Below are 57,671 nucleotides of genomic sequence, written 5' to 3'. Positions count from 1 at the left end.
CGGACTGGATATCCTGAAGCAGGATGGGGAAGCGGCTCATCAGCATCCACGCCGCGACGATGAGGTCGTCGAAGTCGAGCTTGCCCTCCCGCCGCCGCAACTCGTCGTGACGCTCGTAGACCCGGGCGTAGAGGTCGGGGCCGCCCTCGGGAGGGGAGATGAGAGCCGCCGCCCCGGGAGGCAGGTCGTGTGGGATGTGTGGCAGCCGCAGGTTACCCTTCTGGATGCCGAGATAGGTGTCAAAATCCCGGAAGTTCATCTGCCGCAGGCGTGTGGCGACCTCCCGCTCGTCCTCGCCCAGGTCCGCGAGCAACTGCCTGCGGGCCTCGCTGAACAGGCGCTGGCTGAAGTGCTCCTCGCCGATGACGAGGTCAGTCAGCCCCATGTTGCGGGCGCGCTCCACGATCCGGGTGGCGAGGGCGTGCAGGGTGAGGGTCTCCACCCCCGCGCACTCCGGGTGCTCGGCGAGCTTCTCACGCAGGCTGCGCCCCGCCTCTCGGGTGAACGTGGTCGTGAGGATGCGAACCGGCCGCACACCCCGCTGCGTGACGAGGTGGCGCACCCGGCCGACCAGCGTGGTGGTCTTGCCACTGCCTGCCACCGCGAATACGAGGGCATGCCCGTCGCCGTGCTCCACAATGCGCTGCTGCTCCGGGGTGTACTCCATCCCGGACATGCTACGGCGCCTTCTGCCTCAGCGTGGGCCGAAGACCTGAGGGGTGGTAGTGCTCCACAAAACCCTTTAAGCAGCGTTGCGAGCCTTCGCCGTCTCCAGCAGGGGGATAGGACAAGATCCAGAAATTTTAGTAGGTATTGGTCTTAGCCTCGTGCCGCATCAGCGTGGCCAGCACCTCCCGGCCATCACGCGCGGAGAACCCCGTATGGGGCGCCTCACTCATCGCCTTCCTGGAAGCTGCCACGGTCGACCCGCAGACCGGAGTCTGCCCCCAGGTGGTCGACCTCGAAGGTGAGGTTTCTCTTCGACGTGCGGGCGGACGAGGTCCCCCTCACGCCCCCTCGGGGCGGACGGGCGAGAGACCAAGTCTCACTCCGGCCGTCCTCGAGGTTGACGCGCATGTGGCCGTTCCTAGTACTACAGCCGCATATGCAGGAGGGCGCGACGTTGGTAGTGGCAACGTCGCGCTCTGGCTTGATGTTTGCGCCGCCAAGTGGGGATAGGACAAGATCCGAGAATTTTAGTACGCTAAGGAAAAAGCCCGTCCAGAACGCACTTTACTCGCGTAACGCCCGGTAGGCTCCCTCGGCGGGCACCCCTTCGGGGTGCCACACGTAATCGCCAGTCAGCCCGATGTGCTCCCACGACAGCGGTGACACGTGCGCCAGCAACTCGTCGGGTACGTCCACACCCTCAGCGCGCAGGGCCTCGACGGCGCGCCCCAGATACACCGTGTTCCAAACGGTGATAGCCGTCGTCACGAGATTCAGGCCGCTGGCGCGATTGCTCTGCGCCTCGAATGACTGATCCCGAATCTCGCCGCTGCGATGGAAAGCGACTGCCCGCTTCAGGGCGTGCAGGGCCTCCCCCTTGTTCAAGCCCGCCAGCACCCGGCGGCGCAACTCGGGGTCGCGCAGCCATTCCAGCGTGAATAATGTCCGCTGGACGCGGCCCAGCTCGCGCAGGGCCAACGCCAAACCGTTTTGCCTTGGATATGAAGCGAGCTTGGACAGGATCAACGAGGCCGTCACCGTGCCCGCCTTAATCGAGGCCGTGAGCCGCCGCAACTCGTCCCAATGCTCACGGATCAGGCGCAGGTTGAGCCGCTGGGCTACCAGCGGCTCCAGCAGCCCATAGGCCGAGCCGACCTCGGGCGTGTACAGCCGGGTCTCGCCCAGGTCCCGAATCCTGGGGGCGAAGCGGAAGCCCAGGAGGTGACAGAGGGCGAAGACCTGCTCGGTGTAGCCCGCCGTGTCGGTGTAGTGCTCCTTGATCTTCAGCTCCGACAGGTGGTACAGCAGCCCATCGAGCACGTGCATCGCATCACGCACATTGGCGGTAATGACCTTGGTGTGGAAGGGCGCGTACTGGTCGCTGACATGGGTATAGAACAGGACGCCTGGCTCACGACCATACTTGGCATTCAGATGCCCGAAGGTCTTCCCGCGCCCACCTGTCGGAAAGCGTTGCCCGTCGGAACTGCTCGTCGTGCCATCGCCCCACAACGCGGCCAGGGGCAGCTTGGACTGGAAGTTCACCAGCTCCGCGAGACCCGCCGCGTAGGAGTCAGGGCGAACGAACCAGTCCGCGAGGTACATCAATCGGCGCGCGGTCATACCGGGGTCCGGGGAAGCCTCCGCCATCTTGGTCAGCCCCAGATTCAGCCCGTCAGCCAGGATCGCGGTCAGCAGATGGTCATGCCGCTCCACCTCCTTCCCGCTGTGCAGATTCAGGAAGACCCCCGTGAAGCGGGTCCAGGCGTTGACCTCCAGCAGCAGGTCAGTGATCTTCACACGCGGGAGTCGCGCACTCAGCCTGCGCCCCAGAGGCTCCACCTCGTCGGGCACTGCCCGCGTGACCTTCCCGATCCTGAGCCTGCCGCGTTGCACCGACACGGAGGACAGCTCGCCCCGGGCGAGCAGGTCGGCCACCTCACGCAACTGCTCTGTGAGCCTGGGTTCCGTGGCTGTCCAGAAGGCGTCGAACGTCTCCGGCAGGTCCAGGGACAGCTCGGGGAGGCGTTTCTGCCAGGTGCCCTGTGGCAGCAGGTAGGCGTCGAGGTCCTTGTACTTGCGGCTCCCGGTGACCCAGGCATCTCCGGCTCGCAACGCGAGCCGCAATTCGTCCAGCACGCACAACTCGTAGGCCCGGCGGTCCACTACGCCATCTCGGAACACCTGCCCGGCCCACTTCTGCCGGACAAAGCCGATGGGGACGTGTTCAGGTAAGGTGCGCTTGTTCGCCGCGTACATCTCGCGGAGGAGGTTCAGCGCCTCGACCACGGGTACCGCCTTGCCCTCTGCATGGAAGGTGAAGGCCGCCAGCAGCCGGGGGGCATAGCTTCGTACCTTCGCATAGCCCTTCATCGCATGGTGCAACGGATCAAGCTGCTCAGCACTCACCACCTCCTTCTCCCGCACGGTCTCGACGAGCTGTTGCCAGTTCACGACGGCTTCGATGGCCTGATAGGGGTCAGCTCCCTGCTCACGCGCGGCGATCACCGCCGCGCACACCGACTTGAAGGTGCCGAACTGCTCGACGAGTGGCGGCCCCTGCTGCCCGAAGACCTCCGCCGCAGCCCGTTCGCCTTCCCGCAGCAGCGACACCATCACGCGGTCGTGCATGTCGAGGACGGCATCGGTCAGGGTCTCGGAGAGGTCGAGCCGCCGGGCCATCAGCGTGGCCCGGCGGCGCCAGGGTTCAAAGTCCGCGAGGTGCGAGGCACTCAGCCGCCGGGCTTCTTCCGCCAGATGCTCCAGGCGGCTCTGCGGCAAAAAGGCCTGGAGGTTGCTCTGCACCGGGAAGGTCCGCACGAAGGCCAATTTGTCCAGCAGGGTCAGGAGATGTTTGGGCTTGGGCGCGCCTACAGGCCGCGCCAGCCACGCGAACCGCGAGACCGCTTCTTCCCCCTGCGGCACCAGCAGGTCGTCCACCCGCTCGGCGAGGTCGCCCTTGAGGGGCAAATTGAGCACGCCGTAGGTGTGCTGATCGGCGCGGACGCGGGCCGAGCGAACCAGGCGTTCGAGAACGCTGAAACGCGGCACCAGGAGGTGCCGCCGCCGCACCTCGTCCATCAGAGCACTCATCAATGGGAAAGGCTGATCGGTGACGACGGCCAACGGCACCAGCCAGTCACGCAATTCAGCGCCCTGTCGGCGCGACAATTCGACGTACCCCAGCCACTGACACAGGGCCGCGAAGTGTTCGCGCCGGGTCGGCTCGCGGGTGGCGTACTGGGTGTAGCACGCCGAATCCACCCGCAGTTGTTCGGCGAGGTAGGCCAGGACGGCTTCGGGGGGCGTTTCCCCGGAGCGTAATCCGCGCCCCAGGTGGCGCAGAACGGTGAGCTGCACGGCGAAGCCCAACTTGTTGAAATCTCGACGCCGCTCCCGCACGAGGCGGAGGTCAGCGGCGTCGAGCAGGTAGTACCGGGAGAGGATGCGCTCGTCCAGGGCAGGGAAGCGGGTGAACTGTTCACGCTGAGCAGCAGTGAACAGCGACGAGGGATGAGCCGTCATGCCGTGTCCAATCGTTTTAGGCTTGACAGAGGACTGTTCTCAGGCCCACAGTCCAAGACATAACGCCAAGTCGTCTCGCTATCTGAAACCGCCTTCCAAGGCGGCCACTCTTTCAGGCTGCTGCTCGGGCGTACGCTGGGAATACCTCGTTTTTGCGGTATTCCTACCCTTACACCCGTCGTAATTGTGTGAGAATCCCCGCTGCGATCTCCTCCACGCTGGCGGAGGTGGTGTCGCGGACGGGAATCCCGGCCCGCGCGAAGAGGCGTTCGGCCCGGCGAACCTCGTGTTCGCACTGTTCGAGGCTGGCGTAGCGGCTGTTCGGCTTGCGCTGGGTGCGGATGGCGTGCAGGCGGCGGGGGTCGATGGTCAGGCCGTGCAGCTTGGTGCGGTACGGCTCCAGGGGAATCGGCAACGACTCACGCTCGAAGTCATCCTCGGCAAGGGGATAGTTGCTGGCGCGAACGCCGTGCTGGAGGGCCAGAAACAGGCTGGTGGGCGTCTTGCCGGCGCGGCTGACCCCCACCAGGATCACGTCCGCCAGGCCGTACTGGCGGTCCCCCAGGCCGTCGTCGGTAGCCAGGGCGAAGTCCAGGGCATCCATGCGGGCGAGGTAGGAAGTCTGGTCATGCATGTCGTGGTGGCGACCCACGCTGCGGGTGGCCCGCTCGCCGAACTCCTCCTCCAAGAGGCTGAGGCCGGGGCCAAGGAGGTCGAACACCCGGGCGGGGACCACCTCCAGTTCTCGCATGACCTCGGGCTCGGTGATGGTGGTGAACACGAGTGGCCGTTCGCCTCCGCTCGCCAGCGTGGCGACCTCCTGCGCCACCCCCCGCGCGACCTCAACCGTGGCGACGAAGGGCCGCTGGAGGTACGCCAGGGACTGCTCCGGAAAGTGCGCGAGCAGGGCACGGGCGGCGTTCTCTGCCGTCAAGCCGGTGTGGTCGGAGACGATCAGGACCGGGCGTGGACCGGCAGCCGCCGCGCCGCCCGTCATGCCCGCCACCTGATCCCTCGTGGGCGCACCAGGGCAGAAGGAACCAGCAGGTGAACCGCATCCCGCCTGTCCCCCAGGATGAGGAGGGAGAGGCGGCGGAGTTGCCGCCGGGGGAATCCGGGGGGGCAGACCTGACGTGTCCACCGGGTCGGGGAGTCCGTCAGGTGGGGATGGAAGCGGGCATCCATGCCGGACTCACCCTTGCACCGGACGCTGGTCCGCGTCCGGGTCCGCCTGGGCCAGGTGCAGCCAGGTGGTCAGCACGCTATCGGGGTTGAGGCTGACGGAATCAATGCCCTGTTCCATCAGCCACGCCGCCAGCGCCGGGTGGTCCGAAGGCCCCTGCCCGCAGATACCCACGTACTTGCCCGCTCGCTTGGCGGCCTGGATGGCCTGGCTCATCAGCGCCAGCACCGCCTCGTTCTGCTCGTCGAACAGGTCGGCCACCAGCCCGGAGTCGCGGTCGAGCGCCAGCGTGAGCTGCGTCAGGTCGTTGGAGCCGATGGAGAAGCCGTCGAAGTGTTCGAGGAACTGGTCGGCCAAGATGGCGTTCGACGGCACCTCGCACATCATGATGACCTTCAGCCCGTTCTCGCCGCGCTGGAGGCCGTTCTTCTCCAGAATCTGGGTGATGGTCTGCGCCTCGCCCACCGTGCGGACGAAGGGAATCATGACCTGCACGTTGGTCAGGCCCATCCCGTCGCGCACCTCGCGGATCGCCTCGCATTCCAGCGCGAAGGCGGCGGCGAAGTCGGGCGAACGGTAGCGGGAAGCGCCCCGGAAGCCGATCATCGGGTTTTCCTCGTGCGGCTCGTAGGCGGGGCCGCCGATCAGGTGGGCGTACTCGTTGCTCTTGAAGTCGCTCAGGCGCACGATCACCGGCTTGGGCGCGAAGGCCGCCGCGATGGTCGCCACCCCCTCGGCCAGCTTCTCGCGAAAGAAGTCGCGGGGGGTCGCGTACCCGGCCGTCTTCTCCTCGATCTGCGCCCGCACGTCATCGGGCACGTTCGGGTAATCCAGCAGCGCACGGGGGTGAATCCCGATCACGTTGGAGATGACGAACTCGACGCGGGCCAGCCCCACGCCCTCGTTGGGGAGCGCGGCGAAGGAGAAGGCGCGGTCGGGCGAGGCCACGTTCATCATGATCTTCATGGAGACGGGGGGCATGGCGTCCAGCTCGACGCGGTTGACCCGGTAGGGCAGCTCCCCCGCGTACACGTAGCCGGTGTCGCCCTCGGCGCAGGAGACGGTGACCTGGGCGCCGCTCTCCAGCTCGCGGGTGGCGTTCCCGGTGCCCACGACCGCCGGAATCCCCAGCTCCCGCGCGATGATCGCCGCGTGGCAGGTGCGCCCGCCCCGGTTGGTCACGATGGCCGACGCCCGCTTCATCACGGGTTCCCAGTCGGGGTCGGTCATGTCGGCGACCAGCACGTCGCCGTCCTGCACCTGGTCCATCTCGGCGGGATCGCGCACCACCCGCACCGTCCCCGCGCCAATGCGGTTGCCCACCGCGCGGCCTTCGACCAGCACCTCACCTTTGCCTTGCAGCTCGAAGCGTTCCAGCGTGCGCCCGGCGCGGCTCTGCACCGTCTCGGGCCGGGCCTGGAGGATGTAAATGAGCCCGTCGCGTCCGTCCTTGCCCCACTCGATGTCCATCGGGCGGCCGTAGTGGTCCTCGATGGTCACGCACTGCCGAGCGAGTTCGGTGAGGTCCTCGTCCGAGAGGCAGAAGCGGCGGCGCTCCTCCTCGGGCACGTCCACGCTCTCCACGCCGCCGCCCTCGGCGTAAATCATCCGGCGGGCCTTGCTGCCCAGAGTGCGGCGCAGCACGGCCCGCTTCCCGGCCTTTAGCGCGGGCTTGTACACGAAGTATTCGTCGGGGTTCACGGCCCCCTGCACGACGAGTTCCCCTAACCCATACGCCGCCGTCACCAGCACCGCGTCCCGGTAGCCGCTCTCGGTGTCCAGGGTAAAGGCCACGCCCGACACGCCGAGGTCTGTCCGGACCATCCGCTGCACCCCTGCCGAGAGCGCCACATCCGCGTGCTCGAAGTTGTGGTGAACGCGGTAAGAGATCGCCCGGTCGTTGTACAGGGAGGCGAAGACGAGGCGGACGTGGTGCAGCACCGAGTCGATGCCCCGCACGTTCAGGAAGGTTTCCTGCTGGCCCGCGAAACTCGCTTCCGGCAGGTCCTCGGCGGTGGCGCTCGACCGCACGGCCACGTCGGGGTCCACGCCCCCGGACTCCTGGGCGAGCTGGGCGTAGCCGTCCCGGATGGCCGCTTCCAGCTCGGCGGGCAGCGCGCCGCCCTCCACCCAGCCGCGAATCTCGCGCCCGGCGTCCGCGAGGGCCACCACGTCGTTCACGTCGAGGGCCGCGAGGCGGGTATTGATGCGTTCCTCAATCCCGTTCTGGGTCAGGAACGCGCGGAAGGCGTCGGCGGTCGTGGCGAAGCCGCCGGGCACCCGCACCCCGGCCCCGGCGAGGCCCTGGATCATCTCGCCGATGGAGGCGTTCTTGCCGCCCACGACCTCCACGTCGGTCATCCTTAGTGTCTGGAACCAGCGAATCATGTCCATGCGTCCTCCGCGTGCCTCTTGAAACACGAGAATTCTTTTGCCGTACTCCCCCTCGAAAGGGTCCGGACCATTGCTCAGACGGAATCCGTACTATTCGACGACGATAACGTGCAGGTGCCTCGGCCCATGCACCCCCTCCACGCGCACCAGTTCGATGTCGCTGGTCGCGCTGCCGCCCGAAAGCCAGGTCAGGGGGCGGCCCGCGCGCACGCTGGCGGCCACAGTGTCCACGGCCTGCCGGACCGTCTGCACGACCTGATCCCCACGCACCAGGCATACGTGCAGGTCGGGGATCAGCGAGAGCGCCCGGCGGCCCTGGTCGGGGCCGTGGTCGAGGATGATGGTGCCCGTCTCGCTCACCGCGACCGCGCACCCGGTAACCACCGCCTCCGCCCGGTCGAGGTCGGCGTGTGATAAGGGCGGGTCGTCGCGCAGCATATCCAGGCCAGCGGGCAGCCACGCCGCCGCGAGGCCGGGCGGCACGATGACCCGCCGCGCCCCGCCCAGCGCCGCCGCCACCGCCCCCACGATCTCGCCTGCCAGGACGCGGGTGAACGCCGCCTTGTAGTCCAGAATGCGGTCCTCGAACTGGTGCAAGACGGCTTCACGGGAGAGCGGCGCGGACACCGGGTAGGGGGGCAGAGGCTGTTGCTCCGCCCCGGCGATGGCGCGGTTGATGCGGGTCAGCAGTTCCAGTTTGGCTTCCGCCGTGGAGGGAAAGGGCTCGGCAGTCATAACGTGTCCTCTCTGGGCGGCTCGGCGTCGAACTGGCCGCCTTCCTTCTTCTGCGGCGGGACGGGGCCTTCCTCGGCCTTCTGTACGATGGCGGGCGGGGCCGCGTCCACGGGCGCCGGGCGGTTGCGCCACCAATCGCGGAACCCCTCTTTCGGGAAGGGCTTCAGGTCACGCACCTGGGTCCAGCCCGCGAGCGGCCCCGGCAGCGAGGTGATCGCGTCGCCGTGCACCAGCGGCCCCTGGCCCACGCGGGCAAGCTCCAGCGCCCCCTCGAAGCGCCAGCCTTCCGACATCACGAACTTCATGCCCTTCATGGCGAGCGCCTCGGCGGTGAGGCCCTTTTGCAGATTCGCCTCGGAGCGCAGGTAAATCAGCACCTGCGGGATGTTGATCTTGACCGGGCACACGTCGTAGCACGCGCCGCATAGGCTGGACGCGCCGGGCAGCGTGTTGGCGTTCTTGTCGTGCATCCCCAGCAGTTGCGGCGTCAGAATCGCGCCGATGGGACCGGGGTAGACGCTGCCGTAGGCGTGGCCGCCCGCCCGTTCGTACACGGGGCAGACGTTCAGGCAGGCCGAGCAGCGGATGCAGCGCAGCGTCTGCCGCCCGAAGTCGTCGGCCAGCACGTTGGTCCGCCCGTTGTCGAGCAGCACCAGATGGAATTCCTGCGGGCCGTCGCCGGGGGTCACGCCGCTCCAGAAGGAGTTGTAGGGGTTCATGCGCTCGGCGGTGCTGCTGCGCGGCAGGAGTTCCATGAAGACCGAGATGTCCTCCCACGTCTCCAGCACCTTCTCGATGCCCATGATGCTGACCAGCACCTCCGGCAGCGTGACGCACATGCGCCCGTTGCCTTCGGACTCCACCACGCACACCGTCCCCGTCTCGGCAATGGCGAAATTCGCGCCCGATACGGCCATCTTGGTGGTCAGGAACTTGTGGCGCAGGTAGCGCCGCGCCGCCGCCGCGAGGGCCGCCGGGTCGTCGGGCAGCTCGCCCTCGCCGGGCAGCTCCGCGTTGAAGAGGGCCTGAATCTCGGCGCGGTTGCGGTGGATGGCCGGGACGAGGATGTGGCTGGGCCGGTCATGCGAGAGCTGCACGATCAGTTCCGCGAGGTCCGTCTCGATGGCGTGGATGCCGCGTTCCTCCAGCGCCCGGTTCAGCTCGATCTCGTCGGAGGTGATCGACTTGACCTTGATCAGTTCGCGGGCGCCGTGGGCCGCCGCGATCCGGGCCACGATCTCGCGGGCTTCCTGCGCGTCCCGCGCCCAGTGGACGTGCCCGCCCCGCGCCTTGACGCTCTGCTCCAGTTGCAGCAGGCGGTCGGAAAGGTTGGCGAGCGAGGCGTCCTTCGTCGCGGCCCCCAGCGTCCGCAACTGTTCCCATTGGGGCAGCTCCCCCACCACGTTCGCGCGCTTCTCGCGGATGGTGTGCGTGACTTTGCGCAGGTTGGCCCGGAGCTGGGCCCTCACCACCTGCTCGCGGGCGGCTTCGGGAAACGGCTGGGCGGGGTGCAGACCTCCGTGGTCGCTCACGCGAACACCTCCTCTTCGGTGCTCGCCAGGATCTCGGCGAGGTGGACGGTGCGGGTGCCCGAGCGCAGGCGGTGCAGCCCGCCGCCGATGTGCAGCAGGCACGAGTTGTCGCCCGCCGTGCAGGCTTCGGCCCCGGTGTTCATGATGTGCCGGGCCTTGTCGGTCAGCATCGCCGCGCTCACGTCGGGATTCTTCACCGCGAAGGTGCCGCCGAAGCCGCAGCATTCGTTCGCGCCTTCCAGTTCCACCAGCGTCATGCCGCGCACGTTCCTCAGGAGTTGCAGCGGCGCGTCGCCCACCCGCAGCGCGCGCATGGCGTGGCAGGTGGGGTGATAGGTCACGCGGTGCGGGTAGTACGCGCCCACGTCGGTCACGCCGAGTTTGTTCACCAGAAGCTCGGAGAGTTCGAAGACGCGGGGGGCGAGGGCCTCCACGTCGCGCAGCAACTCGTCGTCCCCGGCCCACTGCGCGGCCTCGGGGTACAGTTCGCGCACCATCGCGGCGCACGAGCCGCTGGGCGTCACCACGACCTCCGAGTCACGGAAGTCGCGCACGAACTTGCGGATGAGGTGCAGGGCGTCTTCGCGGTAGCCGGTGTTCAGGTGCATCTGCCCGCAGCAGGTCTGGGCGGGGTTGAAGTTCACCCGGTGGCCCAGGCGTTCGAGCAACCGGACGGTCGCCTGCCCGGTTGCGGGAAACAGCGCGTCGTTGACGCAGGTGAGGAAGAGGTCGATGTGCATGGCGTTCCTTTTCGAGGGGCGGGGGAAGGTCACCAGGAATAGTCCTGTGGCCTTCCGGCGTGGTGGTTTCAGTCGGAAAGGCGGGGTTTATGGGTGAGGAATCATCCCCGGCACGACGTAGGCCTGGAGGTAAGTGATGACCATGATGATAGCGAGGAAGCCCAGGCTCTTTTTCACGGTGAAGCGCAGCAGCTCGCTCTCGCGGCCCACCAGGCCCACGGCGGCGCAGGCGACGGCGATGCTCTGCGGGGAAATCATCTTGCCGGTCACGCCCCCGGTGGTGTTGGCGGCGACGGCTAGCGCCGGGTTCATGCCCACCTGTTGCGCGGTCACCTGCTGAAGATTGCTGAACAGCGCGTTGGAGGAGGTGTCCGAGCCGGTCAGGAACACGCCCAGCCAGCCCAGCATCGGCGAGAACAGCGGGAAGAGCTGCCCGGTCTGCGCCAGCGCCAGGGCCATCGTGGCGCTCTGGCCGGAGTAGTTGGCGATATACGCGAAGCCCAGCACGAACATGATGGTCAGGACCGGGTAGAAGAGTTCCTTGAGGGTTTCTACGAAGGTCTGCACACCTTCACGGGCCTTCATGCCGAGCACGGCCATGCTGACGAGTGCGGCCAGGAAGATGCTGGTGCCGGTGGCCGAGAGCCAGTCGAGCTTGTAGCTCGCGGCGTAGGGGGTCGGCTCGGCGACGATGGGCGCCACCTTCAACACCTGGTTGTTGAGGGTGGGCACGTCCCAGTGCGACACCGTCCAGGCGAGCGGGCCGGGAGCCTTGAGGTCGAACAGGGCTTTGAAGCCGGGCAGGCTCCAGATCACCACGAACAGCGTGAGCAGCAGGAAGGGCGACCACGCTTTGAGGACGCTTCCAGCGGTCATGTTGGCCGTCTGGACAGGCCGGTAGGCCGCCCCCACCGTCTGCGGCGCGGGGATAGGTTGGATTTCCCGCGGTTTCCAGAACTTCAGGAAGGTGGCGGTGGCGACCAGGCTGACGAGTGCCGAGGTGATGTCGGGCAGTTCCGGCCCGATGAAGTTGGAGGTGAGGTACTGCGTGACCGCAAAGGACAGCCCGGCGACCAGCAGCGCGGGCCACAGGTCACGCACGCCCTTCATCCCAGCTTTCATGCCGCCCTTGCCCGAGTCCATCAGGTAAACCATGAAGAACGGGACGAACAGCGCCAGCAGCGGGAGCTGTCGCCCGGCAATCTGGCCGATGGTGTGTGCCGGAATCCCGGTGAGGCCGCCCGCTACGGTGATCGGAATGCCCAGCGCCCCGAAGGCGACGGGCGCGGTGTTGGCGATCAGGCACAGCCCGGCGGCATAGAGCGGGTTCAGACCCAGGCCCACCAGCAGCGCTGCCGTGATGGCGACCGGCGCGCCGAATCCGGCGGCCCCTTCCAGAAACGCACCGAAGCAGAAGCCGATCAGCACGACCAGCAACCTCTGATCCTCGGTGATATTCAGCACCGACTGCCGGATGACCTCGAACTGCCCGGTCTTGACCGCCACCTTGTACAGAAACACGGCGGCGACGATGATCCAGGCAATCGGCCACAGCCCATAGCCAAAGCCGTACAGCGTGGCCCAGGCTGCCTTGGCGAAGGGCATCCCGTAGCCGAGCACCGCCACCAGAAAGGCCAGCAGCACCGTGATGGCCCCGGCCACGTACCCCTTGAGGCGCAGGCCCACCAGGGCGACGAAGAAAAACACGACGGGAATCAGCGCCACCAGCGTGGAAAGCCACAGACTTCCCCCGATGGGCGCGTAATTCTGCGTCCAGACCGACACGGCTTGTTCCATCCGTCCTCCTTTGGCAGCACCTGGGTGCCGCCCTCCCTCTCTTGAATTGTCTGAAAGTCCCTTCAGGGTGGAGCAACTTGTTCTGAATGTCAATTGTTCTGAACAATTTCTGGACTGAGTATAAGCTTCGCGACCCGGCGCGGCGTCGCTGCCTTCGGTTTCGGGGAAGCGGCGCGGCGTCCGTACGAAAGGGTCAGTGGCCTCCACAGGTCATGTTTGCGAGCTTCGTCGTGTCAGGAACGGCTGTGGTCCCCGGACGAAGCGCCCGGGTCACGTCTGCGACGCGCGGCTCCAGCCCCGTTGTGCCGTCCACCCTCGGGACCCCAGCCATGACCCCTTGACGGTATGGAGCGGCGCCGCTGCACCTTCAGGCGGGTTGAGCGATCCGGAAGGTGAGGGGGACCGCCTGGCGCAGGGTGTTCGACGAGATACAGGCACGGTCGGCCATCTCGACCAGCTTCTCCAGCAGTGCCCGGTCGGCGGCCTGCGCGTACACCACCACCTCGATGGCACTGAAGCGGCTGGGGGCCGCCGCCAGCGTGCCATTGACTTCCAGGTGAACATTCCCAATGTCCGCCTCACGGGCGCGAATGGCCGCGAGCAGGTTACTCATGAAGCAGCCGCCCAGGCCGGTCAGCAGATATTCGCCGCCCATCATCCCCCGGTCCTCGCCGCCCTTCTCGACCGGGCGGTCGACCAGCACCCGGTGTGTCCGTGCCGCCGCTTCTGCCGTGGATGGCCCCATTTGGTCGATCTTCACTTGAATTTGCATCGGACACCTCTCCACCGCCACATTCGCATGGGATTGCACGGGCAGGCTGCGGCCAACTGTAGAGTTATGGCAGGAGTATGCCCTACGCGCGCCTTGTGGGGGCGAGAAGCCATGCGTTGCAAAGCACCCCAGGGAGCGGACAGCGGGCGGGCGATGAAGGGGCCAAGCGGCGCAAAGGCGCTTCACGTGGCTTTGTCCTGCTTCCTGAGCGCCGTGTGGTCGGGCCTTCGTTAGCATGCTTGTCCCGCCGCCGTTGCTTGGGACGCAACCTAGAACGCCGGTCCTCCACCCTGACTGGCTTTCACTTCCTCGCCGCCTGCTTCTGATGCTGGCGAAAAGCAAGCCCCTTCTTGGAGAGCCTGCTCCTCAGCCTCTAGACTGCGGTGCGATGCCTCCCCGTGTCCCGACGCCCATTCGCCCCCTGCAAAAGCGCCGCTCTGTCGGCGCCGACATCGCTGAGCAGCTCCAGCAACTCATCAATGACGGCACCTTCAAGCCCGGCGACCGGCTGCCGGGACAGCGCGAACTTGCCCAGCAGTTCGGCACCAGCCTGGCCGGGGTGCGCGAGGCCATCAGCGTCCTCACGGCGGCGGGGCTGGTGGACTCCACCCCCGGACGCGGCACTATCGTGCGCAGCGTGGGCGGGGCTTCGCCGACCTTCGACGGCTGGCTCGGCGCGGTGGGCGACGAACGGGAATTCGAGGAGCTGATGCAGGCGCGGCGGATGCTCGAGGCCTTCACCATCGCCCAGGCCACCGCCCAGGCGACGCCTGCCCAGGTGGGGGAGCTGCGCGGCGCGGTCGAGGCCATGCGCGACGGGATGGGGGACCCCGACGCCTACGCCGAAGCCGACATGCAGTTTCACCTGCTGCTGTCCGAGGTGGCCGGAAACCGGGTGGTGACCCGGCTGATGCGGGCGATTCAGCGGCCCATGATGGAGCAACTGCGCCGCAGCATCGCCCATCTCAAGGCCAGCGGGCAACTGGAAGAGAACCTCGCCACCCACGGGCGCATCGTGGACGGTATCGAACGCCGCGACCTGGAGGCCGCCCAGCGCGGGTTCGACGACATGCTGGCGATTTCGCTGGCCTTCGGGGCCAGGGGACAGGGCTGAAGCTCCTGTGCGTCCCCTCCTGCCGCGCAGAGGAGCTTTGCCCTCACGCGGGGGCGGTGTTCCTCCTCGCGGCCCTACAGGACCTGGCATGTTGCCGAGTCTAGAGAAGGAAGAGTTGAGGTTGGCTCAGGTCAGAGGAGGTGGGCAAAAGCTCCCACCAATGTCTGTCTCGGGTTGCTGACCTTATCCCGATTTCTTGCAGGGCAAAGACTCGAGAACCAGCCCACTTTACTGTAAAACGTCATGCTGGACGAACGAAAACAGCAATATGCCGGTTCGCCGTTCCATTACTACCGTGAGGCCATGTTCAGGCTTGGAGGAGAGACGCCAGCTCAATCCAGCAGGGATTCGGCGCGTTGCACCTCGGCGGGCGAGAGATTCATGCCGCTGTGCCAGGGTATCGCCCAGGGGACTGCGGGCACGCGGCATGAGCACTCCTCTCAAACGCCCGGGGCCAGACTCACCCCACGCGCCTGCGGTCAGCAGGATCAGGCCGGGTCGTCAGCAAGCCCTCGTCCCACAGTTCCGCCACCAGCCTGGAAACGAAGCTCTGGGCCAATCCCACACGCTTCACGATGTCACCAAGCGAGCTGTCGGGCCAGCGGGCCGCGCTGTCCCAATCAACGTACAGTTCAAGTGGGACAGATTCCAGGCACGATGGAAACGAGCAAAAACGGTTCTCGTTCTCAGGAGGTTCAAATGGGACAGCGCGCCGCCATCTACTGCCGGGTGTCCACGGGTGACCAGTCGTGTGACCGCCAGGAACGGGACCTGCGGGCCTTTGCCGAGCGTGGGGGATACGAAGTCGTGGGCGTGTTCAAGGAAACGGCTTCTGGGAGCAAGGACCAGCGTGGTCAGCGGAACAGGGTGGTCGCGCTGGCGCGCGACCGCCACATTCAGGCGGTGCTGGTCACGGAACTCACCCGCTGGGGACGCTCGACGACTGATCTGCTGCACAGCCTGCGGGAGCTGGAGGCGTGCGGTGTGTCCGTGATCGCGCAGACAGGCTTGCAATTTGACCTGAGTTCGCCACAGGGCAAGCTGTTCGCATCGTTGATGGCGGCGCTGGCGGAGTTTGAGCGGGACCTGTTGCGGGAACGGGTGAAGTCGGGCATCGCGGCGGCGCGGGAGCGTGGCGTGCGGTTCGGTCGTCAGCCGGGGCAGCGAGTGAAAGCGGAGCGGTACACGACGCGGGTGCTGCGGCTGCGCGCTGAGGGTCGGTCGTATCGAGAGATCGCCCGCGAGCTGCGCCTGAGCAAAAATACCGTTATGGACATCGTGAAACGCGCTTCCACCGGCCTGCCGGAGGGGGACGGGGCGGCTTAGCGTACTAAAATTCCTGGATCTCGTCCTATCCCCCAAGTGGACCAGGCCAGCACGAAATCCGATGGTGGAAGTGAAGACCACAACAGACGGCACAGCAAACGGCGCACCTCCGGCACGGTGAGTGCGATCAAGTCGTCGTCTCTCGTCCCCCCTTTTTGTGCTGGGCGCGTAAGGCGCCCAACAGAGCGTGGGCGAGCAACGCCAAGGTCACATGCCGATACCAGCCTACGTGGGAGCGAACCTCGTACTCATCCAGCCCGGCCTCGTTCTTGGCCTGCTCGAAGCCGACTTCGATAGACCACCGTGACCCGGCAATATGCACCACGTCTTGCAGTGTGGTCGCTGGCGGTGAACACACGCGGTAAAACGTCACTTCCTCGGGTTTGGCAATGCTTCGACGGGCCAGCAGCCAACGAGCAGAGCCGACCGTCTCGGTCGGCTGCGGTGTATCTGATCGGCCGAGTCTGCGGGTATTGATCCAAGCCCAGTCGTACAACCGCTCCCCCTTGCTGCCCGACCCCGCTGAGAGACGCTGCCAGGCTTGTGGGTCGAGCTCCTGGAACAGTTCATCCACCCGGGCCTGCCGCAACTCACCGTCCTGAACAAAGCGCAACGTGTGCGCGGACGTGATCGCCAGTACGTAGGCGAGGTTGCGCTCTTCCAGGGTGCGACAGAGGGCGGACGATGAGTACACGCTGTCACCCGTCACCCACGCGGGCTTGCAGCCCGCGTTCAGGGCGCGTTCAATCATCGTCAGGGCCAGTTGAGGCTTGGTTTGGAACCCGAGTGCCGCAGGTACTCGGGCTTCACGCCGCCGTTCAGGGTCGTCGGCCCACTCCTGGGGCAAGAACAACTCCCGGTCCACGAACGAGGTGCCGTGTTCGGTGGTGTAGGCGAGGAAGACGCCAACCTGACAGTTCTCGATGCGTCCAGCCGTCCCACTGTACTGGCGCTTCACCCCAGCCGATTTTGTCCCCTTCTTCAAAAAGCCCGTTTCGTCAATGACCAGGATGCCCCCAGGTCCGAAGGTGTCGAGCACGTAGGCGCGCAGATCGTCGCGGACTGCGTCCGCGTCCCACCCCGCAGTTGAGAGCAGACGCTGCATCCCATCCGGGGTGTGTTCCCCAGCGTGTTCGGCCAGTTGCCAGCCGTTCCGGCGTTCCAACGGGCTTAGCAATCCGCGCAGGTAAGCCAGGCTGCGTTGTCTCGGCTCGGCTCGCACGAAGCGGGGGGCGAGTCGAGCGTGCAACTTCATCAATTCGTCTTCCCAGCCCTCAACCGCATCCAGAGGCGCTGCGCTCACTCCCTGATGCTATCAACTGCGGCTGTAGTACTAGGCGCAGGCGCCACAGATCGTCCGGCCCTCGCCGGGACGTGCCCCTCCCTTCACGGCCCGTCCTGTTCCAGCTCCGCCGCCACAGCCTGCTCGAACAGCACCCGGCGCCGGACCTGGTACTCCTGCAGCGCCTGCTTCTGAGCGGCGGCCAGCCGCAGGTGGAGGGAAGGTGCCCGGCGCCGGAAGAGGTCGTCAGCCTTCTGCCGCACCGACGCTGGGGCCAGGCACAGGAGGCGGTGGCCTTCGAGCCAAGTCACCGACGACGGCACCAGTGCCTCCAACAGCCCGCCGTACAGCAGCGCCTCCTCCCGGCTGTTCAGGGTGACCTCGAACTCGTAGGGCAACCCCGCCCGTTCCCGCAGGGCGTTCTCGGGGGCCGGGACGTGGAAGCTGGGGTCGAGGTCCGCCAGGGTCAGGCCGCTCGCTTCGAGGCGCTGGAGCAGCAGGGAGGCGGCCTTGGCCCGCTCCCCCTCGTAGGGGCTGTTCAGGGCCAGTTGCAGCACCCGCCTGAGCTGTTCCCGGGTGGCCTCCATGTCAGTTGAGGTGGGGCAGGCCCTGCTGGATCAGGGCGATGGTCCGTTCGCGCTGGGCCAGCTTGAACTTCAACTCGCCGACGTCCAGGGCGATCGCCTGCTCACGGGTCTGCCAGCTCACGAGGTCCCGGCGCAGCTGCGCGACGGCGTCCTCCAGCGTCTTGAGTTTGGTTCGGCGCTTCTGGTCCAGCCGGGTCCTCACCGCGTCGTACTCCTGAACAGGCACCTGGGCCGGGTCGAACTGGAAGAACTGCTCCAGGGTGTCCCGCCACGCCAGCAGGTCCTGCTGGCGCCTGGGTCCGACCCCCTTGATCCAGCGCACGTTCGGGTTGACGTCCCGCGCCGTGTACACCCCGTGCTGGTTCAGGGTGGCGATCAGGGCCGGGCCGACTCCGGCCACCACACCGGGCCGGATCACGTGCTGCGAGAGGTACCGCTCCAGCCGGGGCTGGCGGTGCCGCTCGACGACCCCGGCGAGTTCGTCCTGTTCCTCCTGGTTCAGCGCCCGCACCTCGCGGCGCAGCTCCTCCAGCCCCTTCAGCGCCGCGCGGTACTGCGTCTGGGCACTGACGGCCTGCTGCCGCGCCAGCGCCTCGCTGATCTGGCGCCGCAGGAGGTCCGCCTGCCGCTCGTGTTCGGCCAGGTCCTGCCGGAGCGACCCCAGGTACTCCAGCTGCTGGGCCTGTTCGGCCTGCACACGCCGCGCCTGCTGGCGGGCCTTCAGGTTCCCCGCCGAGTTCTTGTTGAAGTGGTACCAGCCCAGGCACGCGAACACGAAACACAACAGCCACAGGCTCTGGACGGCAGCCCAGACAGCCACCAGAACGAAGACAGCACCCCACAGGGTGGCTCGGGGTGAGGGCGTAACCAGGGGTACAGTCAGGACCGGTTTGGCTGGGAGCGCGAGGGGCCCCGGCACCCCACGGACCACGGCGGCCGGGGGCGGGGGCGGAAGGGGAATGGCGTTCACCCCCTGCCAGATGCGGTTGAGTTCGGCCTCCACGTCGAACCGTTTGGCCCCCGCCGGAATGCCCGTCTTGACCGTCGCGGCCTGGATGTTCCCCGGAAGCAGCGCGCACCAGGGACACGGCAGTCGCCGGTCGTGCCAGTGCGACGCGTTCCTGCTGCAGGCGGTGAGCTGCTTGGCGAGGTCCGCCAGAATGGCCTCCCACTCCGCGGCCGAGGGCCGGTTCTGGTGCCGGGGGGAAAAGGCCCGCTCAAAGAGATCCTGCAGGGTACGGTGGAGACCATTCAGGGTCAGGCTGAACGGCGGCGGCTTCACGCCGGTCTGCTGCCGGAGGGAGTACGCGAACTGGTCCGCGGCGATGGCCTGGGCCGGGCTGGGGGTGGCCTTGTCGTCGTGGACCCCGGCGTAGGGATGCCGCCCGTCGAACAGCAGGTGAAAGATCAGCAGGGCGAGTCCGAACAGGTCGTGTTCGGTGGTCCGCAGAAGGGCCCCGAAGCCCTTGCCCTGCAACTCGGGCGGCGTGAATTCCGCCGTCCCCACCGGGCACGGGTAGGTCTCGCTCCCCACTTTGATCTGGAACGAGTCGGTGTCGATGAAGCGCACGACGCCCTGCGGCGACACCATGACGTTCCTCGAACTCACGTCGCCCATCAGGTGTCCGCGCGAGTGCAGCACCGCGAAGCCCCGGGCGACGTTGCGCGCCACGTGGACGAGGAAGCGCCAGTCCACCCCCGGAAAGAACTGTCGCCGGGAGGCCGGGCGGTAGAGCAGGTGAAGCTCGTGGAAGGTCGACTCGTCCACGAGCGGCATGACGAAGCCCTGAACCCGCCCCGCGCTGTCCTTGAGCACGCTCTGGGGCCAAGCGCTGACGCTCAGCAACTGGGGATCGCCGACCCGCGCGAGGGCGTCGAGCTTGCGGGTGGTTTGCGCGTCGGGGGCCTGGAGGTAGATCTTGGCGACCGCGTCCGTCCTGGAGGCCAGCGTGTACACCGCGCCCTGGCCTCCCCGCCCCAGCTCACGGTCCAGCACCACCGGTTGCCCCTGGCCGTCCACGTACCGGGAGAGGGTCACGGGGCGGGCTCCTGCGCTTCCACCCGTACCATTCGGCGGCTGCTCAGCACCAGGGTCTTGTCGTCGTTGGTGCGGGCGTTGACGTTCGGCGAGTCCAGAAAGCGCCCCAGGCCCGCCTGCAGGGCGAGGTGGGCGTCGGAGCCCTCGGCTTCCAGCGCCTCCAGGGCCTGGAACATCGGCTCGAAGAACGGCGCGTGGGCCGCCTGTTGTTGCAGGGCCAGGGCCAGCGTCTGCAGGCCGTCCGTCATCAGGGCCACCCGGTCGAGCGCGCCCTCCACCACCCGCACGTGGACGTGCTCGTCCGGCACGTCCGTCACGAAGTAGGTCTGATTCGCGTACTCGCCGTTGTCCGGCCAGAACACCACCTCGAAGTCCGAGCCCTCGGACTGGATGATGGCGGCCCCATCCCCCACCTGCAGGAACCAGGCCTGGTCCGGCAGCACCGCCGCCACGTTCACCGTGCAGGCCAGGTCACGCAGGGCGTAGTTGCGCTCATCCTCTCCGGCGTAATTTTCCAGTTGGGTTTTCAGGACACGGACCAGCGCGAGACCGTCTTCAGGGCTCAGGAACCCGCTGCCCTGCGTGAGCCGCATTTCCAGCCAGCATAGGGTCTGCTCGCACACCAGGGCGCTGCCCTCCTCGGAGTGCGCCGCGCTTCCCGCACCGTCAGACGTGACGAGCAGAAGCAGCGGTTCGTCCCGGCCCGTGGTCAGGGTCTTGACAACGTGGTGGTCTTGGCAGGGCTGCCCGGTGCCCGCGTGGGCCGTGCCCATGACCGAGGCATGGATGGACCGCCAGGGGGTCAAGGTCAGACCTCGCCCCACCCAGCCGGACTTTTCAGAGCCACCTTGTCGCCCGGCGTGCTCTGGGAGACGCTTTTCAGGCTGGCCGAGAGCCACTGGAACATCTCGCGGAACTTCAGGCCACTCAGGGCGATGGGCTCCCGAACAGAGAGCTTGCGCAACATGTCCATGTCGGCCCCCTGAACGCCGACGCTGAAAAAGGCGAACGACCCGCTGGCCTCGCCCTGACGGACCATCTCCGCCGCTCGCTGCCAGCCGTCCGTGGGGGCCCCGTCGGTGATCAGGAAGACCCAGGGCCGGTACAGCCCGACCCCGCCCTGCCGGATGACTTCCTTGCGCCGCTTGAGCATCTCCAGGCCATGCACCACGGCGGCCCCCAAGGGGGTATCGGATTCGGCCTTGAGATGGGGCGGCGCGAACTGCTGCACGCCCGTGAAGTCCATGACCTCCCGCACGGGTCCGAACGACACGATCGCCACCTCGCAGCGGGCGGCGGCGAGCGGGTCACGCGCGAGGTCGTCGGCGAAGTGAGTCAGGCCCGCATTGAGCTGGCTGATCTTCTCGCCCTGCATGCTGCCGCTGTTGTCCAGCAGCAGCAGCACGGGACAGCGGGGCTCGGGGTTGTCGGCAAACTGTGCGAGGTCGAACGGGAGCTGGTCGAAGTCACCGTGTGACATTGATGAATTGTAGGCGAGCAGGGCGGACAGCATGTGCCACTTTGCCTGCTGTATACGTTTGACCGGCGCTTTGGGAGCAGCCTGCCGTGGAAGTGAACGCCTGAAGTTGGAGGCCGTCAGGGGCAGCGGTGACGGGCGCTCGGGTCGCAGCCCGCTGGGCCGCTTCCGCGGCACTCGTGCCGGAGGAGTCTAACGAAGGGGAGTGTCCTTGGAGAGCCGCTCTGCCGGGCACTGCTTCGGCCGGTTTGCCAGAACGTGTCGCGCGCTCACGACCGTACGGGCACGCCGCATGATGGGCCGCATGACCCACGTTCCTGCGCCCACCCAATCGTTCTGTCAGACCATCGGTGGCCAGCCGCAGATCTGGGCTACCACGCCGCTGGTGTGGTTGATGAGCCTGTGGTACCAGCACAACGCGTACTCGACGGCAGGCAATCCCTGGTTCCGGTTCGTCGATGTGGCTACCCTGATTCCACACGCCACCGCACAGCAGGCCCGTGTGCCGACGGCCACGGCCTGGTCGCGCGCCGACCTGGCCGTGCCGGTCATCCTCGTGCAGTTGCTCCCCGCCGGAGCGAAGACGCCAAAGACCGTGCTGGTGGACGGCATCAACCGAGTGCGGAAACTCGACAGCCTGGGTATCCCGCAGGTTGAGGTGATGATCGTGCCGCTGGAGGTCGCCGGCCAGTTCGAGGTGCCGGCCGCGTACGCCACGGCCGCGCAGGCCCTGCTGGTGCAACGACAGACCCATCGTGCCCTGCAAGCCATTTTCGACGACGCCACGGCGAAGCTGCTCCCCCAGGTCGTGGCCCTGCGTGACGCGGCCCGGCAGCAGGGCACGGTCCTCCCGGACCTGCCCCTTCCGCAGACGCTGCGGTACCTGTACGCCCTGCCTTGAGAGGCGAGCCGACCCTTTCAACGCGCATCATGCGCCCCATGACTTCGCCAGGGTTGCCACCGCACGCCGCACGTCAGGATCCCTGGCCTGTCGGAGCTGCTGGAGCACCTGTCCGGCCTCGCCCCGCTGCGGCCCGCCCCACGCGGCCTGCGCGGCGTAGAACTTGACCCACTCGTCGCGGTTTCCCAGCCACGTGTGCGCGCTTCGCAGGGCACGTCTCGCTGCCGGCGTGTCCTGATACTTAATGGCGAATGCACAGTTCACGCGGACAATCTCCCGTTTCTCCTCCACAGACCGGTACCGGAAGACCTCAATCAGGCGCGTAGCAACACCCACCGAAGGCCGAAGCAGGGCCACGTGGCGCAAGTCCGTCAGAACGCGCGGATCGTCTTGCAAGACCAGTTCCAGGCTTTCCACGATGAGGAGGTCTGCCGCCGCCGGCTCCTCGCCCACGAGCACGCGGCCAGCCAGGGAATTGCGTTGCCGCACCAGCTGGTCGAGCAGCACGACGCGCTCCTGTTGCGGCAGCAGCCCCAACGCGATCTGGCACGGCTGATCCAGGATCTCGGGCAGTGTGGCCAGCCACTTGTCCAGCGGAGCGGGCAGCGCTTGGTCGCCTGGCCCGAGCAGCTGGACGGCGCGGATCAGGGTTTGGGCCAGGCTGTAATCGAAGACCGTCTGGTGCAGCCACTGCACCTCGTTCCGATCCCGGCTGACGGCCGACTCGCCCTCCACGCGGGTGAAGGTGAGGTAGTTGTCCGACAGCAGGTCGGTCCAGACCGCGGCCACGTTCGCGTCTGACGGGAGCTCGTGCGTCTGGATCAGGGCCGTGAGGCCGTCGGCCACGCCCTGGCGGGCCACCGTGACCGGCAACGTGAGGTAGCGCTGTGACGTGACGCCGCGGTGGGCGACGGTGCTGAGCACAGACTCCCGCGTGTGGTCGTCGAGGTACGGCGCGCGCCGGGTGACCGCGGTTCGGCCCATGCGCCGGATCAGGCGCTGGAGCAGTGTGCCCTTGTTGCGCGGCACCTCACCGGTCGCCATGAAGTCTTCCACCAGGAGCTGCAGGTGCAGCGGGAGCCGGGCGAGGTGCACGAAAGACGCGGCGTTGTCCCACAGCGCCCGGTCGTCGATGCGCAGCTGCGTCAGGAGGGCTTGCGCGCAGTCATGGTCGCCGGGGAAGCGCCGGATCACGTAATCATGCACCTGCGCCGCGCTGAGTCGCGCTGTCTCGTAGGTCACCGGCGGGTGCTCCTGATCCGCGGCGATGAAGGCGGGCTCGAAGTCCGGGGTGCGGCAGGACACGACCACCCGGTGTTCGCCCAGGCCCTGGAAGAACGCGTGGATGTCCCGCTGGGCCTGTCCGCGCTCGGCCGGCGACGCGGGAAGTTCGTTCAGGCCGTCCAGCAAGAGGAGGAGCTGGCCGCCCTGGAGCAGGGCGTTCACCGCGTCCTGATCTGCATTCACGTGCGTGAACGCGCGGGCGATCAGGTGGCGGATGGGCGTGTCCGGCGTCCAATGCTTGAGGTCGACCAGCACCGGGGCGTAGGAAGTTTGGCCCCCCAGCCAGCGGTGCGCGTGATCCAGCGCGATGCGCCACAGGGTCGTCGTCTTCCCGGATCCGGATTCGCCCAGCAGAACCGTGACCTTCGCCTGGGCGGGCAGGTCGGTGACCGGCACCTGCGGCGGACTGGCAGGCGCGGGGGGCGACGCGACCTTCCCGCGGGCCGGTGGGGGCCGCTTCAGAGCGTGGAGGTCGAATTCGTAGGCGTCAGCCATCAACGGCGAGTACTGCTCACGCCACACGCGGTACGCGTTTTCCAGGCTGCGGACGTGCGCCTCCAGGTCGACCGGCAGAACCGGCCGCCTCATGTGATCGAACGGGAACAGCCCGGCATGGTTCTGGCGCAACTCCGGGTGGAGATCCGCCATGGTGGACAGCCACTGCACGTCCCGGATATCGAGCGCCCAGCCATAGGTCTCCCGGACATAGACGCGGGCCTTTTCCTGCTGAGCGACAACGGGCTGCTGGTTGGTCACGAAGACCACCCGGTCGCACGGGTGGCCGAGGTTGTGAATGCGCTTCAGGTCTGACAGGAGTTTGCGGTTCCAATCTTTGCGCAGGCTGAACGCCGCGATCACCTCGGTGCCGTCCGGGGCGGTGCCCACCGCGTCCCGTCCTCCATCCCCGGGGCCGCCGCCACCCAACTGCCGGAGGTACGTCAGGCCGTCGCGGACCAAGGCGTCCATGCACAGGCGCTCGAATCCCAAGGCGTCGGTGATCTGAGACAGCTGGAGGGTGGTCGCGGCCGACGGCACGGCCCCAGTCTTCCGGACGGCGAGAGGACGCGCAAGCCGAGGTGTCGGCGGTGATGGCGGCGCCCTCGTCCGACCGCAGATTCAGGGCGCGCGTGTCCTGCCTGTGACTCCCCAGGACGGCACGTGCTTGTCCCCACGACCGACCCACAGTGCGGTGGGGCCGGCCAGCGCGCATTCGGGCACCGTGAAGCGCAGGTCCCGACACCGGCATGCTGGCCACCGTCCGCGTCCCGAGCGTGACGGCGGCGCCCGCTGGAAAACGGCCGTAGGTGGTGACCATCTCCCCCGGAAGGGCCGGCGAGAGCGACACTGCTGTCAGGTGGTACGTCGCCTACGGCGCGCCGTCGCAGCCCGTGAGCAGGAACAAGAGCTACCACTGCTAGGCGGTCCGTGTCAAGGCACCACCAGCGTGCGGCTTGGGCTGAAGGGGTCGGCCTGGGTCAGCGCGGTGAAGGTCACCCCGACCACCAGTGGTAGGTGCTACATCTTTCAGGGCAGTACGCCCGCGGCCTAAGCCGCACCATCAACGATTCCCTGACGAACGCCTCGGTGGGACGACTGATCAGGGTCGTCCGGTCCGCACCGGACACCTTCGTTGCGACCGCGGTGTACTCGACCCCGCAGGGACCGTGGGTGGAAACGCTGACCATGGCGCTGGGCGTCAGGGCCCGACTGATGATTCAACCGTTCAACCCCAGCCGGCGGGTGGTGGCGAACTGCACGTTCCAACTCCGGCCCCGCTGAGGAATATGCTGGAATATATACAAAAGAGGCCTTTGCCTCGCTTTCCAAATTCCCAACTTCCCGGCAAACCCGGGCAAGAAGAGAGGCAGAGGGACGGTTCAGACGTCACAATTCCAAGCGCCCGCGCTTGTGTCAGCGTCTCCCAGTCAGGTCTCCCTGCTCCCGCAGCAAGTCCTCCTGCTCCGGCCCTTGCTCAAGCTTGGAAAGAGGCACCTGGAAACATGAGGAACTGCCTGCTTACTCCCCCCATGCATGCCTGGGTACCTGCCGGAGCCCTGCACAAGCAAGGGGGAGTAGATTGCCGCTGGGAGCGGGTGACCCTATTTGTATATATTCTGAGGAGGTGACCGCGTCTCCCCTCCCCCGTCTATGGCGCACCCTGGAACGGGGCGATCACGAGGCCTTTCTCGACCTCATCGCTGGAGGGCTTCCCGGTCACTTCGGCAGTGCCACCCGCAAGAACCACCTCTCCTCCCTGCGCGCCTACCTCCGCTGGACTGAGGAGGAGAGACGCAGTGTGTTGAACGCCACGCCCCGGGACGCCCACGCCTACCTCGGCCTCCTGGTGCAGAAGCACACCCACGCGCCCGCCACCATCCACAACCACCTCACCCGGGTCCGCGGCCTCTACGGATTACTGATCGAGCACGGCGCCCACCCCGGTCCCAATCCTTTCGTGGGGTTGAAACTCCCCAGCAACCGGCCCGAGGAACACCGCGAGTTGTACAGCGAGGATGAGGTGCGGCGGCTGGTGACGCATGCCAGTGTTCGTGACCGGGCCCTGGTCCTGCTGGGCGCCCAGGCGGGACTCACGGGTCCTGAAGTTCTGCACTTGACCTGGGCGGATGTGGACACCCGGGCGGGGCAACTCAGTGTCCTGGGCCGCACGGTCGAGGCCCACGGTGAACTCCTCACGGCCCTTGAGGTGTACGGCCGGGAGCGGGGGCACACGGAACTGTTCGCGGCCACCGGGCCCGTGTTCGACCTGAGCAGTGAGTACGAACTCCGCAAGGTCGTGTACCTGTTGTGCCGACGGGCCAATGTGCCCTACAAGGCCTGGCGGGCGCTGCGGAATGCGGCGGGGCTGCGGCTGCTGCAACGGACGGGTGACCCCCGAGCCGTGGCGGCCCAGCTCGGATTGGGCACCCTCAAGGCCGTCGAGGTCTGGCAGAAGCTGTGAGGGGTGCAGTAGGAGTGCTGGTCAGCCAGCGTGAACGCGCCCTGCCGCCCGTCTCTACCGAACTCGTGGAGGAGCAACAGCCGGGTACTTTATCCTCAGCCACCAGAGGTCCACCGTCACCGAAAGCCCTGCCCTGTCTCTTCCTGCCCGTGAAATAGCGGCCCTGCTGCGTGGTTACTCCGCCGCCGAGGTGTTGAGAACGGCCGCAGGCCTGCAATTGCTTCCCGGGCATGCCCACATGCTCGCGCAGCTGGAAGCGCTCGCCGCTGGCGCCTGTGCGTGCCGTTCAGGAGGACGCCGTCCGGCACGCGAAGAACTCCAGCAACTTCTATGCTCCGAACTGCTGCGGGATGGCCCCATCGCCTGGCAGGACGATCCCCACGAGCACCACTTCACGGAGCTGTTCGACTTTGACGAGGGGCCTTATCTGGTCTTCCCAGGGGCGACGACTGGGGGGCCGAGCGTACTGGCCAGCCTGGTCGGCGCCATACGACTCGGCTCGGAGGCCCTGCCCCGTGGGTTCGTCCGGGAGGCGCACCGGCTCGTCGCCAGCGTCCTGCGCCTGTCCGACACGGTAGCCCGGCGCGCCAGCCTCTCCCGCCTCACTCCACCGTCCGGGCCCCACTGGTTGGCGGACGGGCCCGTGCACCCCCAGCTCCCCGACTCCGCCACGCTCTCCCGCGTGAGGAGGGCGATAACCTTCAAACGGACGGAACTGGCCGCCCTGGTCGGTCTTGTGGGCGCGAGGGAGCTGCTGCTCCACCTCGGTCTCAAGCTGGGCAGCCTCTCCCCCGCCTCTCCCGCAGGCCAGGGGAACCCGCTGCTCCTGCGCCCCCTGGTCCAGGGCGGACAGGAGGTGGTTGTCGCCTGTCCCCACGCGCTCCTCGCCGCCACCGTCAGGGCCGTCGTGCGTCTCGCGCAAAAACACGGGGTCAGCGAAGCCCTGACGGCCTGCGTAGCCCAGGCAAGCGAGCAGCGTACGGCTCTGGCCCTCCACCGTCTCGGTGTTTCCCAACTTGACCTGCCTCTGGAGGCCTCACCCTTCCCGGGCGCCCGGCAATCCCTCCACCTGCTGGATGCCGAACTCCTGCTTCACGTCGTCGTCCTCACGGAACCTTTCGCCGGGGTCAACCCTGCGGAACCGGTCGGGCACTGGGAACTGGACCTGCCGGACGTTCGCCCAAGCCTGCCCCCTGACCTGCCACCACACGACCTCCTGACCCTCGTGGTGGTCGGCCACCTGGGGGACGCGTTTCGTTTCAGCATGGCCCCGGTACGGCGAGCTTCGACGCTGCTGCTGGAACTGGACGATCTGGAGACCTTCGCCACCGCCTACCGGGAGGAACCCCTCGCCCTATATCGCCTGCACCGGAGCCAGCAGGCTCTGGCCGCTGAGGTCGAACTGCAGATCAGCTCGCCGGTGGAACTCCTCGCCTTCTGCTGCCAGCATGAGTTCGTCCGGTCGTTCCCGTTCGAAGCAGGAACTCCGCTGCTGCTCGGCTCGGCGCAGGCCGCGGAGTGGCGCCGCGAGGTCAAGGCGGCCAGTGACCGGCACATCGTGCCCTGGCTGGACGGCGTCTCGCTTCTCCCCGTCGAGCGGGCGAAGGACGCCCCTCCCGGCGTCTACCTGCCAGTCGTGTCCCCCTGGAGCCGCAGCGCCATGGTGGTCAAACACGAAGGAACGGCGGTTTGGGTGCTCGACGGGGACGGGCAAAATCTCGTAGAAGGGTCGGAGGTCGCGGAGCCACAGGATGAGGATCCAGACCGACCGACAGGTGACGTCGTTCAGGCCCTCGCCGTGTGGCTGCCGCAGCTTCTCCCGCTGCTGCCGGAGCTCGGGCGCCCTGCCCTCGCCCTGCTGGTGCATGCCCAGCGAGACCGGTCCAAACCCCACTTCGGCCTCTTCGCGGACCGAAAGGCCGGCCTGGCCCACCTGCTGCTGGGCCAGGACTTCGCGGAGTTCCTCGGGGAGCCGGACAACACGGCGGAACGGCACCTCCTCGCGGCCGCCCACCACGTGCTCTCCGAGCTGGTGACCGGACGGCCGCCGACGCCGGAGCAGACCCGCGCCGCCGTCGAGCGCGTCGCGCCCCGAGGCGACAAGCGCGTGATCTTCTCGGTGCCTCTCGGCCTGAACGCCGAACTCGATCCCCGCAACCTCACCCGTCCCCGGCTGGTCCAGGTCGCCGAGTGGCAGGCCGCGCAGGTGATGGTGGGCCGAACGCTCGCCTCCGAGTCCGGCTGGACCGCCGGGCCCGTTCCCCGGCTCGACCGGAAGATCATGGAGAAGGCCAACGGGCTGCTGTTTGACAAGCTGCGGGGGCTCCTCGCCACCTGTGACGGACCGGCCCTGCTGGAGGCCCTGCTCTCCCTGTACGAGGCCCTGCGGCACGACGTCGCCTGGCTCTCGCACACGGGCGTCACCCGGCAACTCGCGTACGGCCCCTATGCCCGGCGAATCGAGGGCCAGCATCACATCACGAGTACGGCCCTGCGCTTCCTGATCGAACTTGTGGTGGCGGAGCGGAACCCCCGGCGGGGCGGCGGCCCCCGTCCCTCCTGCTCGTGGATGAGCTGATCGCCATGGCGGTCGCGATCGTGGACTACGGGGTCGCGGGGGACGCCCTGCAACACGGGTTGGGGAGGGTCGAGGCGGAGTACGGCCCGGACAGTGCCCTGCGGGTCCAAGCACCCGACTACGCGGCCGCGAGTGCCGACCAGGCCACGGTCCTCTTGAGCCGCAGCATGGAGGCGAACAACGCCGCCCGCTACCGGCACTTGGAGGCGGAGGAGGAGACCGAGCCGGACTGGAGGCTGGACTGCATCGACGAGGTCTGCCGGAGCCTGTACGGGTTGACGTTCCGGGACCTGATGGGGTTTCTGAACGAGGTACAGAACATCGGCGACCGGTTCGAGGGGCGGAACGCGCGCCTGCCGCTCCCCGAGTTCCTGCGGGTGTTGCGGGAGCGGTCGGGCTGGCCGCTCGGAAAGGTCCTGCTGGCCCTGGCCCCCCTGGTCCTGACCCCGCGGCCGGACTTCCTGGCCCCGCCCGAGCCCTACCGGCCCTCCGACGTGTTTCCCTGGCAGTTCAACCGTGAACTGTCCCTGGCGCGTCGTCCCCTGCTGCTGGTTCCCGGCACCGCGGGGGAGGAGATCGTGTGGGGCAACCGGGTGGTGGAGGGCGCGAAGCAGTACTGGGCCTCCAGCCTGTTTAGGGACGGGCGTCTGTCCATTCCCGATCGGGCCGCCCCGCTGCGGCCGCAGGCGTCGCGTGCCCTGAACCGGTTGCGGGAGGCCGCGGCGGTGACCTTTAACGCCATGGTGGCCGAGGTCGCGTGGCGCCACGGGTGTGAGGTACGCCAGAACGTCCGCAAGATCGGAAAACTCCGACTGGTGCTGGACGGGGGCGATCTGGGAGACGTCGACGTGCTCGTCGTGGACCGCCACCGGAGGCGGGTGTGGGTCATCGAGTGCAAGGACTACACGGTGGCCCGCACGCCGGTGGAGTTGGCGAGTGACGTCGAGGCGCTGATCCGGGGGAAGCGGCGGGCCAGGGGCGGGCGGGAACGCGCGCTCCTGGAACGGCACCAGCGCCGCGCCGACTTCGTCGCCAGCCGTCTCCCCGAGGTATTGGGGGAGTTTGGCATGACGGATGAGGGCTTTTGGACCGTGTCGCCGGTGTGTGTGATGAGCACCCAGCCCTTCGACCTGATGACGCAGATGGCGGCGATCCCGCTGGTCTCTGTCGAGGAGCTGGAGGCGCTGTTCATGGGGCCAGCAGACCAGACGTGAGGAGGGAGCAGGGGGAGCGCTGAGCAACGTTCTGGAGCACGTCCTGATCCCCCGCAAAGCCAATCAGCTCTCCCGGCCCGGGTTATGGAAGCGGCTCATCTCCTGCTCGGCCCGCACTGCCCGCGCGACACGGAGCCCAGCTCGCCGGGTCCGGCTCAGTGGGCGTCCCTGTACCTCTTCTCTCCCACGGGGACGAGAACCGACAGCATGTTTTCCGCTGGCGGCAGCGTGCAGTTCCAGCGGTCCCCATAGGCACAGTAGGGGTTGTAGGTCCGGTTGAAATCCAGGGTCACCCAGTCGTCTTCCCGCTTCACCTCCAGGTACCGGGCCGCCCCGTAGGTCTCCCTGCCGCTGGTGGCATCCCGGAAGGGAATGAAGGCGTGAGCCGGTTCCGTCAAGGAGGAGAAGATCGTCAGCTCGGCCTCCCCTTCCGGGAAGGGAACCGAGACCCTGGCACTGCGCAGGTACGGGCGATTCTGCCCCTTGCTGGTAGACAGCTCGACCGTCTCCGGATCCGCGAGCCAGTCCGGCCGCAACCGAAAAACATAGCGGTCGTCGACCTCGAAATATCTCGTCCCCGTGAAGGCTGGGCGCTCGTCGTCCGTCAGGACCTCGTTCCGGAAGTAGGCCTCACGGTCCCGGCGCTCAGCTGCCACGTCTCTCGCGTCGTCAGGCATGGTGCCAGTGTAGGGACGAGCTGCGCGCCCCGTTGCCTCGGATGTGCCGGCGGGGCCGCGGGGGCAGCTGCCGGCCGTCCGAATGCCCCGTCCGGGCACTGGCCTCCTGAAACAACCCCGGCTGTAGAAGGAGGCGCAGTATGGCTGGACGAATGTGCCCGCGCCGATCCCATCGCCCAGCATTGAGGCCCCTGAGCCCCGGGGAGGCCGACATTGATCCGGCGTTCGCCCACGCGGCACCGGTAAGATCGTCGTGTGTCCGAGCCCCGCTCCCAGGTCAGCAACCCGTTCTCGACGGGAGCGGGAGGACCGACCTTCGAGGCCAGGGTTCAGACGGCCTTCACGGTCCACCTGCTCACCGGCACCTACGCGCCCTGCCTCCCGACCTGGCCGATCGTTCACCTGAAGCTGCAGGGCCGTCATCAGGGGTATGAGACCGACGACTTCATCGCCACCGTGGAGGACCCGGCCACCGGGCGCCGGGCCCGGCTGCTGGCCCAGATCAAACACGACGTGTCGTTCACTGCCGGAGATGCGGTCCTCGCGGAGGTCATCCAGGCCGCGTGGAATGACTTCCGGAGCGACGGCTTCGAGCGGGGAAACGACGCCATCGCCCTGATCACCGGTCCGCTCGTGGCCGCCGACCAGCGGACCGTGCCGCCACTCCTGGAGTGGGCGAGGTTCTCCGAGGACGAACGCGACTTCCTCGGCCGGGTGGCGACGGCCCGGTTCAGCAGCGAGGGGAAACGCCGGAAACTGGAGGTGCTCCGTGCGCAGCTCGCCCGGGCGAACGGCGGCCGGGAGGTGACGGACCGTGAGCTGTGGGACTTCCTGCGTCACTTCCACGTCATCGGCTACGACCTGGACCAGGAGTGCGGGGGAACGCTCCAGTCGATTCTTTCGCTCACCGCCCAGCGGTCGGACAGCCCTCCCCATCTCGTCTGGTCCCGTGTGCTCGACCACATCGGGTCCCTCGACATGAACGCGGGCGTCGTGACCGTCGACAATCTCCCGGAAGACATCCGGGCCCTGTTCGACCATCTGGGGCCGCTGGACACCCAGCGCGACCTGCAGCGGCTCGCGGAACGCACGGAATGGGTTCTGCGAGACATCAGGACCGACATCGCCGGGGCACATGTCGAGCGCGCCGAGCTCGTCCTCGACCTGCTGACCCGCGTCGGGAGGCATCCGTATCTGCTGATCGGCGGCGCGCGGGGAACCGGGAAGTCCGCTCTCGCCAGGGAGTTGGCCCGCAGGTGGTCGGGCTCGGCACCGGTCTTCGCCCTGCGGACGGAGCAGCTGGGCAAAGCGACCCTCGACGAGGTTCTCACGGCCATGGGCGTGACGGCGAGCCCGGACCGCATCGCCGGGACCCTCTCGCTGTCCCCCACCAAATACCTGATCCTCGAGTCGCTGGAGAAGGTGCTGGAGCTTGAGGTGACGTCCGCCTTCGAGGAACTGCTGGCCTTTCTTCAGCAGTCCGGGGGCTGGGTCGTCGTCATGACGGCCCGCGACTACGCCGTTCCCAAGTTGCTGTGCACGGGGCTGGCGCGGTACCTCACCGCCGAGCATGTCGCCACGATCCCGAACTTCACACCGGAAGAGCTGACGCAGCTGATCGAGGCTCAGCCCGGCCTCGCCGAGGTGGGCTGGAACGAGAGGTTGTTCGAACTGCTCCGGAACCCCTATCTCGCTTCCCTGGCGGTTCAAGCAGTCAGCAGAGGCGGCGAATTACGTGAGGGCGACGGCGAACGTGAATTCCGGCAGCTCGTCTGGTCGTGGGTCATCGAGGGGCGCCGCCGCGGAGAGGATCTCCGACGACGTACGACCTTCATCGCCATCGCGCGGGACCGGGCGAAGCGGATGGTCTACGGTGTTCCCCAGGCCGACTACGACGCCGACGCCGTCGTGGGGCTGGAGGGAGACGGAGTCCTCAGGCAGGAGCAGGGGTTGGTCTATCCGGCCCACGACGTGCTCGAGGACTGGGCCATCGAGGAGTTCATCGACCTCGAGTACCGGCGGTCGCTCCGGGCGGACGCGGCGTTCCTTGAGGCGGTCGGCAGCGAGCCAGCGATGGTCCGGGCCTTCAGGCTCTGGTTGCAGCGGGCCCTGGGTGAGGAGGCCGACTTCTCGACAGTTCTCCTGTCCTTTCTGAGGGAGCCGACCATCCCCGACCACTGGCAGGACGAGGTGCTGGCGACCATCCTCCTGTCGGACCATCCGGCTGATTTCCTGGGCGCCCTCCAGGGCGACCTGATGGCGAACGGCGCCCGTATGCTCGACCGGTTGTGCTTCACGCTGCGTGTCGTGGCTCAGACGCCGGGCGAGGTCGGTGGTGACGAGCGCCTGGCGTCGCTCCGACCCTACGGACAGGGTTGGCAGGACGTCATCGCCTTCCTGCAAGGCCGCCCCGACGCACTTCCGGAGGCGCTCCTGCCGAACGTCGTCGCGCTCCTCGAGCAGTTCGCCCGGGCCATTCCACTGGCCGGTGATCCTCCGGGAGGAAGCCGGGAGGCCGGGCTCCTGGCGGTGCACCTGCTGCGGGTCCGGCGCACGGATCACCGGAGGAGCCCGCTCACGGAGACGCTGCTTCGTGTCGTTCTGCGGACGGCGGCGGCCACGCCCGACGAATTTCGCCACTTCCTACAGGAGGACATTCTGACGGAGGGTCGGGACCGTGCGGGCTACGCCAACACCTTCGAAGACATCGCGCTCAGAGGGCTCGAGGGCGCCTTTTTCGCGAAGTCACACCCGGACGACCTGATCGCCCTGGCACGCTGGACATGGACTGACCATGACGAGGACGACGACGCTCGGCTGCGGTTCGCACCTTATGGACGGCGGGACATCGACGACATCTTCGGCCTGGGAGGGACCCGACACGATTACGGCCTGGTGAGTGGGGCCAAGGGGCCGTTCGTCTGGCTGCTGCGCTTCCACTTCTGGAAGGGGTTGAACTTCATCCTCGAGCTGTGCAACGAGGGCGTCCGCCGCTACGCCGAGTTTCTCGACGGGACCCCGGAGCAGGATCGGCACCACGACATGTGGGAGGTCGAAATCCCGTTGAGGGATGGCAGTACCAGGCAGGTCTATGCCTCGCCTGATTTGTGGAGCGCGTACCGCGATCTCGGCAATCTTCCCGGAGTCGTCAAGTGCGCCCTCATCGCCCTGGAAAACCAGCTCATTGAGTTTTCCGAGCAGGCCAGGGGCACCGAGGTTAGGGAGCAACTCCGCCACGTTTTCGACCACATCCTGCGGCACAGCGACTCGGTTGCGCCGTTTGCCGTGCTGGGCTCCCTGGCCACCGGCTTCCCCGGACTGTACGGGGAGGTGGCGCTCCCGATCCTCAGTGTGCTCGAGTTCTACCAGTTCGACCTGTCCCGCAGGACACACGACAGCAGCAACACGTCACGCCTCTCGGGGATGGCGTTCCCAGGCGATGAACTCTCCTTCCTGCTCGCGGACGAACGCAACCGGTCGAACGCGAGACCGTGGCGGAGGGAGGGCCTGGAAGACCTGATCGTGCGCCTGCAGTTCTCAGAGTTGCAGGAACAGGCGTTCGCCGCCGTGGATGCCGTCAAGAGGGCGTGCCGTGGGACGGTCAGCGAGCGCTTCCTTCTCCACCGCATCGACGTGCGGGAATGTGAGTTCGAGGCCGGACCCGAGCCGGGGACCGTCCTCGTCCGCGGAGGCCCGCTCGCCGAGGATTTGAAGAGGCTCCAACAGGAGAACGGGGAGACGAACCGCCGATTCGGCGAACTCTGGGCGGCCGGAGAGCCGGGTCGTGCGAGGAAACGCGGGGGAGTACCGAAGGATGAAGGCCCCGCCACTGTGGCGTTCGCGAGGGTGCGGGCGGCCCTCCAGTCACTGAGCACGGAGGAACAACGCTTCATGCACAGGACGCGTCTTCTGGAGAGCGTCGCCGCCGTATTTCAGGCGCACCACTCGGAGTTGAGCCCCGACGACCTCCGCTGGGCGCAGGAACTCTTCCAACAGGTATTGAACGACTTCAGCGACGAAGACGACATCCAGGGGGATACCCACGGGACTCTGGAGGACGGAAGACCGATCGCCGAGGCCCTCCCGCTGTTCCTCAGGCGTGCCCGGACGCCCGAGGAACGGGACAGGATCGTCGCCCAGCTCGTCTCGGCCCTGACCCACCCGTCCGGTGCCGTCCGGGAAGGGGCGGCCAACGGCATCAGACGTTACCTGTGGGAGGATGACCCTGGGCTGGCCCAGCAGCTCATAAATGGGACATTGGAGTACGCGCGCTTCCAGCAGAGTTCCTTTCAACGGCGCTGGCAGTTGCGCCACCATGCACTATCAGTTGCTGAGCGTACCGGACTCGCCGAGCATCTGCAGCAGGACCTGGCGACCTTCAGGCGCAACTTCCTCGCGGCCCCGCCCCCTGGGGATCTGGACGCGGTGGACTTCACCACCCACAGTCCGTGGTTCATGCTCCCCCCGTGCCTGACGGTTCCCGACCGCTCGGCGGACCCCTTCCACATCGGCCTCTACCGGCGCATGTTGATGCTGCTCGCGGAGGATGACGCGCTGAGTCGCCGACACTCCGAGGGGAACCGGGAGAAATTTCCACACAAGGACCGAACAAAGTTCGAGCAACGGTTCGCCGCCTTCCTCGCCACGCTCCCGGAGGCCCATCGGGTCTTCGGCGATACTCTCCGGCAAGTGTGTTCTACCTCTCCCAACCTCCTGCGTTGGCTCCTGACCTGGCTGTTCACCGCTTGTGAGAAGGCCGGTTCTATAGAGGAATACTGGCGCATCTGGGAGGGGCTGACGCCCGCCGTCCAGAAGTTGGCCCGCGAGCATGACCCGGAGAGTTACGGCCGAAGGGACCGGGCGGTGCATGAACTCCTCCGCGATTTCATGCATGCCGGAACCGACTGGAATCTCGACGTGGCACGTCAGACGCGCCCGCTACGTGGCGGAAAGGCGGCGATCCTCCGCTTCGTGGCGGAAACCGGAGGGCATCCGGACGTCCTCGAGGGCCTGGCCTCCCTGATCTACACCTTCCCTGAAGATTTCTTCTTGGAAGGCGTCCAGGTGCTCGCCCCCCACGTTCGGCAGGAGGACAGCCACTACAGGTTGACGGCGAACGCCACGTTCTACATAGAGACGGCAGTGGCGAGATACCTGGGCGAACATTCCGGCAGGATCCCGAGGATGGCTTACGGGGCCTGCCTCGACCTGCTGACTGCTGCCAAAAGGACGGGGTCGGCGCGGGCCTTCTACCTGCGCGAGAGGCTGCTCCGGCACCACCGTGCCGCATGACGCTCGCTACAGAATGGTAGAGCTGACCATCAGCTTGTGGGGTGAGCGGAGACGACGTCTCGGCACTCGTCTTTTGTGGAGTTCGGCACAGGCCCACATGCACTCTCCCCTGAGCAGCTCAAAGCCTATCTGGACGCCCTTCCCCCCGGCCGCTTGCTCCAGTTTGGGTGCAGTGGGCGAGCGTACATGCTGCCGGGGCCGTACGTCTCCGTCGGCCTGGACTACGCCAAATACCGCACGCATGAACGAATGAGGGCGCTCATGCAGGAGTTGTGGAGGTGAAAATCAGTGTCAGAGACGATCCAGCAGAACCCTGTGCAAGATTGCAGCGGAACAGGGCGGACGTTGGTAGTCTGCTCTTGTGACCTGGCCCCCCGACTTTCCACCCGGCTGCCCGGCGGGTTCGTACAAGCACAGCGGGCCTTACTACCGGTTCCAGACCCGGGGTAACCTCGACAACAAGAAAAATCACCAGCGCCCCGTCGACTACAAAACCTTCGTTCCTCCTGACGAGCCATCATGTGGTCACTTTGGCCTCTCTGGGTATCTATCTGAACCGGACTTAGAGGCCGCGAGGCAAAGTGAGGTTATGCAACGTGTAAAGGGTGTCAGTGAGTGGAGGGTAATGATTTATGACCTGACGCCTGAAGATGGCGAAATTGAGCACACGCCAGACTCAGAAGTAAGCCTCGAGCACTACGACCTGTGGTTGTATGACGGCGTAGACATCTCAAGGAGGGTACGCAGATGACGGCAACATTTATCCCTACCGTTGGACATTTGACTGTACAGAAAGTGTATGTGCAGTTGGATCAGCCACTGCTGTTCAGCGCCAAGAATGAAATGGGCGACCTCTACTTACTCTCTTATGCAAGTATGCGAGATGACGGAGAGCTATGGATGGTCGTCCGTATCACCCAGAGACGACTCAGCCAATTTGAGAGAGCAGAGATAGACATTCGTTCCGTATTTGGCGAGCCGGAGTTGGCCGCTGTGCTTATGGTGGAGTTCTTCGACGATGAAGCCGAAAGAACACAAATATCTTGGTTACAACCAGGAGATGAGCAACTAGAGGCACATCTGCCAGATGCTGGAATAAAGATCAAACCAATTGTGAAACCTATTGAGCATAAGCACTCCGCCCTTGGACATGTCACATATTTTGGCTTTGTATCGGATGTAGCAAAGGAGCTTCGCCGAGGCTATGACGTCCTTTCCTCAGAAGTAAAAGCAATACGCGCTCAGAATATTACCCTCACAGGAAAGGCCTATGGAAGCAGAGTCGACAGCACGAGGGAGTCAGGCTTTGTCATCAACCCCTCTCCTTTTCCTAGGGTCCAAGTTGCTAAACATGGAGTGCAAGGACGTAGATATGAAGTCAGACTTGGAAGTGGAGAACGTGGAGGAACGTTGGTTACAGAAGAGTCTGTAAGCACCAGTGTATGGTCTGAGCTTGGTAAAGCATATGCCTGAAATTAGAGATAATCTAGAGTATGTTACTACCACCTTCCCAAAGGCCAATTGGGACATGACCTCACTTCTCGGTGCTGGCCTTACGCAAGTGCAGGGAAGAGTGACTGATGCTGGTGTCTTGATCGAAGAGTTGAAGGGCGCTGCTCAGTCACGAGCCGAGTTCCAAATTAGATTTATAGAAGTTGAAAGTCAAAACGAGGTTGGAAGCATAAAAATAATGGCAAGCGCCAACTACAAAATAGATTTTCGATCCGGCATAGAGGACAATGAAGAATTAGCAAATTTAATATTCGATGATTCGATCGAATATTTAGCAGCAGAGTTGGTGGGAGAAATAGCGAGAGCTGTAAAAGTGGGGGGACTGAGAACTCCGCTCAACCTTGATCCTGAAGCATTGATCAACACTTTGAGGGGGCCACACAGAGTTTTGGCTCAAAACGATTCGGGCGTGAAAGCCTCCAGCGAGGATGAGGAAAGCCCTAAAGATTAGCATTACTTAAACACAGATTTTGACGTTGGAAACGGCTTTTAGGGGTGCCCAACACGGCGGATCACGGGTGGAAAACGCAGTGGAGGGCCTGGGGAGTGGTTGACCGAATTGCCGTCGTGCAGCAGGTAAGGTCATCAGGTCCGTCTGCCCACCACTGAACCGAAGGGCTTGGAGGTAGGTCATGGCCATCATGCAGAGCAGAACGTGGTGGTGCAGACCTCGCCAGGAGCGCCCTTCGAAGTGATCGAGCCCCAGTTCTTCCTTGAGCTGCTGGTACACCTGTTCACAGGACCAGCGCGCCTTGATGTCCCGAATGATCTCGATCTTCGTCGTCCTGGCTGAGTGATTGGTCAGGTAGTACTTGCGCTCCCCAGTGGAACGGCGTTCTCCGACCACCCAGACTTCCTCCCCGGGAAGGTGTGAACCGTCGTGCTGCTCACCTCCATCTGCCACGCGAACCCGCATGATGGCAAAACGGGCCCGCAGAGGTCCCTTGGTGCCCGTGCGCCAGGTCCGTGACATCCACTGGTGGGGCGGGAGAGAAAGCAGGAGTTGAGAAACGCAGATGCGTTTCTCATTGGGAATGGGTACCAGAAGTCTCCCCGTCTTGGACCGCCTCCCTGTCAGCAGTTCCACGTTCGTGGAGTACACCTTTTGCGTGGCTGGGACACCAACCGCCCAGGTCAACCCCCGAGCAGAAAGCGCCTGGCGGAACTCAGCGCTATTTCCATACCCGGCATCGGCCACCACCACTTTGAACGTCACACCTTGCCGCCGGACCCGGTCGATCTCCTGCAAGGCCACCTGCTTCTTGGTCAGGAATAGTCGGTGTCCCTGCGGGACACCGACCGCCGCACACCGCGGTGCATCGTCGGTCCACACCTTGGGGAGGAACAGACGCAGCGCCAGAGGAACCGGAAGGTCGTTCTTGGCGAGGGTCAGCGAGACCAACACTTGGCAGTTCGCCACCTTGCCCAGCACACCGCAATATTGTCTGGCGACCCCCACACTGCATCCGCCTTGCTTCGGGAACGCCGTGTCATCCACGATCAACACGGCGTCTCGACCTCCCACCAACCGTTGGGCCTGGCGCGCGAACACGCCCCCCAACGGTTCATCCTGCCAGGGACTGACCGTCACAAAATGGTGGAGTTGGGCGTACTCGCCAGGAGCAACATGTTCAGCTAGGGGTTGCAGGCTCTTGCGTTCGAGGGGGGACATTAAGCCGCGCAGGTACAGCGGACACCCCTTGCGGCGCCGAGTATGTCCCAGGACCCGTTGGAAGGGACGTAGGAAGCGCCGAACGGGCAGAGCATGGTCCTGAGCGACGGGCATGCTCCAGCCTGCCAGACACGCGAAGAAGCCGTCCACAACGCCAAAATCCGTGTTTAAGTAGTGCTAGAATGGGCCATGCCGACGCGTTTCGCGAAGCGGACGCCCCCGCTCACGACCGCACCTCCCCTGTTGCCCCTTGGCGACCTGGCTCCCTCCGAATTCGAGAGCTTCTGCGCCGACCTGATCCGACTCCAGCCCGGTGTGCAGCGCTGCGCCCGTTTGGGTGTTTCCGGTGACAAGCAGGACGGCATCGACCTCATCGCGGACCTCGCCGGGGGGCGTCGCCGGGTGATCCAGTGCCGACGGTGGCGCAGGTTCACCCGGAGCGACGCCGAGCGAACCCTTCAGGAGGCCCGGTACCCCGCCGACGAGCACATGCTGCTGCTGGCGAGCGTCGCCACCGCCACCCCCCGGCGCGTTCTCGAGAACGCACCCGGCTGGACGATTTGGGACGCGGATGACGTGGCCCGCGAGGTGCGCTGCCTCCCGCCGGACCCGGCGCGGCAGCTGGTGCAAACGCACTTCGGGCGGGAGTGGCGCCGCGCCTTCCTGCAGCTCGACGCTCCCAGCCCCTTCGTTCCGGCCGAGACGTTTTTCGGGCCGTTCGTGCGCCCGGGCCGCCTGTTCCGGCACGACTGGACCCTCGTCGGGCGTGACGCCGATCTCCGCGCGTTGCAGGACCAGGCAGCCAAACCGGGCGCGCGGCTCGTACTCATGTCGGCGGGAGGCGGCCTCGGCAAGTCGAGACTGCTGCGCGCGTTCAGCGACCGGCTGCGGCGCCGCGCAGCCGGCGTGACGGTGCGCTTCCTGCTCGAACGCGCGCCCCTCGACCTCGACGCGCTCACCGACTTCGAGGGACTTCCCCTCGTGCTGGTGGTAGACGACGCGCACGCCCGCGACGATCTGGAGGGTCTGCTCGCCTTCGCGCGCCGACGACAACCGGACACCCTCGTGGTCTTCGCGGCGCGGCCACACGCCGAGGAGAGGCTGCTCGCGCTCGCGCACCGGGTCGGCTTCGAGGGAGGTGAGGTGCACGTGCTGAGCCTGCAGCGCCTGTCAGGCGCCGACCTGTCCGCCCTGGCCCGGCAGGCGCTGGGCCCGTCCGCCGCACACCTCGCGCCGCACCTGGTAGCCGCGACGGGGGGCAGCCCGCTCGCCCTCGTCATCGGGGGTCAGCTGCTCGCCCGCGGCGACGTGCACCCCGCCCGACTGGAACGGCACGAGGACTTCCGCGCCGTCGTGTACAGCCGCTTCTTCGACGTGTTGCAGGGGGAGGTCACGGCGCACCTTGACCCGGCCACCTGCCGGCGCGTGCTCGCCTTTGTCGCGGCCGCCAGCCCCCTGACACGAACGGACCCTGCCCTGCTCGAGGCGGGCGCCCGCTTGTGCGACCTCACGCCCGAGGAGATCGCACGCGCCCTGGACACGCTGGAGGAGCACGGGGTTCTACTGCGGCGGGGGCGCCTCGTCAAGATCACGCCCGACGTCCTGAGCGACCATCTCCTCGCCGAGGCCTGCTGGCAGGCGGGGCGGCCGACCGGCTTCGCACGCCGCGCCTTCGATGCCCTCGCTCCGCTCGTGCCCGACACGATCATCCGTAACCTCGCAGAACTCGACTGGAGGATCGGTGAATCGGTGGGCGAGTCTACCGACCTGCTGGCGGACGTGTGGGTGCAAATTCGGGCCGACCTCTCCTCAAGGCTCCCTTGGGGACGATACCAACTCCTGCAAGCCCTGCGGCCGGCCGCCGCAGTGCAGCCGGAGCGCATTCTCGAACTGGTCGAACTGACCTTGACGCTTCACCCCGAGCTGTTGGCTGACGGGTCCGAAGTGGGCCTGTCTGTTGCGCTGCGCTCGGCTATAGCGTCCATGCTCAGGGACGTGGCGCTGCACCGCACCTATGTTCCACACGTCATCCCCTTGCTCTGGCGCCTCGGCTGTGGGGACGGCCGCGCCCTGAATGTCCACCCGGACCATCCTGTCCGCGTTCTGCAAGACCTGATCGGGCTCTCGGCCCAAAAACCCCTGGCTTTTAATGCCGCCGTGCTCGACGCTTTCGCGCCCATCTTCGCTGAGCCCGGTACACACAATCACGCGCACTCCCCACTCGACGTGACGGACAGGCTGCTCGAAACGGGCGTGCGCGAACACGAAGCAGCAGCCGGTTACTTTCATGTCCGGACCTTCTTCGTGGTGCCGGATGCCGCGGCACCTTTGCGCGAGCGTGTGCTGGACCTCGCCACGCGCGCCGCGGAGTCGGCACCGGACCGAACACGGCTGCGGGTCCTCGCAAGCGTTAAACGTGCATTGGGAGGTGCCCAGATGGCATATGGCGGCAAAGTGTCCAGCGACGTCCGTGAAGCCTGGGAACGCCAGCAGGTTCGTGCGCTCGACCGTCTCGCGCACCTCACCCGGCGGGCGTCGCCGATCGAACACGTGCGGCTGCGAGAGTTGCTGACACACACCCGCCGGTTTGCCAAGCAGGCGACGGTGCGTGACCGTGCGAATGCGCTCTTGGAGGAGCTGCACGAGGACGAGGATGTGCACCTGGTGCGGGCGTTGTTGCGCTCGTATGCCGTGCGCGAGTACCCGCCGCCTGGGGAACAGGGGCGTGAATCTTGGAAGGAACGCAGCCAACGTGCCACTCGGCAACGGACGGAGGTGGCGAAAGCGCTGCTGGCGCGCCACGGGTCGGTGGAGGACATGGTTGTGGCGCTTGAGCACGTCGTCACCAATTTGACCCGGGCAGGCGAGGATCCAGAGCCCAGTGCGCTTCTGGAACAGTTGGCGCGACTCGACCCTCGCGGGGGCCTGGCGTGGCTCGATGTGTTGTTCAGCCGACCGGACAGCGTGCTGAATCCGGGGTTGGGCTCGCTGCTCGGTGCCTCGTGGGCTGAGGGGAATGCACGCACCTCCACGGCAGCCATCCGCTTCGCTCGGCAGGGCACGGCCGTGCAGGCCGCCGGGGTGGCCCACGCCTACGCTTGGTACACCCAGGACAAGGCGTGGTCGGCGGGGGACTTCAAGGCCCTGGAAGCATTGGTGACCCACCCAGCCGCGTCCGTGCGCTTTCAGGCCGTCGACGCCTTACGGGCCCTGGCGAGAACGCGTGCGGGCGACGCGCTCGCACTCGCGTGGTCCCTCCCGATCGGGAGGGACGCGAACCTCGGTGCGCACTTCGCCTCGCTGTTCGATGACGAGCACGGTGTACCGTTCCACACGCTCTCTGAAGCAGACCACCACGCGCTCCTCGAACGCCTGACGGTCCTGCCATCTTGGGAGGATCACGTCGTACAGAGCGCCCTTGCTGCCACCGCCTGGGTGGTGCCCCAGGCCCTGGTCACCAGCCTGTTCAACCGTGCGGACCTGGCCAATGGCGGTGAAGTGGACGCCGTGCCGTTCGGCGGGCTATGCGAAGCCCTCACACCCCTGGCCGGACATCCGGAGTTGGGCCGCTGGCTCCGCACCGCAAGAGACGCCACGCTCGCCGGGGGATGGGCGACGCGCCGGAGCCGCGCTGAGGTCTACGCAGAGCTCGCCGCGCTCGACCCCGACCTCGGCGTGAACACCATCGCCGAGTGGCTGAGCGACCTCAACGAGGAGCGGTTGGAAGCGCTGGAGGCTGTCCTCGAGCACATGCCGGAGGACCTGGCACTGGCCTTCCCCGGGTTCGTGGCCCAGGCACTGGAGGCGGCACAGCTCCTGGGCGAGGCCGCCCTGGGCCGCATGAGTTCCGCCCTGCATCACGCCGCCCTGTTCGGGGAGCGGCACGGCCCCTACGGCGAGCCGTTTCCGCAGGACATCGACCTGCAACGGCGCGCGGCGGCGGCACGTGAGGCAGCCCGGCCCGGTAGCCTCGCGTGGCGGTTCTACGATGACCTCGCGCGTCGGGCAAGACACAACATCGAGCGTTCGCACGAAGAGGTCGCCGAGGCGGAGTTGCGCGGCGAGTAGAGGTCAGGCCTTCCGGCGGCGCCCGGTGGAGGGGATAGGCGGGCGCACGTCGATCAATCGGGCCACCACCCGGCGCCCCTCGACCGACGCGGCGGCCGCCCGGTCGTCGAGGTCGCGCCGCAGCTTCTCGGCCATCCATGTTTTCCGCGGCCGGTCGTGCCACAGCGGGCTGTTGTACCACCCCACGAGGTAGACACCGCGGCTCACCTCGCCGTCCCCCAGGTACCCCTCGGCCAGCTGGGTGCGGAGGTTTTCCACCAGGGTCGAGTACCAGTAGCCCTTGACCTCCACGATGACCTTGACGGGATCGCCCACCTCGCCCGCGCGCGTGGGGCGCAGGGCGGTCACATGGACGTCCGTGAACTGCCCACGCCGCACCTCGACCTCGCGCCCCACGACGATCCCGCGCCCGCCCAGGTCTTCTTGCAGGTGGTGCTTGACCCAATTGGACAGGGCTTCCTCGTCCTTTGGCTTCCACCGCTCGTCGTCCTGCTCGTCCACCCAGGTGTTCCACAGAAATTCCGCGAGCGGCGTCTCCTGCCTCACGAGCCCATGCTCCAGCCGTTCGAGCGACTCCAGCACGACCTCGAGCAGTTCGTCGTCGCTGCGTACCAGACGGCGCTCCGCCCGTGCGACAAGGTCAAGGAGCACCTCGGGCGTGCTCCACACCCAGGTGCGGCGGCGCCACTCGGCGAGGGCCTCGAGGTGCGTCCACTTCAACCACGCGAGGTCGGGCCGAGCGCCCCGGACTCGGGCGAGGGCGTCGCAGGCAGCCCGCGAGCCGCGCGCCTGGAGGTTGCGCAGCAGTTCTTCACGCAACCTCACCAGGCCGTCGCGCAGGCCGGACGTGTAGTCCGCCTCCAGGGGCTCGGAGTCCTGCGCGTGAGGAACGTGGTCCGCGAGCCAGAGAAACAGGTCGGCCGCCTGCGCCTCGTTCAGACGGGCGGCCAGTCCGGAGCCGTGGCGCAGGTTCACATACGCGGTCAGGGCGGCCTCCGCAAACGCCGGGCGGCGCTGCACTGAATTCCAGAAAGCAGGCCAGGCGCGCTCGAAATCAAACGCGAGGAGGGCTTGCATGGCGGCGACGGCCCGCGGCGCGGCCGAGTCCTCTAGGCGCGCGTACCTCCTCGCGACCCGTTGCGCCCGGACGCTGCCCCTTTCCAGCAGCTCGTACAGCACACTCCCCCAGGCCCGGTCAAGGCGCCGGCCACCCAGCAGGGCTGAGAACCCCTCGTCGAGGCGGTCGTCCCACACGGCGCGGAGCTTGCGCGTCACGAACACCGTGCCGAAGGCCCCGTCCTCCGCCCGCGCCTCCATCAGGGCGGCACGCAGCGTCGCCTCGGGTGCAGCCTGGTACGCCTGCTCAATCAAAGGCTGGTGCGCAGCGCTCTCGGGCCCGTCGCTTCCGGCCGGGAACGTGAGCACGACGCCCGCCCACTTCGCCCACAGCTCGTCCGTCATCTCGCCGTGCGCGCCCAGGTTGATCAGGTGCACCGCCCCCACCGCGGCGAAGTCCCCCAGGACCTTGGTGGTCCGCACCAGGCGCTTGAGTGGTGGGGCGTCCTGCTCATGCAGGAACCGTGCGGCGAGGCGCAACACCCGCCCGCGCAGGGCGTCATCCGCTTCACCCCATGCCGGCGCCTGGAGGACATCGAGGTCAAAGGGCCGGCTCGGCCCTCCGGACTCCCGCAGCCGGTGAAGCAGCGCGAACCACGTACCAGGCCCCAACCGGGCCTCGGCGGCACGCACGAATTCCTCGACCGGAGGGGGCGTGGGCGCCTGGGGTTCCGGCGGCTCGGGTTCCACCTCGTCATCCAACGCGCGGGCCTCCCACGCATCGACGTCGAGAACCTCGCGGGCGAGTTCCCACTCCCGCCCCAGTGCCCGCCAGCGGTCACGCGCCTCTGCGTCGTTCCAGTCAAGGAGCCGGGCAGCGATTTTGAGAGCCGCTCGCGCCTGGGGGCGAGGAGCCTGACGGGCGAACTCCACGAGCCAGGCCATGTCCTCGGGGCGGGCGTACTCGCGGCTGGAGGCCCGCCAGCTCCAATGGTCGAGCTGAGCCTCCTCCGAGCGCTCGAGCAGCAATGCGAGCAGACGTCGGCGGGTGGGTGCATCCGCCTCCAGGTCCTTCACAAACTGGGTCTCGAGCGCCGGCACCGACGCTCCCACCCCCGGGGTGTGCCGCACCCAGCGCGCCAGCACATTGTCCACGAACGGGTGCGCCACGTCGTCGCGGTCGAGCAGACGTGATGCCCGGGACATCACGGCGTCCGCCGCCTGTGCCGCCGCGTCGAGCGACCATCGCCCCCCCGTGTGCGTTCGCGCCCAGGCCAGGGCACGCGGCACGTCCTCGTCGCGCAGGTCCGCCACGAACCTCGGCCCTTCCCCCTCCTCGCGGCCAAACTCACCTAAAAACACCTTGTAGCTGCCCAGCAGGTTGGGCACCTTTGGCGGCGAGAGGACGCCGAACAACTCTTCGGCACTCAGGAAGCGCGGCCACAGGGCCAGCAGCGCGATCCCCTTGAGCTGATCGTCGGGGTCGTCGTCGCCCTGCGCGAGCGCCAGGGGGCGCAGGGCGCGCACGCCTGCCTCGTCGTTCACCTCGACGACGGCGCGCGCCGCCTCCTGCCGCAGGTGGTGGTCCTCCCTGCGGTTGAGCGCAAGGTGCAGCAACTCGGGTACGAGGGCCAGGACCCCACACGCGCCTGCCACGTCGAGCGCAAACCAGCGCACCTCGCGGTTGCGGGCCGGGTCCTGGATGAAGAGGCGCAACTGGTCCGCCAGCTCCGGGTGGGCGAGCTTGCGCAGGTGAACACCGAGCCCGCGGTCACTCTGCACCAGGTCCCCGCTCTCAAAATGCGCCAGCAGGGCCGCGGCCACCCGGGCACGCTCCTCGGGGCGACGCAGGCCGAGGTCGCTTCGCAGCAACGTGACGGGGTCGGCCTCGACCAGCAGGTCGTGCACGTCGGCCCGCATACTCGCCAGGAACGACGCGACCTCGCCGAGCTGCGGCACCACCCGCCCGTCGACCGGATGCAGCAGCAACGCCCGCACCTGGGCGAGGGGAAGGTTGCGGTGGTGCATGTACCACGCGGCCAGATACTCCCGGTACCGTCGGTGCCGCCACACGTGCAGGCCTCCGCCGGCGCCCGCGAACACGCCTCCCTCGAGCGCCGACCTGATCAGCGGGAGTCCGACGTCGAGGGACCGGCCGTGCGCCTGGTCCTCCCCCAGGGCCGACGTGGCTGGAAGCGCGGTGCTGGGGGCGTCACCCCGCGCGACGACTTCGAGGTTCGCGAACACGGACAGGAAGGCCAGCCGCCCGGCCGCCACCCTGCGCTCGGCTGGGCTGTACGTTGCCCCGCGACCGCGGTCGGCGTCCGGCTCGGAGCACAGCCGCAGGCACGCCCGGGAGAACAACTCGTTCTGGCTCTCGGGCAGGGTCGCCGAGCGCGCGAACTCATCCAAGAGCATGTCGAGCGTTCCCGGGTTCGCGGCGAGCAATTCCACGTCGTGCCGCGCCACCGCCACCATGAATCGGTCCCCATCCAAATCGCTGAGCTCGGCCGCCTCTCTCGCATCCTCAAACCGCAGGGGGGCGAGGAGAAACGTCCGTGCGCCACCCACGGGGGCGAAGAGCTCCCCCAGGCCCTGCCGCAGCGTTTCCGGAAGCTCGCCGGGACGGCACGCCAGACGCAGGGTGCAGCGCCCCACACCCATGAGGGCCATCACCTCCGCCTTGACGTCGTCCGGAGGACGGGTGTCGGGGAGAGGCACCTCCCACCCCTCCACACCCCGGCGGGCGAGCGGCGCGAGTTCGTCGGCATGAGCGGGGTGACGAGCCAACAGGTCAGCCCAGGCCGCCTCCCCGATCTGCACGTGGCCCAGCCACCGCCGGAAGTGGCGGAGCAACCCGCCGGCCAGACCGGGGTCGCGTAACTGCAGCTCGTCAAAGCTGTCGAGCGCGAGGTGCAGTTCCCCGCCCTCACGCCAGCGCGTGAACTCGGCCGACCGTTCGATCTCGTTCGCGACGGCCTCGGCGTCCCGGAACTCCTTGAGGTCCAGGCACAGCGTCCCCGGGCGGCTGTCGGCGTAGGCGGCGAGGGCCCGGGATTTGCCCGCGCCCGGCTCACCCAGGAGCAGCGTGCAGCGGTGGGACTCGAGTTCGGGCAGGGTGTACGCCCTGCTGCTGTAGAACGCGGCGTAACGTTCCGGCGGGACGTATAAGAACCCGGCGGGAGGCTGCTGGCCTGAGGACTCAGAGTCGTACCAGTACCGGAGCCAGGGGAAGTCCCGGCGCGAAGCAGGAGCGGCAAGGCTGGGCATGGGGAACAGCACCGATGGTAGCGCAGCCCGTCTCGGCCCAAAGAAGGGCTCGAGAAAAAAGGGACAAAAGCACAAACGGGGACTCGACAAGCTTGACGAGAGTACCGATCAATGGTATCTTTCCTTCGGAGGCTCTGCTGCAAGGCATTGCCTTTTTTCTTTTTATTCCTCGGGGAAGGTGACCTCGCTGGATGGTGTCCGTTCGATCAGCGGGCGCAGATCACGGATATGGCAGATGCCGAACACAGGCAGGACCCGCTGTTGCTGCGCGTCGAAACGCTGTCCGCGAAACTGCAGCTCGGCGGCGGCGAGACCGTAAGGAACGAGGTCCTCGCGCACGGGCTTGGTCATCCGGTCCCTGAGCCGCCATCCCCAGTTGAGGCTGTAGGCCACGAGGTCGGCCACCTGCACCAGCGTCGTGAGGTCCGAGTGCACCCAGAACGGCTCGGGGAGGATGCGGGTCGCGCGCCGCCGTCCCTTGGTCGTGTCCTGAAAGTACGCCCGCATCTGGCGGCTGAGCCGGTGCGACTGGGTCCGGTCGAGCTCGTCGAACACGACGATGCCGTGCTCATGCCCCTCCCCTGCCTCGAGGCTGTAGTAGAAGCGCTCGAACAGGTACGTGAAGTCCTTGCGCAGCATCCGGCCCTGCGGCTGGGGTGCGTCCACCTCCACGACGCTGGCGAAGACCTGGACGCCGTGCAGGGCACACTGCTCCAGGACGAAGGCGGCGTAGGCCAGGCTCGCCTGGGCGTAGGCGGTCAGCCCCAGGCGGGTGACGTTCTCGCTCACGCCCGTCTCGCGGGAGCGCCGACCCTTCTCGAGGAGGGAGCGGGCCTGATCGCGGCGGGTGGTCTCGTCGAGGGGGTCGAGTTGCCGGGCCAGGCGGAAGGTCTTGGTCTTGAGCAGCTGGCTGCCCTTGAATTCTGCGAGAACCTCGGCGAGCGGGACGCCGAAGAAGCGTGTCTGGGCGTTCCGGATGGCGAGGATCAGCGGCCAGGCGTCGCGGGGGCGGACGCTGATGCCGGCCAGGACCTCGTACGGGGCCTGCTTGTGATCGGTTCCGCTCTCGTCGACGAAAAACAGCATGCCTGGGCATTATGGCGTACAGGACAGGCTGAAACTCTGCTGGACGACGTGCTACAGCCTCGGTCGACCACCCTGGTGAACAACAGACCGCCTGGTTCCTGAGCCCTGACCTACCCCTCTGGTCGCCAACACGCAAGTCATTCCAGGTGAGCGCGGGTGCTTCTCCCCCTTATCTGCCCATCAGCTGCCGATACGCGGCATTGATCTCCTGCATTCGCTCCTCGGCCATAACCCGGAACTCCTCCCCCAAATGCCCTACCCGGTCAGGGTGATACTTCTTCACCAGTGCCCGGTACGCTTCCTGGATCTCGTGCGACGAGGCGTCGGGCCGCACCCCCAGCACCTCGTGCGGGGTGAAGCCGTGTTTCACCCCGTCGATGGTCTCCAGCGCCTCTATCAGCTCTCGCGCTCCCCCGCGCAGACACCAGACGTCCCCCACCTGAGTGAAGCTCACCTCGCGCGCCCGCGGCTGCCAGACCACCGCCACACCGTTGAGCTGCCACGCCGCTCGCTCCACCTGATCGTGAATCTCCTGCCAACTCTTGGCCCGCTCTCCCCGGGGGGTCTCCAGGTCCATCCGGTCCGTTCGCGACTTGATGTCCACCACGTACACCTCGTGTGAGGGCGAGGTCAGCACGATGTCGGCGTCTCCACCCGAGGCGAGCAGGATGCTCTGGCGCAACTGCCAGCCGGGTGGCAACACCGCCAGCAAATCGTCTGTTGCCTGAACCTCGACTTGCATCCCGAATTCTCCCGGCGAGGCGTCCGCGAGGTTCTGCTGCATCCCCGCCCAGGTGTTGAGTTGGGCAGCCAAGTCGGCAGAGGTCGCAATCACCGTGCTGACGCCATGCTCGGCGGTGGGCGGGTACTCGCCCTGGGCGTTCGGGGGGCGGACCACCCACAGGACCTTCTGGCCCTGGCTGGCGACGCCCCAGTCACGGGCGGCCAGGGCGCGAACCGTCTCTTGGTTCACGCCCTGCCAGTTGACGTGGGGGGTGCCGTACTGCTGGGCGGCGCGACCGAAGGTCACGCCCAGGAAGAAGGTTTGCCCCTGGGGACTGACGAGCACCCGGGCGACGTCCTGGGCTTGCTCGTCTCGAGGAAGGTAGGCTTTCCAACCCGCTCCGAGCACCTCGCGTAGATGGCTGAGTTGGGCGTCGAAGGCCAGGGCGCGGTGCTGGGTGACGAGGGAAGCGAACGCCAGCACCGCGAGGAGGGGCAGCAGCAACACCAGCCAGGCGCTGTTCGGGGCGAGGGCAGCGACCAGGAACGGCAGCACCAGCAGCCCCAGGGCCAGGAGACGCTCGGCCCGGGGGAGGAAGCGCAGGGCGAGCAGGAAAAGGGCGAGGGCCAAGCTCCAGGACAGCCAGGGGTTGAGCTTGAAGCCCAGTTCAGCGACCAACACTACGGTGAGCACACCGTTGGCTGCCAAGAGCGGGCGAGCCACCCGGAGGCTGGGCACGTAGAACATCTGGTCACGCCGGGCCCCCAACAGGCCGAGCAGATGCAGCACCCGTCGTCCGGGCGACGAGCGGTGCGTGGTCATACGAGTTGACCCCGGAAGGCGGTGAGGCGTCGGAAGAGCCGGGTGAATTCGGTCATGCGTTCCCTTCTCAATGGCAGTGCGGGCAGGTGCATCGAAGGCAGGAGGGGGACCAGTCGGCGAGCCGAGTCCGTCAGCGCGCCCTTCCACCGGCACCTGGCGGCAACACGCCTTCAGCTGGGGGTGAGGTCGGCAGGCACCAGGGAAGCCGCGAGGTCGTCCAGGCCGACGGCCAACGCGGCGTCGTGCTTGGAGACCAGGGCACTGTCGTTTCGGGTGACCAGGGAGCGCAGCAGGTGGGTGGTGAGCGCCACGGTGCCTACCGGCTCCGGCGCCTGACCACGGTTGAAGAACCAACTCTTCCAGGGGTAGGTCGGACTCTCCGTTTGCACGACGAGCTGGGCACCGGGCCCCTGCTCCTGACCGGGGGAGGGCAGCGTCTCACGCAGGCGCACGGCCGTCCCTCGCAGGTCGGCGACGGTGACGTGATGCCCGCGCGGCAACATGCTCTGCAACTCCAAGGCGGCCAGGTGACGCGCCACCTCGAGCAGCACCTGCCCACGGGTGGACGGGAGCGGGAAGGCGAGGTCGGGGGCTTGGGGCTCGTCAGAATCCAGGCTCAGCACCAGGAGGTGTTCGACAGTCACCGCGAGCTTGATCAGGCTCAGGCCAAGCCCTGGGGCAGCGAGATGGGCGTCTGGGGGACCGTGTTTGAGGTCGAGGAGCAGGGACAGCGCCTGAACGAGGAGGAGGCGGTCGGCGGTAAGAACGTCGTCTCGATGCTCGAGCTCGAGCGCCATGCCCAGCTTGATCTGGGCCTGCCGGAGGAGTGATGGCCAGACACTGCCGTGGCGTTGTTCGAGGGCGAAGCCTATGGCCCGCAGGTTCTGGCTGAGTGCCTGGATTTGGGGCCAGTAGGGCAGGCGTTCGTCGAAGGTGGTGGCGCGGTACAAACCGAGCACACGCAGGGAGGCCAGGACGTGCCCTTCCACGGTGGCGGCGGGGAGGGTGTTCAAAACACCACCACCGGACGGGCGAAACCAGGAAGACGGGAGAGCAGGCAAACGGTAGGCCGGAGAGACTCAGCCGCCGCACCGTGAGTTGTCGCGTCAGGCAGGTGGTCAGAGACGTTGGACCACAGTCGGGCGGGGTGGCAACGAGGACAGGACATCTCGGCAGGCACGGGGTCTCCTTCCCGGAGCAGGGGTCGGGGCAGCGCGTCGTTCTATTCTTGTTGTTTATATCAGACCGTTTTGAAGAGCAACGCTAGTTAAGGCGTTGCTGTCTATCGAGTCGCAGGAGGAACCGCCTGTCGGCAACCCTGGTCTGATGCCGCCGAAGAAACCGCGCAAGAAGCACGAGCCGGATGCCGCGACGCTCGCGTTTCAGGCCGCGCTGGGTCAGCGCATTCGTGAACTCAGGGACGAGGGATACAGCCAGGACGACTTCGCGGCGAAGGTGGACGTGTTTCGCAGCCACATGAGCCGGATTGAGCAGGGCAAGACCGACCTGCGCCTCTCGACGCTGCTGCGAATTGCTACCGCGCTGGGCATGACGGTGAGTGAGCTGCTGGACCTGCCCGGAGTGGAGGGCCCGGCGCAGCCCCGAGAGGAAGTGCGATGACGCCGGGCGCCTCTTGGCGATCCTCCACCTGGAGGAGCCAGGCATGACAACGAGTCAAAAGCCCAAGGTGCCACGCAAGCGCAGGATGGCTGACCGCGTCCCAGGAACGGAGGGCAGCAACGTGATTGGTAGTCGCCTTCAACAAGCGCGGCTCAAGCACTCGCCCAAATGGTCAGCCGCTCAGCTGTGCACTGTCCTGGCAACCGATTATGGTTTGATGATGACGGTTGCTACTTTGAGCAAGATTGAAACAGGGCGGCGCAGCGTCGTCGATTTCGAACTTCGCGCTTTCGCGTGCGCGCTGGGAGTGTCAAGCGACTGGTTGTTAAATATCAACCCTCGAGATGCTCCTCAAAATCAGCGTTCATAGACAGAAAAGCCCGTCTTTGCCTACTTTCTATTGGGTCATAAATATACATCTTACGAACGATGCTCTCTGTATCCAGCAGTAAAGCGGCGGCATGATCATACTCGCCACGTTTGGCATAATAGGTTGCAATAATGTTTCTAAACAAGTGGGTTCCAAAGGGCTTTACGCCCTTCACCCGTGTCGAATGTGGAGAATTATCAGAGAGATATTGATCGGTCCAGTTCTTGACAAGGTGGTAGAGTGATGTGGAATTAAAACAACCACCTTCAGAATTAACGAACAAGTAGATGGAGTCAGTGAGGAGAGGTCTGTAGCGTTGAATGAAGACATCCAAGAGTTCAAGATGTTCACTTGCCCATTTAATCGACCACAATTTTATATCCACGAATTTTAAATCGCGCAACTCCTTGTTAGTTGTACCGTTTTTCAACTCGGAAGTAGGAATGCGCAACCACCATTGCCCATCTTCTGTTTTTCGAAGATGACCACTGTTTAAATTATCTGTGGTGTGGGTTAAAAGTCCCCAGTTCTTTCCACGCAGAGGGCAGCAGGTCAAAAGACTTACAATTAAGTGTTTTTGCAGCGCTAAAGCACTCTCCCGGGTCGGCGGCTCATCTAGAGAAAGGTTTTGCCTGGAGACTTTGAGCGCCGCGATCACTGGCTTGAGGGGGTTGACTCTATCAAGCAAAGGTTGAATTCGCTTGGTTGAATCCTTCGAGCGGGTAGCCCGAGGACGGATGTCACGAAGCACACGTTTGTACTTGTTGCGAGCATACTCGCAAGCCGCGCTCCATCCACCGTACGCCTCTATTTTGTCTCGCACGCGCTGAGGTAAACTGTTCACAAAGCTCGGCTGCTGCCAGAGCCATCCGAACTCAGGACGCAGTAGATGAATTGCAAATTCAAGTACTGCTGTTATTCCACTATGAATCACGCCGGATATCCTGTACATAAAATTAACATAACTGAGCAAGCTCTCACTATCCACAAAATACGCAAGCGTCAACTGCTCTATGGGTACACCACACCCTTGATACGATCCGCCAAAATCACCTGGAATGCTCAAATAATTGAGATATGACTTTGCTAGACTCAATCTGATTTTCACCGAATCAGGTTTGCAGACTCCGTCTCTTTCTAAATCCTGATAAAAAGGGTCTGTCTTAAACTTAGTCAAATCCTCAAACTCATAACTGAGTCTTTTATTCTGTTCAAATAGTCTTTTGATAGGGAAATCTCTTCTCAAACTCAATGTTACTCTTTCATGTTCAGTTAAATAACTTAGACTTCTTACAGACTCTGTAGTATCGTCAAAGACTTTGCGCTGTTCATTTCTGTTGAGGTTGTGAAAATTTCTGGATAGGCGTCTTAGAACCGTTTCCTTAAAACGTTCTCCACTCTTTCCTGCAGGTAAATCGCTAGGCCACCAATTTCTATACACTATGCTGGAGCGAAGTTGCAATTTTTCATTCAGATCATCGTCATGCTGCTTCGGCCCCAACATATAGTGGTAAAGTTTTTCGAAAAACTTTACCACGGATTTTATATGTGTTCCCCTCTTTTTATTCTTATATTTTTCAACAGCATTATCTACCTCCCTCTGCCCAAAAATCTCTACATTTATAATGTTGTCGATCAACACACCTTTACTCAACAAGTACGTCTTGAAGCTATTCAAATAGGAAGATACAGTGTGAAGACTATAATTGAGAAGACCTCTGTCAAAAGCATCTGACGCTGCCGTCATCAACTGATGGTAGGTTAAACCACTGTAGTCGGCCTGACTCAAGCCAGGCCCCATTTCAGTTCGTGCACACTGAGTTGCGTTCATAAATAGGCGGACATCATTTAACGAATATTCTCTCTTCGTCTGCCTATCGAGCCAGGCAGTTCCTGCTTTTGAGATACTTAAACACGAAATGTATTCCCCCAGTTCCTTCAATTGTAAGCGTGCCATACCGGCTCCTTGAGGAGTCGTGGCCGAACGGTGTCAATGCAAACGGAGGTTAGGGGAGTCGTTCGCATTTGCATGGCAAGGACGCCATTCTGGACCTGAGTTGGGTAAGCGTTTCAACACCAGTTAACGGGCCTTCCCAGGTGAACAACTGGGACCTCGGTCATTATCCTATTAAGATAATTCCTCGTCAACCCATGAGAAGTTGGATTGATGCCCGACTTATGTACGAGATTCAAGCAACATCACGGTACCAGGGAGTTAGCACCGATCGCTTGTCCTCCTGCACAGCGACCAAAATTGGGACAGTATCGCTGTACGAGAACAGTACCCTAAATTCTCCTCGGCCCTAACTGTTCCAGTCCAGGCATACGGCCCATCCCGTCAATCTCTTCGACTGGAAGTTCCCTCTCCTGCCTAAAATGACGGCCTACCCCAGCAGAAACCCCTGGCACGCTCTTCATGGTCCCGCCGCTCAGGCAAGGAAGGCACCCCGCCGAGCTCCTTGCCTTAGGATGGCCCCGCCTTCACCTATCTGAAAGCCCTGTGCCGGGGCTAGGCCGCCGCGCGGTGGGTCAAGGAGCACGGTAAGCCGATGCATGCGCAGGTCGTCGCCTCCCTGCTGGGGTCCCCGCGTCTGGGCCGGTAATAACTTGATTACCCTAGCGAACAAGCCCGACGTGCTGATTGACCGAGCGACGTATAGGCCGAGCGGCTGGAACTACGCCGGTCCTGATGCTCCTCGCCAGTGGCTCATGACCCTCGACCCCCGCACGGCGAACGTCTGGCACCTGCTCCTGCCAAAGCCTTGGAGCAAGAGTATCGCGACCTTTTCAGGGACATCTTCATCCAGATGGGCAACGGCACTGGGCTGAAGACCTACCTCGACGGCAGCAGAGTGAGCGTTCTGCCTCCACCTCTAGAACCAAAATTTTGGCGCTCGCTGTCAACGTTGACGTCTGTCGGCTGCTGGGCCTTACCGACGATCCAGTCCCCCTCTCGCTGCTCTCTTTCCGACAGCATAAAACTCCAAAGGCTCCCCCCGTGAAGCGCAGCTTGATGCGCCTGACCCTGATGCCCCAGGAGTGGGACACTTTTGGGGGGCCCTTGCGGAGAGGCGCCGAACAAAGTGCCTCCTAGACGCCTGATTTCCCCTTCCAACTGCTCCGAGCGCGTCTGGGACACCTCTGGGGGAAACTGCCTCACAGGCGGGATACCTTTGGGGGAAGGGCGCCATCCCAGCCTGGGACACCTTTGGGGGAAACGAGATTTACCGCGTGCTAGACACGTTTATCCACCCTGAGCCTCAGAATGCTTGTGGTGAGACACCTTTGGGGGAAAGCAGTCTCACTTCTGGGATACCTTTGGGGGAAACACCTATCCCCTTGGGATACTTTTGGGGGAAGAGGATGCAGAAAGAGCGTCCAGGACGAGAACTGGAGTAACGCCTGTTGTTGTCTTCTTTTATCTTTGAAGAAGTTAAAAAACAACATGAACAGGAAACGCCCCAAGCCGAACGCTCCCCAGATCGAGAGGAACCTCGACCGGCTGGGCCTGTTCAGCATCCAGGCCCGCCTGGGTCACACCCCAAGCTGGCAAGCCGCTTTCGTGATCGGAGGCCGGGCGGTCCGGGTGCAGGGCGACTCCAGCCGGGGCCGCCCCCACGGTGCAGACGCGGACCTAGTGCTGGGGTTGCAGCAGCTGTTCCTCCAGCAGGGTGCCCCCGAGGACAACTGGGTGCACACCAGCGCGAACGCCCTGCGCGAGGCTTCATTGATGACCAAGAACGGCCGGGCCTTCCACCGGATGCGCGAGGGCCTGCTGCGCATCTGGTCCACCGGCTTCATCGTCACGGAGGGCTGGCGGCGGCCGGACGGCAGCGCGGTGCGCTTCAACGACGCCTTCCGGGTCATCGACCAGATCCGCTTCTGGGACCAGGAGAGCATGGGCGACCTGCCAGAACTGGTGCCCGACAGTACCCTCAGCGTGCGGCTGGGCGCCCCCATCGCTGAGAGCCTGCGGGCGGGCTTCATGCACCCCCTCAACCGCACGGTGCTCGAGCGCCTGGAACAGCCGCCCTCACGCGCCCTCTACCGCCTGTCGGAGGCGCACCGTTACGACGATGAGGGCACCATCCGCTCCAGCCTCACGGTGAACCTGATGGACTGGCGGGCCGCCTGCGGGATCAGCAGCACTGACACCGACAAGATTCGCCGGGCCCTGGACCCCGCCCACCAGGAGCTGATGGCCAACAACTACCTGCGGGACATCCACATGACCGGCCGCGGGCAGAACACGCAGTTTGAGTATGTCTACCTGACGGAGGCAGATCCCGACCCCGGGCTGGTGAGGTTGCTGCGCGAGCAGGGGGTCGGTGGGCCCCGCGCGGTGCAACTCGCCCGGGATCACGCGGACCGCATCCACGAGGCCGTGGAGTTCCTGCAACACCGGCGGATGGCTGGGGGCACGCCCATCCGCAACCCGGGAGGCCTGCTGTCCGACTTCCTGGTGAACCGGGAGAAGTACGAGTTCGACCCGGGCATCCTGGCTCCCCAGGGCGAGCGCACAGTCCAGTCCTTCCTCGCACTCGAACGTCAGCGGGAAGCTGAGCGCCAGGCCGAGCAGGCGGCGGCGGCCAAGCGGGAGGCGCTCTCGCGGCTGCCGTCGGCCGAGCAGTGGCGGGAGGAACGTGGGGCGCTGCTGCTCATGCTCCGCCGGGTGTTGACTGGGGAGGAGCTCGCGCTCCTGGAGGCTCAGGCCGTAGCGGGCACGCTCCTAGCGACGGAGCTTTCCAGCCAAGCAACCGCGGCGCGGGCCCGTGGGGAGTGGGACGGGTTCGTCGAGGGGTTGCGGCGGCGGCTCCGTTCCGGTGGATGAGTCCCTGGTGATGTCGAGGGTGTGTCCGGCGCCTTGCGCTCAGGCGAACGTATGGGCCAGAAAGCTATGCAGAGCGTGTGGAAGCCGCGGTGGCATCCCTACAAAACGGGGCGCCGCGCGGTGAAGTGAGGGAGATTGTAGTATTGACTCCAAGCACGTTTCCGGCAATTTAACAGGTCAGCGCCAGGCATTCTGGACTCAGGGCCGCTTGAGGGGGAGTGATCTAAGGGGTGGCTAAACTCCCCCATCCTATCAGGTGAGGTTCCATTAAGGGTCTTAGGTACGAGGCTTCTGGAAGGGAGAGGTCAGCCAAGGCCCCGGCAAGGGGCTCCCGCTTCTCCACTGTATTCGGTGTAGGGCTCAACCGAGGATGGTCAGGCAATAGCTATGGCAGCAGCCGGGGCTACTGCCTGTTTCAGAATGTCGGATGGGAGACGAGGGAATGGAGTGAACCCAATCGGGCGGACCGCGGGGCAAGTCACGTCTGGGCGGCAGTGTAGCAGGCAGCGAACTCGACGGGTGGGACGTATCCCAAGCTGGAGTGCAGTCGGCGGCGGTTGTAGA

The 57,671-nt window shown here is 65.8% G+C and carries 36 protein-coding genes and 1 pseudogene (1 of these 37 running past the window's edge); 14 read left to right on the top strand and 23 right to left on the bottom strand.

Features of this window, described 5'->3' with window-relative positions; all coding sequences use genetic code 11:
• The 9 genes from IC605_RS18110 to IC605_RS18070 all read right to left on the bottom strand — a co-directional run.
• Window positions 1–667: the beginning of an ATP-dependent helicase gene (locus tag IC605_RS18110; protein WP_216327431.1), read on the bottom strand. Its footprint begins 1,868 nt before the window's first position; the window shows 667 of its 2,535 coding nt (coding positions 1–667); its start codon is at window positions 665–667; its stop codon lies beyond the left edge, outside the window.
• A gap of 566 nt (window positions 668–1,233) precedes the next feature.
• Window positions 1,234–4,194 (bottom strand): Tn3 family transposase, encoded by a 2,961-nt coding sequence (locus IC605_RS18105; RefSeq protein ID WP_216327428.1) that lies wholly within the window; start codon window positions 4,192–4,194, stop codon window positions 1,234–1,236.
• A 169-nt stretch (window positions 4,195–4,363) separates the two neighbouring features.
• On the bottom strand, window positions 4,364–5,191 hold the full coding sequence (locus IC605_RS18100) for a pyruvate, water dikinase regulatory protein (RefSeq protein WP_216327425.1): 828 nt from the start codon (window positions 5,189–5,191) through the stop codon (window positions 4,364–4,366).
• A gap of 195 nt (window positions 5,192–5,386) precedes the next feature.
• Entirely contained in the window at window positions 5,387–7,771 is a 2,385-nt protein-coding gene (gene ppsA / locus IC605_RS18095; RefSeq protein ID WP_216327421.1) for a phosphoenolpyruvate synthase, read from the bottom strand.
• 90 nt (window positions 7,772–7,861) lie between these two features.
• Window positions 7,862–8,506 (bottom strand): LutC/YkgG family protein, encoded by a 645-nt coding sequence (locus IC605_RS18090; protein WP_216327419.1) that lies wholly within the window; start codon window positions 8,504–8,506, stop codon window positions 7,862–7,864.
• Window positions 8,503–10,038 (bottom strand): lactate utilization protein B, encoded by a 1,536-nt coding sequence (locus IC605_RS18085; RefSeq protein WP_216327415.1) that lies wholly within the window; start codon window positions 10,036–10,038, stop codon window positions 8,503–8,505. The genes IC605_RS18090 and IC605_RS18085 overlap by 4 nt, the downstream gene beginning before the upstream one ends.
• Window positions 10,035–10,778, bottom strand: a complete 744-nt coding sequence (locus IC605_RS18080) for a (Fe-S)-binding protein (protein WP_216327413.1) — start codon at window positions 10,776–10,778, stop codon at window positions 10,035–10,037. Before IC605_RS18080 ends, IC605_RS18085 begins: the two co-directional genes overlap by 4 nt.
• 87 nt (window positions 10,779–10,865) lie before the next feature.
• Window positions 10,866–12,575 (bottom strand): lactate permease LctP family transporter, encoded by a 1,710-nt coding sequence (locus tag IC605_RS18075; protein ID WP_246581010.1) that lies wholly within the window; start codon window positions 12,573–12,575, stop codon window positions 10,866–10,868.
• 367 nt (window positions 12,576–12,942) lie between these two features.
• The gene (locus IC605_RS18070; protein WP_216327410.1) at window positions 12,943–13,347 is read right to left on the bottom strand and encodes an OsmC family protein; all 405 of its coding nucleotides are present in this window, start codon (window positions 13,345–13,347) and stop codon (window positions 12,943–12,945) included.
• Window positions 13,348–13,514: 167 nt separating this feature from the next.
• Here IC605_RS18070 and IC605_RS18065 point away from each other — a divergent pair.
• Together IC605_RS18065 and IC605_RS18060 are read left to right on the top strand one after the other, a co-directional pair.
• A pseudogene (locus IC605_RS18065) lies at window positions 13,515–13,702 on the top strand (IS5/IS1182 family transposase); the annotation flags it as partial.
• Between the two features lie 33 nt (window positions 13,703–13,735).
• Window positions 13,736–14,461, top strand: a complete 726-nt coding sequence (locus IC605_RS18060) for a FadR/GntR family transcriptional regulator (protein WP_216327407.1) — start codon at window positions 13,736–13,738, stop codon at window positions 14,459–14,461.
• Between the two features lie 460 nt (window positions 14,462–14,921).
• On the opposite strand, the gene IC605_RS25600 is transcribed toward IC605_RS18060, so the two are convergent.
• On the bottom strand, window positions 14,922–15,092 hold the full coding sequence (locus IC605_RS25600; RefSeq protein WP_425514231.1) for a MarR family transcriptional regulator: 171 nt from the start codon (window positions 15,090–15,092) through the stop codon (window positions 14,922–14,924).
• A 68-nt stretch (window positions 15,093–15,160) separates the two neighbouring features.
• On the opposite strand from IC605_RS25600, the gene IC605_RS18050 reads away from it, so the two are divergent.
• Window positions 15,161–15,787, top strand: coding sequence for a recombinase family protein (locus IC605_RS18050; protein ID WP_216327401.1), 627 nt, complete (start codon window positions 15,161–15,163; stop codon window positions 15,785–15,787).
• Between the two features lie 127 nt (window positions 15,788–15,914).
• Here the strand turns inward: IC605_RS18050 and IC605_RS18045 are convergent, their stop codons facing one another.
• From IC605_RS18045 to IC605_RS18025, 5 genes are all read right to left on the bottom strand, one after another.
• Window positions 15,915–17,042 carry an IS701 family transposase gene (locus IC605_RS18045; RefSeq protein WP_216327511.1) on the bottom strand — a complete coding sequence of 376 codons (1,128 nt, stop codon included), beginning with the start codon at window positions 17,040–17,042 and terminating at the stop codon, window positions 15,915–15,917.
• A gap of 131 nt (window positions 17,043–17,173) precedes the next feature.
• On the bottom strand, window positions 17,174–17,656 hold the full coding sequence (locus tag IC605_RS18040; RefSeq protein ID WP_216327399.1) for a hypothetical protein: 483 nt from the start codon (window positions 17,654–17,656) through the stop codon (window positions 17,174–17,176).
• Between the two features lies 1 nt (window position 17,657).
• Window positions 17,658–19,694: a protein kinase domain-containing protein gene (locus IC605_RS18035; RefSeq protein ID WP_216327396.1), complete on the bottom strand. Its 2,037-nt coding sequence runs from the start codon at window positions 19,692–19,694 to the stop codon at window positions 17,658–17,660.
• On the bottom strand, window positions 19,691–20,500 hold the full coding sequence (locus tag IC605_RS18030) for a PP2C family serine/threonine-protein phosphatase (RefSeq protein WP_216327393.1): 810 nt from the start codon (window positions 20,498–20,500) through the stop codon (window positions 19,691–19,693). Before IC605_RS18030 ends, IC605_RS18035 begins: the two co-directional genes overlap by 4 nt.
• Before the next feature lie 2 nt (window positions 20,501–20,502).
• Window positions 20,503–21,174 carry a vWA domain-containing protein gene (locus IC605_RS18025; RefSeq protein WP_216327390.1) on the bottom strand — a complete coding sequence of 224 codons (672 nt, stop codon included), beginning with the start codon at window positions 21,172–21,174 and terminating at the stop codon, window positions 20,503–20,505.
• 301 nt (window positions 21,175–21,475) lie between these two features.
• Here IC605_RS18025 and IC605_RS18020 point away from each other — a divergent pair, with 301 nt between their 5' ends.
• Window positions 21,476–22,072: a hypothetical protein gene (locus IC605_RS18020; protein ID WP_216327387.1), complete on the top strand. Its 597-nt coding sequence runs from the start codon at window positions 21,476–21,478 to the stop codon at window positions 22,070–22,072.
• Window positions 22,073–22,099: 27 nt separating this feature from the next.
• Here IC605_RS18020 and IC605_RS18015 read toward each other — a convergent pair whose 3' ends face one another.
• Window positions 22,100–24,391 (bottom strand): NACHT domain-containing protein, encoded by a 2,292-nt coding sequence (locus IC605_RS18015; RefSeq protein WP_216327385.1) that lies wholly within the window; start codon window positions 24,389–24,391, stop codon window positions 22,100–22,102.
• A gap of 1,087 nt (window positions 24,392–25,478) precedes the next feature.
• On the opposite strand from IC605_RS18015, the gene IC605_RS18010 reads away from it, so the two are divergent.
• The 3 genes from IC605_RS18010 to IC605_RS18000 all read left to right on the top strand — a co-directional run bounded on the left by IC605_RS18010 (window position 25,479) and on the right by IC605_RS18000 (window position 30,107).
• Window positions 25,479–26,315 carry a tyrosine-type recombinase/integrase gene (locus IC605_RS18010; RefSeq protein WP_343216660.1) on the top strand — a complete coding sequence of 279 codons (837 nt, stop codon included), beginning with the start codon at window positions 25,479–25,481 and terminating at the stop codon, window positions 26,313–26,315.
• A gap of 238 nt (window positions 26,316–26,553) precedes the next feature.
• Window positions 26,554–28,893 (top strand): hypothetical protein, encoded by a 2,340-nt coding sequence (locus tag IC605_RS18005; protein ID WP_216327383.1) that lies wholly within the window; start codon window positions 26,554–26,556, stop codon window positions 28,891–28,893.
• A 5-nt stretch (window positions 28,894–28,898) separates the two neighbouring features.
• Complete coding sequence (locus IC605_RS18000; RefSeq protein WP_216327382.1) at window positions 28,899–30,107, top strand: hypothetical protein; 1,209 nt, start codon at window positions 28,899–28,901, stop codon at window positions 30,105–30,107.
• A 155-nt stretch (window positions 30,108–30,262) separates the two neighbouring features.
• Here IC605_RS18000 and IC605_RS17995 read toward each other — a convergent pair whose 3' ends face one another.
• Entirely contained in the window at window positions 30,263–30,784 is a 522-nt protein-coding gene (locus IC605_RS17995) for a DUF1684 domain-containing protein (RefSeq protein ID WP_216327381.1), read from the bottom strand.
• A gap of 255 nt (window positions 30,785–31,039) precedes the next feature.
• Between IC605_RS17995 and IC605_RS17990 the strand changes: the two genes are divergently transcribed.
• The 4 genes from IC605_RS17990 (at window position 31,040) to IC605_RS17975 (ending at window position 38,039) form a co-directional block, all read left to right on the top strand.
• Window positions 31,040–36,076: an ATP-binding protein gene (locus tag IC605_RS17990; RefSeq protein ID WP_216327379.1), complete on the top strand. Its 5,037-nt coding sequence runs from the start codon at window positions 31,040–31,042 to the stop codon at window positions 36,074–36,076.
• A 361-nt stretch (window positions 36,077–36,437) separates the two neighbouring features.
• Window positions 36,438–36,827: a hypothetical protein gene (locus IC605_RS17985; RefSeq protein ID WP_216327377.1), complete on the top strand. Its 390-nt coding sequence runs from the start codon at window positions 36,438–36,440 to the stop codon at window positions 36,825–36,827.
• Window positions 36,824–37,549: a DUF6575 domain-containing protein gene (locus IC605_RS17980; RefSeq protein ID WP_216327374.1), complete on the top strand. Its 726-nt coding sequence runs from the start codon at window positions 36,824–36,826 to the stop codon at window positions 37,547–37,549. The genes IC605_RS17985 and IC605_RS17980 overlap by 4 nt, the downstream gene beginning before the upstream one ends.
• On the top strand, window positions 37,530–38,039 hold the full coding sequence (locus IC605_RS17975; RefSeq protein ID WP_216327371.1) for a hypothetical protein: 510 nt from the start codon (window positions 37,530–37,532) through the stop codon (window positions 38,037–38,039). Before IC605_RS17980 ends, IC605_RS17975 begins: the two co-directional genes overlap by 20 nt.
• A 6-nt stretch (window positions 38,040–38,045) precedes the next feature.
• Here the strand turns inward: IC605_RS17975 and IC605_RS17970 are convergent, their stop codons facing one another.
• Window positions 38,046–39,374, bottom strand: coding sequence for an IS701 family transposase (locus IC605_RS17970; protein WP_246581015.1), 1,329 nt, complete (start codon window positions 39,372–39,374; stop codon window positions 38,046–38,048).
• 75 nt (window positions 39,375–39,449) lie between these two features.
• Between IC605_RS17970 and IC605_RS17965 the strand changes: the two genes are divergently transcribed.
• Window positions 39,450–43,328 (top strand): restriction endonuclease, encoded by a 3,879-nt coding sequence (locus IC605_RS17965; protein WP_216327367.1) that lies wholly within the window; start codon window positions 39,450–39,452, stop codon window positions 43,326–43,328.
• A gap of 3 nt (window positions 43,329–43,331) precedes the next feature.
• On the opposite strand, the gene IC605_RS17960 is transcribed toward IC605_RS17965, so the two are convergent.
• From IC605_RS17960 to IC605_RS17945, 4 genes are all read right to left on the bottom strand, one after another.
• A complete protein-coding gene (locus IC605_RS17960) occupies window positions 43,332–47,654 on the bottom strand; it encodes a HEAT repeat domain-containing protein (protein ID WP_216327364.1) in 4,323 nt (1,440 codons plus the stop codon).
• Between the two features lie 162 nt (window positions 47,655–47,816).
• A complete protein-coding gene (locus tag IC605_RS17955) occupies window positions 47,817–48,740 on the bottom strand; it encodes a DUF3800 domain-containing protein (RefSeq protein WP_216327361.1) in 924 nt (307 codons plus the stop codon).
• A gap of 169 nt (window positions 48,741–48,909) precedes the next feature.
• Window positions 48,910–50,286 carry a J domain-containing protein gene (locus IC605_RS17950; RefSeq protein WP_216327358.1) on the bottom strand — a complete coding sequence of 459 codons (1,377 nt, stop codon included), beginning with the start codon at window positions 50,284–50,286 and terminating at the stop codon, window positions 48,910–48,912.
• A gap of 170 nt (window positions 50,287–50,456) precedes the next feature.
• Window positions 50,457–51,299 carry a hypothetical protein gene (locus IC605_RS17945; RefSeq protein WP_216327356.1) on the bottom strand — a complete coding sequence of 281 codons (843 nt, stop codon included), beginning with the start codon at window positions 51,297–51,299 and terminating at the stop codon, window positions 50,457–50,459.
• Between the two features lie 313 nt (window positions 51,300–51,612).
• On the opposite strand from IC605_RS17945, the gene IC605_RS17940 reads away from it, so the two are divergent.
• Window positions 51,613–51,906, top strand: coding sequence for a helix-turn-helix domain-containing protein (locus IC605_RS17940; RefSeq protein WP_216327351.1), 294 nt, complete (start codon window positions 51,613–51,615; stop codon window positions 51,904–51,906).
• A 332-nt stretch (window positions 51,907–52,238) separates the two neighbouring features.
• Here the strand turns inward: IC605_RS17940 and IC605_RS17935 are convergent, their stop codons facing one another.
• Window positions 52,239–54,233, bottom strand: a complete 1,995-nt coding sequence (locus tag IC605_RS17935) for a hypothetical protein (protein WP_216327349.1) — start codon at window positions 54,231–54,233, stop codon at window positions 52,239–52,241.
• Window positions 54,234–55,721: 1,488 nt separating this feature from the next.
• On the opposite strand from IC605_RS17935, the gene IC605_RS25200 reads away from it, so the two are divergent.
• Window positions 55,722–57,107, top strand: a complete 1,386-nt coding sequence (locus tag IC605_RS25200) for a replication initiator protein A (protein ID WP_216327347.1) — start codon at window positions 55,722–55,724, stop codon at window positions 57,105–57,107.
• Window positions 57,108–57,671: the final 564 nt, after the last annotated feature.

It is taken from the genome of Deinococcus aestuarii (assembly GCF_018863415.1).
In the GTDB taxonomy this organism is placed as follows: Bacteria; Deinococcota; Deinococci; order Deinococcales; family Deinococcaceae; genus Deinococcus; species Deinococcus aestuarii.
The sequence above is the reverse complement of the archived record's forward strand: the minus strand, read 5'-3'. Positions and strand labels throughout refer to the sequence as shown.

What these genes read in the sequence shown, in the direction of transcription:
- IC605_RS17950 (WP_216327358.1), bottom strand. Translation starts at nt 50,286, where the DNA reads ATGACCACGCACCGCTCGTCGCCCGGACGACGGGTGCTGCATCTGCTC.
- IC605_RS18090 (WP_216327419.1), bottom strand. Translation starts at nt 8,506, where the DNA reads ATGACTGCCGAGCCCTTTCCCTCCACGGCGGAAGCCAAACTGGAACTG.
- IC605_RS18025 (WP_216327390.1), bottom strand. Translation starts at nt 21,174, where the DNA reads ATGTCACACGGTGACTTCGACCAGCTCCCGTTCGACCTCGCACAGTTT.
- IC605_RS18040 (WP_216327399.1), bottom strand. Translation starts at nt 17,656, where the DNA reads ATGGAGGCCACCCGGGAACAGCTCAGGCGGGTGCTGCAACTGGCCCTG.
- IC605_RS17965 (WP_216327367.1), top strand. Translation starts at nt 39,450, where the DNA reads ATGCCGACGCGTTTCGCGAAGCGGACGCCCCCGCTCACGACCGCACCT.
- IC605_RS18105 (WP_216327428.1), bottom strand. Translation starts at nt 4,194, where the DNA reads ATGACGGCTCATCCCTCGTCGCTGTTCACTGCTGCTCAGCGTGAACAG.
- IC605_RS18075 (WP_246581010.1), bottom strand. Translation starts at nt 12,575, where the DNA reads ATGGAACAAGCCGTGTCGGTCTGGACGCAGAATTACGCGCCCATCGGG.
- IC605_RS18020 (WP_216327387.1), top strand. Translation starts at nt 21,476, where the DNA reads ATGACCCACGTTCCTGCGCCCACCCAATCGTTCTGTCAGACCATCGGT.
- IC605_RS18000 (WP_216327382.1), top strand. Translation starts at nt 28,899, where the DNA reads ATGGCGGTCGCGATCGTGGACTACGGGGTCGCGGGGGACGCCCTGCAA.
- IC605_RS25200 (WP_216327347.1), top strand. Translation starts at nt 55,722, where the DNA reads ATGAACAGGAAACGCCCCAAGCCGAACGCTCCCCAGATCGAGAGGAAC.
- IC605_RS17935 (WP_216327349.1), bottom strand. Translation starts at nt 54,233, where the DNA reads ATGGCACGCTTACAATTGAAGGAACTGGGGGAATACATTTCGTGTTTA.
- IC605_RS17955 (WP_216327361.1), bottom strand. Translation starts at nt 48,740, where the DNA reads ATGCTGTTTTTCGTCGACGAGAGCGGAACCGATCACAAGCAGGCCCCG.
- IC605_RS18005 (WP_216327383.1), top strand. Translation starts at nt 26,554, where the DNA reads ATGCTCGCGCAGCTGGAAGCGCTCGCCGCTGGCGCCTGTGCGTGCCGT.
- IC605_RS17995 (WP_216327381.1), bottom strand. Translation starts at nt 30,784, where the DNA reads ATGCCTGACGACGCGAGAGACGTGGCAGCTGAGCGCCGGGACCGTGAG.
- ppsA (WP_216327421.1), bottom strand. Translation starts at nt 7,771, where the DNA reads ATGGACATGATTCGCTGGTTCCAGACACTAAGGATGACCGACGTGGAG.
- IC605_RS18100 (WP_216327425.1), bottom strand. Translation starts at nt 5,191, where the DNA reads ATGACGGGCGGCGCGGCGGCTGCCGGTCCACGCCCGGTCCTGATCGTC.
- IC605_RS18050 (WP_216327401.1), top strand. Translation starts at nt 15,161, where the DNA reads ATGGGACAGCGCGCCGCCATCTACTGCCGGGTGTCCACGGGTGACCAG.
- IC605_RS17940 (WP_216327351.1), top strand. Translation starts at nt 51,613, where the DNA reads ATGCCGCCGAAGAAACCGCGCAAGAAGCACGAGCCGGATGCCGCGACG.
- IC605_RS17960 (WP_216327364.1), bottom strand. Translation starts at nt 47,654, where the DNA reads ATGCCCAGCCTTGCCGCTCCTGCTTCGCGCCGGGACTTCCCCTGGCTC.
- IC605_RS18080 (WP_216327413.1), bottom strand. Translation starts at nt 10,778, where the DNA reads ATGCACATCGACCTCTTCCTCACCTGCGTCAACGACGCGCTGTTTCCC.
- IC605_RS18060 (WP_216327407.1), top strand. Translation starts at nt 13,736, where the DNA reads ATGCCTCCCCGTGTCCCGACGCCCATTCGCCCCCTGCAAAAGCGCCGC.
- IC605_RS18070 (WP_216327410.1), bottom strand. Translation starts at nt 13,347, where the DNA reads ATGCAAATTCAAGTGAAGATCGACCAAATGGGGCCATCCACGGCAGAA.
- IC605_RS17980 (WP_216327374.1), top strand. Translation starts at nt 36,824, where the DNA reads ATGACGGCAACATTTATCCCTACCGTTGGACATTTGACTGTACAGAAA.
- IC605_RS17970 (WP_246581015.1), bottom strand. Translation starts at nt 39,374, where the DNA reads ATGCCCGTCGCTCAGGACCATGCTCTGCCCGTTCGGCGCTTCCTACGT.
- IC605_RS18045 (WP_216327511.1), bottom strand. Translation starts at nt 17,042, where the DNA reads ATGAAGTTGCACGCTCGACTCGCCCCCCGCTTCGTGCGAGCCGAGCCG.